General features: G+C 49.2%; 62 protein-coding genes and 1 tRNA gene (1 of these 63 only partly in view). 16 read left to right on the plus strand and 47 right to left on the minus strand.

Features of this window, described 5'->3' with window-relative positions; genetic code table 11:
* Window positions 1–32 precede the first annotated feature (32 nt).
* The 10 genes from NY07_RS13915 to NY07_RS13960 all read right to left on the minus strand — a co-directional run bounded on the left by NY07_RS13915 (window position 33) and on the right by NY07_RS13960 (window position 9,161).
* Window positions 33–108: transfer RNA gene (locus NY07_RS13915), tRNA-Lys, on the minus strand.
* Window positions 109–269: 161 nt separating this feature from the next.
* Window positions 270–992, minus strand: a complete 723-nt coding sequence (gene ybgF, locus NY07_RS13920; protein WP_033539974.1) for a tol-pal system protein YbgF — start codon at window positions 990–992, stop codon at window positions 270–272.
* 19 nt (window positions 993–1,011) lie between these two features.
* Window positions 1,012–1,554 (minus strand): peptidoglycan-associated lipoprotein Pal, encoded by a 543-nt coding sequence (gene pal, locus NY07_RS13925; RefSeq protein WP_033539975.1) that lies wholly within the window; start codon window positions 1,552–1,554, stop codon window positions 1,012–1,014.
* A 34-nt stretch (window positions 1,555–1,588) separates the two neighbouring features.
* On the minus strand, window positions 1,589–2,914 hold the full coding sequence (gene tolB, locus NY07_RS13930; protein ID WP_033539976.1) for a Tol-Pal system beta propeller repeat protein TolB: 1,326 nt from the start codon (window positions 2,912–2,914) through the stop codon (window positions 1,589–1,591).
* A gap of 9 nt (window positions 2,915–2,923) precedes the next feature.
* Window positions 2,924–3,859 (minus strand): cell envelope integrity protein TolA, encoded by a 936-nt coding sequence (tolA, locus tag NY07_RS13935; protein WP_033539977.1) that lies wholly within the window; start codon window positions 3,857–3,859, stop codon window positions 2,924–2,926.
* Window positions 3,860–3,862: 3 nt separating this feature from the next.
* Window positions 3,863–4,297 carry a protein TolR gene (gene tolR / locus NY07_RS13940; RefSeq protein WP_033539978.1) on the minus strand — a complete coding sequence of 145 codons (435 nt, stop codon included), beginning with the start codon at window positions 4,295–4,297 and terminating at the stop codon, window positions 3,863–3,865.
* Window positions 4,297–4,986: a protein TolQ gene (gene tolQ, locus NY07_RS13945; protein ID WP_033539979.1), complete on the minus strand. Its 690-nt coding sequence runs from the start codon at window positions 4,984–4,986 to the stop codon at window positions 4,297–4,299. The genes tolR and tolQ overlap by 1 nt, the downstream gene beginning before the upstream one ends.
* Window positions 4,976–5,374 carry a tol-pal system-associated acyl-CoA thioesterase gene (gene ybgC, locus NY07_RS13950; RefSeq protein WP_033539980.1) on the minus strand — a complete coding sequence of 133 codons (399 nt, stop codon included), beginning with the start codon at window positions 5,372–5,374 and terminating at the stop codon, window positions 4,976–4,978. The genes tolQ and ybgC overlap by 11 nt, the downstream gene beginning before the upstream one ends.
* Window positions 5,375–5,531: 157 nt before the next feature.
* Entirely contained in the window at window positions 5,532–7,685 is a 2,154-nt protein-coding gene (locus NY07_RS13955; RefSeq protein ID WP_033539981.1) for a prolyl oligopeptidase family serine peptidase, read from the minus strand.
* Between the two features lie 618 nt (window positions 7,686–8,303).
* Window positions 8,304–9,161, minus strand: a complete 858-nt coding sequence (locus NY07_RS13960) for a flagellar protein MotY (RefSeq protein ID WP_161783168.1) — start codon at window positions 9,159–9,161, stop codon at window positions 8,304–8,306.
* Window positions 9,162–9,329: 168 nt separating this feature from the next.
* On the opposite strand from NY07_RS13960, the gene rnt reads away from it, so the two are divergent.
* Window positions 9,330–10,022 carry a ribonuclease T gene (rnt, locus tag NY07_RS13965; RefSeq protein ID WP_033539983.1) on the plus strand — a complete coding sequence of 231 codons (693 nt, stop codon included), beginning with the start codon at window positions 9,330–9,332 and terminating at the stop codon, window positions 10,020–10,022.
* 141 nt (window positions 10,023–10,163) lie between these two features.
* Here rnt and NY07_RS13970 read toward each other — a convergent pair whose 3' ends face one another.
* Complete coding sequence (locus NY07_RS13970) at window positions 10,164–11,180, minus strand: DUF3137 domain-containing protein (RefSeq protein WP_033539984.1); 1,017 nt, start codon at window positions 11,178–11,180, stop codon at window positions 10,164–10,166.
* Window positions 11,181–11,331: 151 nt separating this feature from the next.
* Window positions 11,332–11,937, minus strand: coding sequence for a peroxiredoxin (locus NY07_RS13975; protein ID WP_033539985.1), 606 nt, complete (start codon window positions 11,935–11,937; stop codon window positions 11,332–11,334).
* Window positions 11,938–12,250: 313 nt separating this feature from the next.
* Between NY07_RS13975 and NY07_RS13980 the strand changes: the two genes are divergently transcribed.
* On the plus strand, window positions 12,251–13,570 hold the full coding sequence (locus NY07_RS13980) for a Na+/H+ antiporter family protein (RefSeq protein ID WP_033539986.1): 1,320 nt from the start codon (window positions 12,251–12,253) through the stop codon (window positions 13,568–13,570).
* Between the two features lie 111 nt (window positions 13,571–13,681).
* On the opposite strand, the gene upp is transcribed toward NY07_RS13980, so the two are convergent.
* Entirely contained in the window at window positions 13,682–14,308 is a 627-nt protein-coding gene (gene upp, locus NY07_RS13985) for a uracil phosphoribosyltransferase (RefSeq protein ID WP_033539987.1), read from the minus strand.
* Between the two features lie 213 nt (window positions 14,309–14,521).
* Between upp and purM the strand changes: the two genes are divergently transcribed.
* The 5 genes from purM (at window position 14,522) to asnB (ending at window position 21,263) form a co-directional block, all read left to right on the plus strand.
* On the plus strand, window positions 14,522–15,559 hold the full coding sequence (gene purM / locus NY07_RS13990; RefSeq protein ID WP_033539988.1) for a phosphoribosylformylglycinamidine cyclo-ligase: 1,038 nt from the start codon (window positions 14,522–14,524) through the stop codon (window positions 15,557–15,559).
* The gene (gene purN, locus NY07_RS13995; RefSeq protein ID WP_033539989.1) at window positions 15,559–16,203 is read left to right on the plus strand and encodes a phosphoribosylglycinamide formyltransferase; all 645 of its coding nucleotides are present in this window, start codon (window positions 15,559–15,561) and stop codon (window positions 16,201–16,203) included. Before purM ends, purN begins: the two co-directional genes overlap by 1 nt.
* 275 nt (window positions 16,204–16,478) lie before the next feature.
* Window positions 16,479–17,225, plus strand: a complete 747-nt coding sequence (locus NY07_RS14000; protein WP_033539990.1) for an HAD-IIA family hydrolase — start codon at window positions 16,479–16,481, stop codon at window positions 17,223–17,225.
* Window positions 17,226–17,602: 377 nt separating this feature from the next.
* Window positions 17,603–19,264, plus strand: a complete 1,662-nt coding sequence (locus NY07_RS14005) for a M28 family metallopeptidase (RefSeq protein WP_033539991.1) — start codon at window positions 17,603–17,605, stop codon at window positions 19,262–19,264.
* Between the two features lie 340 nt (window positions 19,265–19,604).
* The gene (asnB, locus tag NY07_RS14010) at window positions 19,605–21,263 is read left to right on the plus strand and encodes an asparagine synthase B (protein ID WP_033539992.1); all 1,659 of its coding nucleotides are present in this window, start codon (window positions 19,605–19,607) and stop codon (window positions 21,261–21,263) included.
* 37 nt (window positions 21,264–21,300) lie between these two features.
* Here the strand turns inward: asnB and NY07_RS14015 are convergent, their stop codons facing one another.
* The 6 genes from NY07_RS14015 to NY07_RS14040 form a co-directional block, all read right to left on the minus strand.
* On the minus strand, window positions 21,301–22,077 hold the full coding sequence (locus NY07_RS14015; protein ID WP_033539993.1) for a substrate-binding periplasmic protein: 777 nt from the start codon (window positions 22,075–22,077) through the stop codon (window positions 21,301–21,303).
* 65 nt (window positions 22,078–22,142) lie between these two features.
* Window positions 22,143–22,490 (minus strand): 5-carboxymethyl-2-hydroxymuconate Delta-isomerase, encoded by a 348-nt coding sequence (locus NY07_RS14020; protein WP_033539994.1) that lies wholly within the window; start codon window positions 22,488–22,490, stop codon window positions 22,143–22,145.
* A 2-nt stretch (window positions 22,491–22,492) separates the two neighbouring features.
* Window positions 22,493–22,843: a VOC family protein gene (locus NY07_RS14025; RefSeq protein ID WP_033539995.1), complete on the minus strand. Its 351-nt coding sequence runs from the start codon at window positions 22,841–22,843 to the stop codon at window positions 22,493–22,495.
* Between the two features lie 169 nt (window positions 22,844–23,012).
* The gene (locus tag NY07_RS14030; protein WP_033539996.1) at window positions 23,013–23,717 is read right to left on the minus strand and encodes a hypothetical protein; all 705 of its coding nucleotides are present in this window, start codon (window positions 23,715–23,717) and stop codon (window positions 23,013–23,015) included.
* A gap of 79 nt (window positions 23,718–23,796) precedes the next feature.
* The gene (locus NY07_RS14035; RefSeq protein ID WP_033539997.1) at window positions 23,797–24,222 is read right to left on the minus strand and encodes a GNAT family N-acetyltransferase; all 426 of its coding nucleotides are present in this window, start codon (window positions 24,220–24,222) and stop codon (window positions 23,797–23,799) included.
* A 136-nt stretch (window positions 24,223–24,358) separates the two neighbouring features.
* Entirely contained in the window at window positions 24,359–25,351 is a 993-nt protein-coding gene (locus NY07_RS14040; RefSeq protein WP_033539998.1) for a 2Fe-2S iron-sulfur cluster-binding protein, read from the minus strand.
* Window positions 25,352–25,522: 171 nt separating this feature from the next.
* Between NY07_RS14040 and NY07_RS14045 the strand changes: the two genes are divergently transcribed.
* Together NY07_RS14045 and NY07_RS14050 are read left to right on the plus strand one after the other, a co-directional pair.
* Window positions 25,523–28,612, plus strand: coding sequence for a DUF748 domain-containing protein (locus NY07_RS14045; protein ID WP_033539999.1), 3,090 nt, complete (start codon window positions 25,523–25,525; stop codon window positions 28,610–28,612).
* Window positions 28,613–28,792: 180 nt separating this feature from the next.
* Window positions 28,793–29,149 (plus strand): glutathione S-transferase N-terminal domain-containing protein, encoded by a 357-nt coding sequence (locus NY07_RS14050; RefSeq protein ID WP_033540000.1) that lies wholly within the window; start codon window positions 28,793–28,795, stop codon window positions 29,147–29,149.
* A gap of 48 nt (window positions 29,150–29,197) precedes the next feature.
* Here the strand turns inward: NY07_RS14050 and NY07_RS14055 are convergent, their stop codons facing one another.
* Genes NY07_RS14055 through NY07_RS14070 form a run of 4 tightly spaced genes read right to left on the minus strand, consistent with a single transcriptional unit; the run spans window position 29,198 to window position 31,461 of the window.
* Entirely contained in the window at window positions 29,198–29,602 is a 405-nt protein-coding gene (locus NY07_RS14055) for a CBS domain-containing protein (protein WP_033540001.1), read from the minus strand.
* Entirely contained in the window at window positions 29,599–29,949 is a 351-nt protein-coding gene (locus NY07_RS14060) for a P-II family nitrogen regulator (protein ID WP_033540002.1), read from the minus strand. The genes NY07_RS14055 and NY07_RS14060 overlap by 4 nt, the downstream gene beginning before the upstream one ends.
* Window positions 29,939–30,727: a DUF1538 domain-containing protein gene (locus NY07_RS14065; protein WP_181404188.1), complete on the minus strand. Its 789-nt coding sequence runs from the start codon at window positions 30,725–30,727 to the stop codon at window positions 29,939–29,941. The genes NY07_RS14060 and NY07_RS14065 overlap by 11 nt, the downstream gene beginning before the upstream one ends.
* Window positions 30,727–31,461, minus strand: coding sequence for a DUF1538 domain-containing protein (locus NY07_RS14070; protein WP_033540004.1), 735 nt, complete (start codon window positions 31,459–31,461; stop codon window positions 30,727–30,729). Before NY07_RS14070 ends, NY07_RS14065 begins: the two co-directional genes overlap by 1 nt.
* 246 nt (window positions 31,462–31,707) lie before the next feature.
* Here NY07_RS14070 and NY07_RS14075 point away from each other — a divergent pair, with 246 nt between their 5' ends.
* Entirely contained in the window at window positions 31,708–32,151 is a 444-nt protein-coding gene (locus NY07_RS14075) for a hypothetical protein (protein WP_033540005.1), read from the plus strand.
* 11 nt (window positions 32,152–32,162) lie between these two features.
* On the opposite strand, the gene NY07_RS14080 is transcribed toward NY07_RS14075, so the two are convergent.
* From NY07_RS14080 to yqfB, 3 genes are all read right to left on the minus strand, one after another.
* The gene (locus NY07_RS14080) at window positions 32,163–32,813 is read right to left on the minus strand and encodes an esterase/lipase family protein (RefSeq protein WP_033540006.1); all 651 of its coding nucleotides are present in this window, start codon (window positions 32,811–32,813) and stop codon (window positions 32,163–32,165) included.
* Window positions 32,814–32,843: 30 nt separating this feature from the next.
* Window positions 32,844–33,974: a hypothetical protein gene (locus NY07_RS14085; RefSeq protein WP_033540007.1), complete on the minus strand. Its 1,131-nt coding sequence runs from the start codon at window positions 33,972–33,974 to the stop codon at window positions 32,844–32,846.
* A gap of 62 nt (window positions 33,975–34,036) precedes the next feature.
* Complete coding sequence (yqfB, locus tag NY07_RS14090; protein WP_033540008.1) at window positions 34,037–34,375, minus strand: N(4)-acetylcytidine aminohydrolase; 339 nt, start codon at window positions 34,373–34,375, stop codon at window positions 34,037–34,039.
* Between the two features lie 124 nt (window positions 34,376–34,499).
* On the opposite strand from yqfB, the gene NY07_RS14095 reads away from it, so the two are divergent.
* The gene (locus NY07_RS14095) at window positions 34,500–34,724 is read left to right on the plus strand and encodes a DUF2986 domain-containing protein (RefSeq protein WP_033540009.1); all 225 of its coding nucleotides are present in this window, start codon (window positions 34,500–34,502) and stop codon (window positions 34,722–34,724) included.
* Here NY07_RS14095 and NY07_RS14100 read toward each other — a convergent pair.
* Window positions 34,721–36,208 (minus strand): MATE family efflux transporter, encoded by a 1,488-nt coding sequence (locus tag NY07_RS14100; protein ID WP_033540010.1) that lies wholly within the window; start codon window positions 36,206–36,208, stop codon window positions 34,721–34,723. The genes NY07_RS14095 and NY07_RS14100 overlap by 4 nt on opposite strands.
* Before the next feature lie 43 nt (window positions 36,209–36,251).
* Window positions 36,252–37,079 (minus strand): ion transporter, encoded by an 828-nt coding sequence (locus NY07_RS14105; RefSeq protein ID WP_033540011.1) that lies wholly within the window; start codon window positions 37,077–37,079, stop codon window positions 36,252–36,254.
* A gap of 144 nt (window positions 37,080–37,223) precedes the next feature.
* On the opposite strand from NY07_RS14105, the gene NY07_RS14110 reads away from it, so the two are divergent.
* From NY07_RS14110 to NY07_RS14120, 3 genes are all read left to right on the plus strand, one after another.
* Entirely contained in the window at window positions 37,224–37,763 is a 540-nt protein-coding gene (locus tag NY07_RS14110) for a L,D-transpeptidase family protein (protein WP_033540076.1), read from the plus strand.
* A gap of 65 nt (window positions 37,764–37,828) precedes the next feature.
* Window positions 37,829–38,800, plus strand: a complete 972-nt coding sequence (locus NY07_RS14115; RefSeq protein WP_033540012.1) for a DUF3187 family protein — start codon at window positions 37,829–37,831, stop codon at window positions 38,798–38,800.
* Window positions 38,801–38,812: 12 nt separating this feature from the next.
* A complete protein-coding gene (locus NY07_RS14120) occupies window positions 38,813–39,379 on the plus strand; it encodes a VOC family protein (RefSeq protein ID WP_033540013.1) in 567 nt (188 codons plus the stop codon).
* 72 nt (window positions 39,380–39,451) lie between these two features.
* On the opposite strand, the gene NY07_RS19720 is transcribed toward NY07_RS14120, so the two are convergent.
* The 19 genes from NY07_RS19720 to yejK form a co-directional block, all read right to left on the minus strand.
* On the minus strand, window positions 39,452–39,691 hold the full coding sequence (locus NY07_RS19720) for a BBE domain-containing protein (RefSeq protein WP_235363938.1): 240 nt from the start codon (window positions 39,689–39,691) through the stop codon (window positions 39,452–39,454).
* Window positions 39,692–39,694: 3 nt separating this feature from the next.
* Window positions 39,695–40,099, minus strand: coding sequence for a hypothetical protein (locus NY07_RS19725; protein ID WP_235363939.1), 405 nt, complete (start codon window positions 40,097–40,099; stop codon window positions 39,695–39,697).
* Between the two features lie 8 nt (window positions 40,100–40,107).
* Complete coding sequence (locus NY07_RS19730) at window positions 40,108–40,836, minus strand: FAD-binding oxidoreductase (RefSeq protein ID WP_235363940.1); 729 nt, start codon at window positions 40,834–40,836, stop codon at window positions 40,108–40,110.
* 255 nt (window positions 40,837–41,091) lie between these two features.
* Window positions 41,092–41,622, minus strand: a complete 531-nt coding sequence (locus NY07_RS14130) for a DUF3833 domain-containing protein (protein WP_033540014.1) — start codon at window positions 41,620–41,622, stop codon at window positions 41,092–41,094.
* Window positions 41,619–42,107 carry a chalcone isomerase family protein gene (locus NY07_RS14135; RefSeq protein WP_033540015.1) on the minus strand — a complete coding sequence of 163 codons (489 nt, stop codon included), beginning with the start codon at window positions 42,105–42,107 and terminating at the stop codon, window positions 41,619–41,621. The genes NY07_RS14130 and NY07_RS14135 overlap by 4 nt, the downstream gene beginning before the upstream one ends.
* An 8-nt stretch (window positions 42,108–42,115) precedes the next feature.
* Window positions 42,116–42,631, minus strand: coding sequence for a DUF2878 domain-containing protein (locus NY07_RS14140; protein WP_052125721.1), 516 nt, complete (start codon window positions 42,629–42,631; stop codon window positions 42,116–42,118).
* Complete coding sequence (locus NY07_RS14145) at window positions 42,609–43,889, minus strand: SAM-dependent methyltransferase (RefSeq protein ID WP_033540016.1); 1,281 nt, start codon at window positions 43,887–43,889, stop codon at window positions 42,609–42,611. Before NY07_RS14145 ends, NY07_RS14140 begins: the two co-directional genes overlap by 23 nt.
* An 89-nt stretch (window positions 43,890–43,978) precedes the next feature.
* Window positions 43,979–44,752 (minus strand): DUF1365 domain-containing protein, encoded by a 774-nt coding sequence (locus NY07_RS14150; protein ID WP_033540017.1) that lies wholly within the window; start codon window positions 44,750–44,752, stop codon window positions 43,979–43,981.
* Entirely contained in the window at window positions 44,749–46,002 is a 1,254-nt protein-coding gene (locus tag NY07_RS14155) for an NAD(P)/FAD-dependent oxidoreductase (protein ID WP_033540018.1), read from the minus strand. The genes NY07_RS14150 and NY07_RS14155 overlap by 4 nt, the downstream gene beginning before the upstream one ends.
* Before the next feature lie 2 nt (window positions 46,003–46,004).
* The gene (locus tag NY07_RS14160; RefSeq protein WP_033540019.1) at window positions 46,005–46,721 is read right to left on the minus strand and encodes an SDR family NAD(P)-dependent oxidoreductase; all 717 of its coding nucleotides are present in this window, start codon (window positions 46,719–46,721) and stop codon (window positions 46,005–46,007) included.
* An 11-nt stretch (window positions 46,722–46,732) separates the two neighbouring features.
* Complete coding sequence (locus NY07_RS14165; protein ID WP_033540020.1) at window positions 46,733–47,164, minus strand: nuclear transport factor 2 family protein; 432 nt, start codon at window positions 47,162–47,164, stop codon at window positions 46,733–46,735.
* 13 nt (window positions 47,165–47,177) lie between these two features.
* On the minus strand, window positions 47,178–48,584 hold the full coding sequence (gene phrB / locus NY07_RS14170; RefSeq protein WP_033540021.1) for a deoxyribodipyrimidine photo-lyase: 1,407 nt from the start codon (window positions 48,582–48,584) through the stop codon (window positions 47,178–47,180).
* A complete protein-coding gene (locus NY07_RS14175) occupies window positions 48,581–49,525 on the minus strand; it encodes a YbgA family protein (RefSeq protein WP_033540022.1) in 945 nt (314 codons plus the stop codon). The genes phrB and NY07_RS14175 overlap by 4 nt, the downstream gene beginning before the upstream one ends.
* A gap of 36 nt (window positions 49,526–49,561) precedes the next feature.
* Window positions 49,562–50,323, minus strand: coding sequence for a ChrR family anti-sigma-E factor (locus NY07_RS14180; RefSeq protein WP_033540023.1), 762 nt, complete (start codon window positions 50,321–50,323; stop codon window positions 49,562–49,564).
* Window positions 50,316–50,954 carry a sigma-70 family RNA polymerase sigma factor gene (locus tag NY07_RS14185; RefSeq protein ID WP_033540024.1) on the minus strand — a complete coding sequence of 213 codons (639 nt, stop codon included), beginning with the start codon at window positions 50,952–50,954 and terminating at the stop codon, window positions 50,316–50,318. Before NY07_RS14185 ends, NY07_RS14180 begins: the two co-directional genes overlap by 8 nt.
* Window positions 50,955–51,011: 57 nt before the next feature.
* On the minus strand, window positions 51,012–51,653 hold the full coding sequence (locus tag NY07_RS14190) for an LON peptidase substrate-binding domain-containing protein (RefSeq protein WP_081953842.1): 642 nt from the start codon (window positions 51,651–51,653) through the stop codon (window positions 51,012–51,014).
* 244 nt (window positions 51,654–51,897) lie between these two features.
* Complete coding sequence (locus tag NY07_RS14195; RefSeq protein ID WP_052125724.1) at window positions 51,898–52,731, minus strand: M23 family metallopeptidase; 834 nt, start codon at window positions 52,729–52,731, stop codon at window positions 51,898–51,900.
* 17 nt (window positions 52,732–52,748) lie between these two features.
* Window positions 52,749–53,630, minus strand: coding sequence for a 6-carboxytetrahydropterin synthase (locus NY07_RS14200; protein ID WP_033540026.1), 882 nt, complete (start codon window positions 53,628–53,630; stop codon window positions 52,749–52,751).
* A 181-nt stretch (window positions 53,631–53,811) separates the two neighbouring features.
* Window positions 53,812–54,843 (minus strand): nucleoid-associated protein YejK, encoded by a 1,032-nt coding sequence (yejK, locus tag NY07_RS14205; protein WP_033540027.1) that lies wholly within the window; start codon window positions 54,841–54,843, stop codon window positions 53,812–53,814.
* Between the two features lie 76 nt (window positions 54,844–54,919).
* On the opposite strand from yejK, the gene NY07_RS14210 reads away from it, so the two are divergent.
* Both NY07_RS14210 and NY07_RS14215 read left to right on the plus strand, forming a co-directional pair.
* Window positions 54,920–55,135, plus strand: a complete 216-nt coding sequence (locus tag NY07_RS14210) for a YejL family protein (RefSeq protein ID WP_033540028.1) — start codon at window positions 54,920–54,922, stop codon at window positions 55,133–55,135.
* A gap of 112 nt (window positions 55,136–55,247) precedes the next feature.
* A protein-coding gene (locus tag NY07_RS14215) for a DUF3413 domain-containing protein (protein ID WP_033540029.1) crosses the window boundary here: on the plus strand, window positions 55,248–56,355 show its 5' portion. Its footprint extends 680 nt past the window's final position; only the first 1,108 of its 1,788 coding nucleotides appear in the window; it begins with the start codon at window positions 55,248–55,250; its stop codon lies off the right edge, out of view.

Below are 56,355 nucleotides of genomic sequence, written 5' to 3' on the forward strand. Positions count from 1 at the left end.
GGTGCCTAACTGTTTAACCACTGTCAGAAAAGTGGTGGGTCGTGAAGGATTCGAACCTTCGACCAATTGGTTAAAAGCCAACTGCTCTACCGACTGAGCTAACGACCCATTTTTCAGACTAAATCTCGTTGATTTAGCGCCCAACCGACTACGTCGCTTTGAGGGCGCCTATAATACCTTTTTCATCTTCTCATGCAAGTGCAAATTCCCCATTTTTTTTTGTTTGCATGAAAAACAGACTAAGAGTATGTTTTTTAGTTAAATAGAGATTAAAGTCCCACCATCTGCTGTTTTGCTATGCGCGCTGCAGCACTATTGGCATATTCGCTGACAACTTGCTGGTAATAACGTTTCGCCGTGGCATTGTCATTACGCTTTTGCGCTATCATACCGAGTTTCACCAGGCTATCGCCTCGTTTATTAGAATCTTTAAACTGATTCACCACAGTATCGAAGGCTTTTGCCGCTTCGGCAAACTCACCTTTGTTATACAATAACTGCCCAAGCCAATAGTTGGCATTCGCGGCATAGGTGGAATCAGGATATTGACGTATAAATTCACGAAACGCCGGAATGGCTTCATCATACTGACGCTCTTTCAACACCAGATTAACCGCACGCTCATAGCTTGCTGTTTCACCTAAGGAAGAGCTCGCAGGACCTGAATTAACTGGCGTTGCTGCCACTTGAGTAGTCTTCGTTTTACTCAAGTTAGCGATATCTTCATAGAGCTGGCGTTGGCGCTGCAACATCTGATTGATTTGATAGCTTTGTTGCTCTGTGAGCCCGCGCAAATCCAACACCTCTTGCTGAAGTGTATCCAAACGCTGCTGCATCTCAAATTCGGCCGCCTGTTTGGCTTTTATGATCCGCTCTAAACGCGCAACTCTATCATCGGGGGAACCGCCTGCAATATCCTCAACGGGTGCAGGTGCCGCGACTGCGACACCAACACTCATTAGAATAGCCGCGGTAACAACGGCAGTTTTCATAGTTAACCCTATCTAACGCTTAGTAAACCAATACCGCACGGCGGTTCTTAGCAAAGCCATCATCGGTGCGAGAGAAATCTTGTGGTTTCTCTTCACCATAGCTGACGATGCTCATCTGGCTTGGCAATACGCCCATGCTTTGCAGATACTTGGCAACGGCTTTAGCACGGCGTTCACCCAAGGCAATGTTGTACTCTGGCGTACCACGTTCATCGGCGTGACCTTCGATCATCACGCGCACGTTAGGGTGCTCAAGCAGATACTCGCCATGGGCATTTAGCACTTCAGAGAAATCAGACGATACTGAGCTTCTGTCAAAATCAAAGTAAATGATATGCTCTTTACGCAGCTCTTGGTATTTAATGCGCTGCTGCTCCTCTGGTGTCAAAATAGGGGCCACACCACCGGTTTCAACACCACCGCCAGCAGTCATTTCGCTACTTTCGCTGCCACTCATTGAACCGCTCGCATCGGTTTGTGACTCAGAAGTTGAGCTACACGCGCTAATAGCCATAATAGGCAGTGCAACAACCATAGCTTTCAACAGCTTATTCAGATCCATTTTGTAATCCTTAATCTCGTTCTCAGTAGTAAATTTATAAGAAAGGTGACCAAGCAGGAGATTTCACCTCCCCTTGACCCACTGGCAATCTCGCCTTAAATCGTCCATCCATAGAGACGGCAGCCAACACCTGCTGACCTTGATAAGTTGTGCCATAGATCACCATAGTGCCGTTAGGCGCTATGCTGGGCGACTCATCCAGACGCGTACTTGTCAGCACCTGCATAAAGCGGGTCTCAAGGTCCATACGGGCAATATTGAACTTACCGTTGGTGCGATTCACAAACACCATGCTGCGACCATCAGGTGAAATAGATCCACCCAGATTCCATTCCCCTTCGAAGGTCAATCGTGTCACTTTGCCTGACGCCAAAACCACTTGGTAGAGCTGTGGGCGACCGCCACGCTCAGAGGTAAATATCAGCGACTTACCATCAGGTGTCCAAGAAGCCTCGGTATCAATCGCATAGTGATTCGTCACGCGCTTAATCGCCTTGGTGGCAATATCCACCACATAGATCTCTGGCTGGCCATCTTTCGATAGGGTTATCGCCAACTTCTTGCCATCGGGCGAGAATGACGGAGCGCCATTGATTCCAGGGAAGCTGGTGACCTTAGTTCGTTGCTGAGTATAGATGTCCTGAACAAAGACTTCGGCCTGCTTGTTCTCAAAACTGACATAGGCCAGACGACGACCATCGGGAGACCAGGTCGGCGACATCAGCGGCTCGGGCGAGCGCAATAGCATCTGCTCGTTATAGCCATCGTAATCGGCAATCATCAGCTTGTATGGCGATTTGGCCTTATGGTCAACCACCACGTAGGCGATTCGGGTCAAGAAGGCACCACGGATACCGGTGAGTTTTTCATAGACGATATCACTGATGCGGTGGCCATACTGCCTAAACTGAGCAGCGCTAATCACGGTTTCACGGCTATCGAGCAAGTATTCACTCGCCGCCTGAGGACCGCCCGATTGCATCTGGGCTTTAACCAGATCGATAAGCTCGAAATTCACTAAATACTGGTCTGGTCCATAAGGCTTTACCGTCCCTATCACCACGGCTTCGGCAGCCACATTTGACCAAGACTTGAGATCCATCTGTGACAGGGAGCCTATGTTACGCTGAGGCAATCCCAGTTCATCCATGGGTTTAAAGGTTCCACTGCGGGTCAGATCTGACATCACCACGTCAGAGATCTGTTGCGGCATAGGTGTGTTGCCCTGCCACACAAAAGGCACTACGGCGATAGGACGCGCGGCATCGACCCCTTCAGTGATCACTATATCCAGTGCCGCCTTGGCCGGAATGGTTAAAAATGCCAGCCCCAAGATGAGCCATCTTCCCAAGTTTTTCATGGAACTCCTTTAATTAAACTCCGGTTGTACGGTGAGATTAATCTCTTTTAGTTTGTTATAAACATCGGCTTCCGGCGAGACAGGTAGACGTCCAGCCTTGTTAATCGCCGCCTTCGTGGCACGGCAGACCACAGGATCACCGGACACGATTTCATTACCTGTCACAAAACCATCTTTTGCCAAACGAATAAAGACCCGACAGCTCTTGCCTCGCATCGACTCATCGACAACCAAATGGCGTTGAATCGTCGCACGTATCATTGATGTATAGCGCTGCACCTCGCTCATCACCTGCTTATTGCGAGTCTGCGACAGAGCGGCCTGCTCGGCGGCTAACGCCTCTTGCATCATACGTTCTTGTTCGCGGCGTGCGGCTTCTTCAGCCTTACGTTTAGCCTCTGCCTCAGCCTTGCGCTTACGCTCTTCGGCCGCTTTCTTAGCGGCAGCCTCTTCAGCCTTGCGTTTTGCCTCGGCTTTGGCAGCGGCTTCTTCAGCAGCTTTACGTTCAGCCTCTTTCTTCTTGCGCTGCGCCTCAGCCTTAGCGGCCTTCTCCTTTTCCTGCTGCTCTTTGAGCTTGGCGGCCTGAGCGGCCTTGGCAGCATTTTGGGTCTCTATCTCTTTCTGCTTGCGCTCTTGCTCTAACTTTTTAATACGTTGCTGTTCGCGCTCACGAGCCTCGCGAGCCTCTCGCGCCTTACGATCCAGCTCTTCTTGTCGCGCCTTCTCTTTGCGCTCTGTCGCCAGCTTCTCGGCTTTTAATTTTTCCACCTGTTCGTTGACCCGCTTCTGATCAACGATCACAGCTTGGATCGCCGGGGCGCTCGCCTGTGGCACTACCTTGGGCTTCTCACTGAAATCAACGCCCATGACTAAGATCACTATCACACCAATATGAATACTGGCTGAAACGATAAGTGGAATGGTAAAATCTGATTTCCCTGACACCTGCTACTCCTCAGGCGAATCTGTCATCAAGCCTACCGAAGGTACACCTGCTTTTTGTAACGTCACCATAAGCTGGATCACCCGCTCATAGGGAATACTTCTGTCGGCTTTAACCACCACTGGGCGCTCTGGCTCTAACTGCACTATCGCGCTCACTCTCACAGCAATCTCTTCGAGATCCAGCACCTCTTTGTTACTGGTACTGCCAATATCCAGATAGTAATCACCATCGGCATCGATAGAAGCGACCACAGGTGGTTTGCTATCGGCAGGCAGGCTTTCAGCCTCCCCTTGGGGCAGATCAACCTTCACCCCTTGGGTGACTATCGGCGCTGTTACCATAAAAATGATCAGCAGCACCAACATCACGTCGATATAAGGTACAACGTTGATCTCGGCTACCGGGCGACGCCTCTTACGTTGATAACCCTGCTGCATTAGCCGGCTTCCTTCTCGCTATAGGCTTGACGATGCAAGATGCTGGAAAACTCTTCCATAAAGTTGGCGTAGGACATCTCAATTTTCTCAACTTGGGTTGAGAAGCGGTTATAGGCAATGACCGCAGGGATCGCCGCAAACAGACCCATAGCGGTTGCAATCAGGGCCTCAGCAATACCTGGTGCGACCATGGCAAGCGTGGCATTTTCTACCGCACCTAAGGCGATAAAGGAGTTCATAATCCCCCAAACAGTACCAAACAGGCCGATATAGGGGCTGGTCGAGCCGATAGTGGCCAGCAGCGGCAAATGGGTTTCCAGCTTCTCAAGCTCTCTTGAGAGCGAGACTCTCATGGCACGGTAACTGCCATCCATCACCGCCTCGGGGACCTTGCCATTAAGGGTACTTAGGCGGGCATACTCTTTAAATCCGGCGTAAAACATCGCCTCCAACCCTGTGTTACTCTCTTGCCTCGCTGATAGCTCTTTGTAGAGTTTATTAAGATCGACACCGGACCAAAATTTGTCTTCAAACTTGAGTGAACGCTGACGAGCCGACGTTAGCAGGCGTCTGCGCTGAATAATCACCGCCCATGACATCACTGACAGCGCCAGCAGGGTCAACATGACAAATTTAACTAACAGACTGGCCTGTAAAAACAGCCCGATAAAAGAGATATCAGCTTCCACCCTTTAACTCCTGAACAATATGATGGGGAATGGCTTTGGGGCGCATGCGCGATAGTGCAACACAGGCCACCTGAATGAGTCCTTCACAATAGAGTGTGCCAGCCTCGTCAAGCAAACGTTGCCTGAATACCATAGAGGCCTTCTTCATCTCTATGACTTCAGACTCGACAAAAAGGTCCTGCTCGAACCGAGCTGCCACTTTAAAATCCAACTCGGCATGTTTAACGACAAAAGCGATATCGTCTGCCAATAGCTGGGTCTGCTTAACGCCTATATGTTTAAGCCACTCGGTGCGGGCTCGCTCGAAGAAATTAAGGTAGTTTGAGTGATACACCACTCCACCAGCATCAGTATCTTCGTAGTAAACGGATATAGGCCAACGAAACATAGCGTGAGACTGCCCAGCATTCAGATTAAACAGACGCCTACTATACCGAGTGCCCAGGCAATTGTGAATGCTTGAAGCCCTGCAGACTAAGACTTAGTGCATAAAATTTTGTTAATAAAAAAGGGAAGTTATTCACTTCCCTTTTATCTCTGTTTGCTTAACCACCAATCTTACTCGGCACTGCAAGACCAAAGTTATGCATTAAGAAACTATAAATATCGGCAAACTCATCTATCTTCATCGCTGTCGGCTTACCGGCACCGTGGCCCGCCTTAGACTCGATACGCATGATGATAGGCGCATCACCCGTCTGTCTGTCTTGTAACAGGGCACCAAACTTAAAGCTGTGCAGGGGTACAACGCGGTCATCATGGTCGGCCGTCATTACCATAGTAGCTGGGTAATCACGCTCGGTGATATTATGGTATGGCGAATAGGCAAGCAGCGCAGGGAACTGTTCGGCGTTATCGGCACTGCCATACTCACTGGTCCACGCCCAGCCAATGGTGAACTTATGGAAGCGCAGCATATCCAGCACACCAACAGCTGGCAACACGGCGGCAAAAAGCTCTGGTCGCTGAGTCAAGGCGGCGCCCATCAACAAACCACCATTACTACGACCATAGGCACCTAGCTTACTGCTATTGGTGTATTTGTTGTCGATCAGATACTCGGCCGCAGCATAATAATCATCAAATACATTTTGCTTCTTATCGAACATCCCGGCCTGGTGCCAGCTCTCACCATACTCGGCGCCACCACGTAGGTTAGGCACGGCGTACACGCCTCCCATATCCATCCAGGCAATATTGGCTGGGCTGAATCTTGGAGTAAGCGAAATTGAGAAACCACCGTAGGCATACAAGAGAGTTGGATTTTCGCCATTTAGGGTCAAACCTTTCTTGTATGAGATCATCATTGGCACGCGGGTACCATCTTTGCTGGTGTAAAACACCTGCTCTGACACATAGTTTTCAGGGTTAAAGGCGATCTTTGGCTTGGCATACAGGCTAGACTGACCGGTTTTAAAATCAAACTTATAGGTTGTCTGTGGCTGCACATAGCTATTGAAGGTGTAATAGAAGTAATCTTTACTGCGCTTGCCATAGGGACCGGCAATCTTACCCTTGCCCGGAAGATCGACATCCTGACGCTTAACACCGTCCATGCTAAAAATGGTTAACTTACCCAGCACATCGTGCAGATAGCTCACCACCAGATGATCATTGATAATGGATACAGCTGCGATGGGGTCGCTCGACTCAGGAATAACGGTCTTCCAATTTGCCTTAGCCGGACGATTCACATCGATAGCCACTATCTTACCGTTAGGCGCATTTAGATCAGTCTTAAAATAGAAAACAGACTTATCATTACCCAGGAAGCTGTATTCCGCTTCCAGCTCACTGATCAGCTCCACTACCGGGGCGTCAGCTTGGGTAAGCGACTTATAGAAGAAACGATTTCGGCTGTCAGTCCCTTGAGAGATAGAGATCAGCAGATAATCGCCTTGCTCTGACACTTCGGCGCCAAAGCCCCAATCTTTGTTTTGAGGACGCTCATAGATTAACTTATCTTCAGATTGGTCTGTGCCTAGCTTGTGAAAATAGACCTTCTGATTAAAGTTAACGTCGGCCAACAGGTTGCCACCTTCGGGCGCGTCATAACGAGAGTAGTAGACACCCTGATTATCGTGACTCCACTCAGCACTAGAAAACTTAATCCACTTAAGTTCATCTTTTAGCATTGCGCCACTTGCCACATCGACAAACTGCCACTGCTGCCAATCCGAACCTGACTTCGAAACGCCATAGGCAATAATTTTACCATCGCCACTAACCGAGACACCGCTTAATGCCACAGTGCCATCAGTGGAGAAGCTATTGGGATCTAAGGCCACTTTTTCTTCGCCAGCCTTGTTTTTCACATAAAGCACAGACTGCGCTTGTAAACCGTCGTTGCGGTAATAGAAGGTGTTATCGCCACGCTCGATGGGTGCCGTCACTTTCTCGAAGTTCCACAGCTCTGTAATACGATCGACAATCGCCTGCTTATTTTCCAACTGCGCTAGAAAATCATGTCCTGCCTGCTGCTGTTGCTTGACCCAGCTGTGAGTCGCTTCACTTTCTTCCTCTAGGTAACGGTATGGATCAGCGACCTCTACCCCATGCAAAGTCTCGACAACCCCTTGAGGCTGAGTAGCAAGCTGTGCCGATGTCGATTCACTGGCATGGTACTGACAGCCCATGAGTGCCAAACCTATCCCGGCAAGCAAAAGGTGTTGCTTTGATAATATCGTCTTAAGAGCCATGTGTAGCCATCCTGGATATCTCGTTATTATTAATGGTAAACCTGTGAGCAAGCGCCCAATTACGACGTACTATACAAGTAAAAAAAAACCGTGCAATGGTTACAAATAAACTAATCAGGGGCTTGCCTGAGATACTTGTTAATAAAAAAACAACATGGATGAATTATATAAATCGTGAAATTATGCAGCAATTTTGCTTAATCAAGCGTAAATAGCCAATATGTATGAATTCACCACTTTCTGGGCACTCATTTGACATTAGAAATACTAATCTTAGGCGGGAATTTTTCTAGTTTGTAGGAGCAATGGTCTGACCCTATAATTCGTCTCGTTTTCAGGAAGTGTCTACCGCGCTGGTAGATATGAAAACAAGAACTCCGATTTCCCGTGCCAGTCACGTGAATTCATCCCTGGTTCTTATGCTTGACTTCCTTCCTTCAATTTGTTGATTGCAATATATTATTTGCGGCCCACTTAAGATTAAGTGGGCTTTTTTTTGCCTTAAAATCCCACTCTCCTTAAATATCGTAATCAATGCCTGCCAAACGCCAAACGACAGAAACAACAAACCGGCCATTAAGACCGGTTTGCTAATGCATGAAACGCTTCTGGAAAAAGTTAGAGCGGTTTACTCAGACGGATCACGACACGTCGATTTCGGGCACGTTCATCTATGGTCGCATTGGAGGCCACATGACGACGCTCACCATGACCTAGAGTATGAATTCGCTCCTGTGGGATCCCTGCTGACAGGAATAGCTGCTTAACTGAATCCGCTCGTTTCTCTGATACCTTCTTATTGACCGAACGCCCACCGAAACTATCGGTATAAGCATCAATCAACACAAGTTCGACTTCAGGATCATAAGAGAGATACTCCTGAACCTTGGCGATCTGCGCTTTGGAGTAACGGGTTAACTCTTGTCCCCCAAACTCATAGGTCAGCACAGTAAAGGCAATATCTTCAAAACTATAAGGCAAAAGGTTGGCCAGACATGATTTAAACTCGGCATAACGACGGCCAAAATTGGCCGCGGATAGGCCGACTGCCACCTTACTGGAACGGTTATACCAATCGGCATAATAAAAGGTTGGCTGCATGCCGCGCTCAAGTTCATTTAACATGGACCAAGCCGCCTTTTTCGGCACTTCACCGCTAAAGTATTTTTGATAAGTCAGCTCGGTGATTGGACGAGACACCACACCCGGGCGCCAGGCAGGTGCCATGCTCATCAGCTTGGCATTAGTGACCTCATCGGGCTTCACCCACATATCCAAGCTAAAGTTCAAATCATGATCTTTACCGGCGCGACTGGTAAACACCGCCTTTCCGTATGCTGGGATCTCATGTTCGAGACGACAGATGATGGGGCTGGCGTCGCTTAAACGCCATGAGGACTGTTCCAAAGAGGCCACATAGTGACGCAACTCTGCATGTGCCGTCGCCGTAAGACTCAAGCCAATACCGAATGTCATCGCACTTAGCACTCTCAACCACATAGACAATCACTCTTATTAATTAGGTTACTTATCCCTATCGGCCTTATTTAGCTTTCCTTTAGCCTATATATTGACCAATCAAACATGACAAGCTCCCACCCGATACTTCATAATAGCCACCCACTCATCATTTTGGATATTTTAATGAGCGAAATTTGCGACGCAAACAAACTTAACCACAGATTTCGTGGTTACTTTCCCGTGGTTATTGATGTTGAAACTGCGGGCTTCAATGCCCAAACCGATGCGTTGCTGGAGATCGCCGTTACCATGTTAAAGATGGATGAGAATGGTGATCTGGTATTAGACAAGACACTGCACTACCACATCGAGCCCTTCGAAGGCGCTAACTTAGAGCCTGAAGCCCTCGCCTTTAACGGCATAGATCCAAGCAATCCACTGCGAGGCGCCGTGAGTGAGAAAGAGGCCTTTTTGGAGATCTTTAAAGAGGTCAAAAAGCATCAAAAAGCCTCTGATTGTCATCGCAGCATCATAGTGGCCCACAACGCCTCCTTCGACCATGGTTTCGTGACCAAGGCGATAGAACGTAATGGCCTCAAACGCACGCCGTTTCATCCCTTCGCGACATTCGATACTGCGGCTTTGTCGGGTCTGGCTCTGGGGCATACAGTGCTAGCTAAGGCCTGCGAAATTGCCGGCATCCCATTCGATAATAAAGAGGCACACTCAGCCCTCTACGATACCGAGCGCACCGCCGAGCTGTTTTGCCATATTGTGAACAAATGGAAAGCTTTAGGCGGATGGCCACTTAGCTCTGATAATGCCGACGATTCAATGGAAGAACAGAGCGAAAGCCAAGATAGCAGTTCAAGTTAGCGCGATGAGCAAATCCAGTTAATGCACTCTAGATCTAGATAGTGTCACTTTAACGGTTTACCTCATCACAACATCAAAGGGGATGCAGCGCAATAGCACCGCTATCCCCTTTTTAACAATGAAACGATATTAAAGCACCGTTTACAACCCAGTGTATTGATTTAATTTTAGCGTATTAATTAGCGCAAAAATCTCTTCTAACTCTTTAAACAATTGTTCAATATCTTCTTGAAAGCTTAACTCTTTTTGGATATCTAGTTTAGATTGGAAATAATCATGACTACTCGCTATTTTAAGCAGTAACTTCCCGTCTTTAAAACAAGCTTCCAGTTCAGAATTATAGAAGCGCCCTATTGAGAGCAAGCGTTCCATCGTCGCGGTATTAAGCAAGTAACGTGCTTCAACCTGATCGCTACTGTACACTTCAAACTCTCTTTCAAAGTTTACATCTTCGAGCCTAACCCGCGATAAATCACTTTTGAAGGCATCCAATTTGTTACCGAACATGCCTCTATCTTTGCTAATCAAGGTAATACCTGAAAAACGTTTAGAGATATCAAACTCAATTAATATGCCATTGAAAATATTTTTGTATCGGGTTTGGTTATCATTATTAGTACCATCTTTTACATCCAACCCTAATTCCCGTAGCAAAAATTTAACGCCTTGATACTTCCCTTTGAAGGAGTCTTTAAAATAGCCACGGTCATATTTAGGTAAGATACCGTAATCTTTGTACGTTTCTAACTCTGGCAAATTTGGCGGGTTGAGTTTAAATTCCTTACCAAAATAACGAATGAGAATAGGATAAAGCTCGCCAAAAATGTCTCCGCTTAATTTAGTCACTTCGCCACATGCCCAAACATAAACGCCTGCGATCATTGCAAATACCGTCATGGTACCGAGCAGACTTATGGTGAATAGTTGGCCGTCATCAAGCACTGCTAAGCTATAATACATCACGGCAAATCCGACGAGAAATAATGGGATGACGAGTTGGCCTAAGGGTTTAGCAATTTTGGCTCGTTCGTTGTATCGCTTGACAGCATCTAAGCGCATCTTTTCATAGGATGCACATTTTGGGGCAATATTGCGCTTATAGTACTGACTAAAAGAAAGTTTATCCTTTTCAGGAACATCAAACTCCATCGGATTCATTTATCACTCCTTGAATATGTTTTAATGCGACGTAATACCTACGAGCCTATAGTTTTGGTCCTTAACCGTATCAACGTGCATCATTTATATAGCAAAAACAAAAAAGCCGCGATCCTCGCGGCTTTTTTAGCTACAAACTACTATCTTGAGATTATAGTGAGTCAGCGTTGTCAGTCAGATAAGAAGCAACACCTTGTGGGCTTGCGTCCATACCCTTGTCACCTTTTTCCCAACCAGCTGGACAAACATCACCATGCTCTTCGTGGAACTGAAGCGCATCGATCATACGTAGCATTTCGTCAACGTTACGACCTAGTGGTAGATCGTTAACCACTTGGTGACGAACCTGACCTTCTTTGTCGATAAGGAAAGAACCACGGAAAGCCACACCGGCTTCTGGATGCTCAACGTCATAGGCTTTACAGATCTCATGCTTCACGTCAGCAACTAGCGTGTATTGCACTTGACCGATACCACCCTTGTCTACAGGAGTGTTACGCCATGCGTTGTGAGTGAACTGAGAGTCGATTGAAACACCGATAACTTCTACGCCACGCTTCTTGAACTCTTCCATGCGGTGATCGAAAGCAATCAACTCAGATGGGCATACGAAAGTGAAATCAAGTGGGTAAAAGAATACTACAGCTGGCTTTCCTTTAATCGCTTCGCTCAGGGTAAAGCTATCTACGATTTCGCCATTACCAAGAACTGCTGCAGCAGTGAAATCAGGAGCCGGACGGCCTACTAATACGCTCATTTTATATCTCCATCTATGGATTGAAAAAGCTTTTAATTATGAACTCCAAAGCATTATAGGCAGTCACCAGCGGGACACAAGTAATTTGGGATCATTGTCACCTTTTATAATAAAAATTCATCGAGTTGCCTAACTTATCACCTGAGCCCCCCGACCTTGGTATGCATGTTTACACTTACGCAGTAAACTTGAATACAGTTCAGTTACATCTCTGTCTTATTTCAAAGTTAAAACGCCTTGGCGCTGGACAACACGGGCTATTGCTGGCAAAAATAGCTTCCCATTACAGATTAAAAAATCAGATTGAATCAATATGAATGCAGTTGTTATAGCCGTTTGCTTAATGTTGGGCCTTAGCCTTGCGCGAGTAAACGTCGTCATCGCGCTCACCGTGAGTGCCCTGGTCGCCGGGCTCGTCGGCGGCATGGACCTTCAGCAAACGGTCGAAGCCTTTAATACCGGCCTGGGCGGTGGCGCGCAGATCGCCCTGAGTTATGCCCTACTGGGCGCCTTTGCCGTCGCCTTGTCGCACTCTGGCCTCACCACGCTTATCTCCCGTAAGGTGATCGCTCAGCTAGGTCAAGAACAAAGCCCTGGTAACATCAACAAGGTACGCTGGCTCTTGCTACTGGCTATCCTGGCGATGGCGGTCTCTTCACAGAACATTCTGCCGATCCATATCGCCTTTATACCGATTCTGATCCCGCCGCTACTGCATGTAATGTCTAAGCTCAAAATGGATAGACGCCTAGTCGCTTGCGTGTTGACCTTTGGCCTAGTGACCACCTATATGATCTTGCCTGTGGGCTTTGGTGGCATCTTCTTAAATGACATCTTGCTGTCGAACCTCACCAGTAACAACTTGGAAGCCGTGCGAGAGCAGATCCCACCAGCCATGCTGATCCCAGCCCTGGGCATGGTATTTGGCCTGTTTATCGCCGTGTTTATCAGCTACCGTAAGCCTAGAGAGTATAAAGAAGAACTGATTCTGGCGGCCGAGCCCGAAGAAACCCTGAATCGCCGTAATATTTTCATCGCCCTGATCGCCATTGCATCGACTCTCATCGTCCAGCTCTATACAGGCTCGATGATCTTCGGTGCACTCATCGGCTTTATCATCTTTAGCTTTTCAGGGGCGCTCAAACATGTCGCCGATCAGGATATCTTTAACCAAGGCGTGCGCATGATGGCCAACATAGGTTTCATCATGATCTCCGCAGCGGGCTTTGCCGCTGTGGTCAAAGCCACTGGGGATGTAAGCACCTTGGTAGACTCCCTCAGCCATCTTATTGGTGATAACAAAGCCTTGGCAGCATTCTTAATGTTGGTGGTCGGCCTGCTGATCACCATGGGGATTGGCTCATCATTTTCTACCATTCCCATTATTGCCACTATCTATGTACCACTGGCGATTAGCTTTGGCTTCTCAGTGCCAGCCACCATCGCCCTCGTGGGCACGGCAGCGGCGCTAGGCGATGCAGGCTCGCCAGCATCAGATTCGACCCTGGGGCCAACTGCGGGTCTTAACGCCGACGGTCAACATGACCATATCCGCGATAGCGTTATCCCAACCTTTATCCATTACAATATTCCGTTGTTGCTCTCGGGTTGGATAGCAGCCATGGTGCTGTAATTATCACGAGCAATAAAAAAGGAGCCTAAGGCTCCTTTTTTATTGTGTTATTGATTGCGCGGCAACTTACTACTCATTAAAACTTACTACGCATTAATTAGTTCGCGGTAATTACTTAGTACCGAAAATCTTATCACCGGCATCACCCAGACCAGGCAGAATGTAGCCATTCTCGTTGAGACACTGGTCGATAGAAGCGGTATAAAGCTCAATATCAGGATGCGCTTTTTCCAGTGCAGCAATCCCTTCAGGCGCCGCCACCAATACCAATGCTTTGATTGCGGTGCAGCCGCGCTCTTTCAGCAGGTCGATGGTCGAGATCATAGAACCACCTGTAGCCAGCATAGGGTCTACGACCAATGCGATACGCTCATGCATATTGCTGGCAAGTTTCTCGAAATATGGCACAGGCTCTAGGGTTTCTTCATCACGATAGATACCGACTACCGAAATACGCGCGCTAGGTACATGCTCAAGCACGCCATCCATCATACCCAGACCGGCACGAAGAATTGGCACGACTGTCACTTTCTTACCTTTAATCTGCTCAACTTCAACTGGACCGTTCCACCCTTCAATGGTGACCGTCTCGGTTTCAAAGTCAGCTGTCGCTTCATAGGTTAACAGGCTACCGACTTCTGCCGCTAACTCACGGAAACGCTTAGTACTGATGTCTCCCTCACGCATTAATCCAATCTTATGACGTACTAAAGGATGCTTAACTTCGACCACTTTCATCGTTCTCTCCTGATGCTATTCCAGTTTTTTTCAGCAAATTGTACCGATTCTAGTAGATTTGTTCACAATCGAAAACTTAAAGTTTTACAAACACGGCAAATCGTGACCTAAGTCCGTTTGAATATTCAAAATCATCCCTTTCGAGTGCCCACACAAGCTGATAGAATAGCGCCGCATAAAAATCCAATAACGATGTACCCGAGAGGATCCTCCGTGAGCACTCCTACCCAGCTAAGCTATAAAGATGCAGGTGTTGATATCGACGCAGGCAATGCCCTGGTTAACAATATCAAATCTGCTGTTAAACGTACCCACCGTCCAGAAGTTATGGGCAACCTAGGTGGTTTTGGCGCACTTTGTGAGTTGCCAACTAAGTACAAACATCCAGTTCTTGTGTCTGGCACCGATGGTGTTGGTACCAAGCTTAGACTGGCTATCGATTATAAAAAGCATGACAGCGTCGGCGTCGATCTCGTGGCAATGTGTGTTAACGATCTTATCGTTGCCGGTGCCGAGCCACTGTTTTTCCTCGATTACTACGCCACAGGCAAGCTAGATGTGGAAACAGCCACCTCTGTCGTTAACGGCATCGCTGAAGGCTGTGCTCAGTCAGGCTGCGCCCTGATCGGTGGTGAAACCGCCGAAATGCCAGGCATGTATGAAGGCGAAGACTACGACTTAGCTGGCTTCTGTGTTGGCGTTGTGGAAAAAGAAGATGTACTCGATGGCTCTAAAGTCGTTGCCGGTGATGCGCTTATCGCGCTGGGCTCAAGTGGTCCTCACTCAAACGGTTACTCGCTGATCCGTAAGGTTCTCGAAGTCAGTCAAGCGGATCCGCAGCAAGATCTTGAAGGTAAGCCACTTATCGATCACCTGCTGGAACCCACCAAGATTTATGTTAAGCCGCTACTTAAGCTGCTTGAAAAGCACGACGTTCACGCAATGGCTCACATCACTGGTGGCGGATTCTGGGAAAACATCCCACGCGTACTACCCGATGATGCCAAAGCCGTCGTAAAAGGTGACTCTTGGCAATGGCCAACTGTATTTAACTGGTTGATGGAAAACGGCAACATCGCAGAATTTGAGATGTACCGTACCTTCAACTGTGGTGTCGGCATGATCATCGCCCTACCACAAGATCAGGTTGAATCAGCTTTGGCACTACTAAAGGCAGAAGGTGAAAACGCTTGGCTTATCGGTGACATTGCCAACCGCAATGGTGACGAAGAGCAGGTGGAGATCCTCTAATGACAGATTGCTGTCGCGTTCTCGTCCTTGTCTCTGGTAACGGCAGTAACCTGCAAGCTATCATTGACGGGTGTGATGACAACCTGCAAGCCGAAGTGGTTGGCGTTATCAGTAACAAGCCAGACGCTTACGGTTTAGTGCGTGCACATCACAGCGAGATAGACACCAGCTGCGTGATCCCCCATCAGGGTGAGTCTCGCAGCGACTACGATCTGCGTCTCAAGGCGGCTATCGACAAGTATCAACCCGACCTGATCGTGCTTGCGGGCTTTATGCGTATCCTAAGCGATGATTTCGTGAAACAGTTTGAAGGGCGAATGATTAACATTCACCCCTCGCTACTACCGAAATATACTGGCTTGCATACCCATCAGCGGGCTATCGACGCCGGTGACAGCGAGCACGGTGCCAGCGTGCATTTTGTGACGCCAGAACTGGATGCTGGCCCGGTGATCCTGCAGGCAAAAGTGCCCGTCTACTCTGAAGACGATGCCAGCATGCTGGCAGCAAGAGTACATGAACAGGAACATGCCATCTATCCGCTGGTCGTAAAATGGTTTAGTCAGCAGCGTCTGCGTATGGCTGACGGCAAGGCCTACCTTGACGACGAGCCACTTGGCCCAATGGGCTATGCCGCCGACTAAGCGCTTTGAGACTAAGCGTTGTGAGATTTAGCGCTGTGAGGCGAACAAAAAAGAGACCCAAGGGTCTCTTTTTTATTGCCCAGGCGAAACTCAGAAAGAAAAGTTAAGAGTGGGAAGTGCCACTCGCGCCCCAAACACTTATGACTAAACCACTTATGACTAAATCAGGTCTATTAGCGGCAAGGCTAAATATTTCACTAAATTACATTGTTTTTAAAACACAATTGGTTTTAGATGAAGGCAATTGACTTTCTGCTAGCAAGACGAGACCTAAGATGAAAAATGTAATTTGTGATATTGATGGTGTGCTGCTACATGACAATAAGTTGATCCCTGGCAGCGATAAGTTTATCCATCGCATTCTTGAACAAGGGAATCCTCTGGTCTTATTGACCAATTATCCGGTGCAAACAGGTAAGGATCTGCAAAATCGCCTTGGCGCCGCCGGGATCCACGTACCAGAGGAGTGCTTTTACACCTCAGCCATGGCCACGGCCGATTTTCTTAAACACCAGACTGGCGACAAGGCATACGTGATTGGCGAAGGCGCCCTCACCCACGAGCTCTATAAAGCGGGCTTTACCATTACCGACATCAACCCCGACTTTGTGATTGTCGGCGAGACCCGCTCCTACAACTGGGATATGATCCACAAGGCCGCCCAGTTTATCGCCAGTGGTGCCCGTTTTATCGCCACCAACCCAGATACCCACGGCCCGTCGCACAGCCCAGCCTGCGGCGCACTGTGTGCCCCAATCGAGCGCATTTGCGGCCGCAAACCCTTCTATGTGGGTAAACCCAGCTCCTGGATCATCCGCAGCGCACTGAACCATATCGGCGGGCATTCCGAAAACACTGTGATCATCGGCGACAATATGCGCACCGATATCTTGGCAGGCTTCCAAGCCGGTCTTGAAACCATCTTAGTCACCAGTGGCGTCAGCCAGGTCAAAGATATCGACAGAGAACCCTTTAGACCGAATCATGTGTTTGACTGTGCTGGCGATATCGACGTCATCTAAGTCTATTGGCCACAGAAATCACTAGCTAAATCGCGCGGCCCAGACCGCGTGGTTTTTATCCCTAGCCTGAACAAGATTTATCGCTAACTGCCCTGCTTTCATTCACTCTCAGCTAAACATAAAGCGTAACATTTAATCGCCCCACCTCCCTTGATATTGACGCTCTTCTTAGTTCATCATGTTGGCGCGATTAATAATACCCATCACAGTAAGTCAGTGATCAGAAACAGCCTAAGAAAAACGTTCGAGAACAAGGCAGAACTTTTTGATAAGTAGTTATTCTACATTCAAAAATGCTAACGCAGTTATCGGGTGTTTTAACAAGCTAGTATGATCAGCGATTTACTACGATGATAACAATAACAATAGGAAGTCCCATGCGATTTGCCCTACCTGCCTGTGCACTGGTACTACTTAGTGCCTGCAGTCAGCATACGTCAGACATAAGCGCCGACGCCAAAACTCCAGAATTTAACGAAGCCAGATTCAGACTGGATATTCAAACCCTATCTTCAGATAAGTTTGAAGGGCGTGCCCCAACCACCCAAGGCGAAACCCTCACTCTAGATTATCTCAGTAAGGCCTTTGCCGCCGCCGGGCTAGTCGGAGCTAACGACGGTAGCTTTTTACAAGCCGTTCCTATGGTCAGTTACACCGCCAGCGAGTCACAGCAAGTGACTCTGGGCGACCTGCCGATGCAATACCGCCAGGATATCGTCCTGGGTAGCCGCCACGATAACCAAGGCATCGACATCAAAGACGCTCCTTTAGTCTTTGTCGGCTACGGCATCACGGCGCCAGAATATGACTGGAACGATTATGAAGATCTGGATATGAAGGGCAAAATAGCCCTTATCCTGGTCAACGACCCAGGCTTTGCCCTGCCCGAGTCGGGCAAGTTTAACGGCAAGGCAATGACCTACTACGGCCGATGGAGCTATAAGTTTGAAGAAGCCAGTCGCCAGGGCGCTCTGGGCGCCATCATCATCCACGACACCAAGCCGGCCTCCTATCCTTGGTCTGTGGTAGAGAACAGCTGGACTGGCGCTCAACAAGATCTGGTGTTCGATAAAGCGATCCAGGATAGCCGTGTACAGGTAGAAGGCTGGATCACTAAGGAAAAAGCCAACGAACTGTTTAACAGCGCAGGGTTATCCCTAGCCACTTTACGGGATCGCGCCGCCAGCAGCCCGGTCAACGTCGCATTAGAAAAAACCGCCAACATTACCTTTAGCAATAAGGCCGAATACGCCAACAGCTATAACGTGGTTGCTACGCTTCCCGGCCAGGACGCCAGTGATGAACAGATCCTCTTTACCGCCCACTGGGATCACATCGGAATGGACCAAAACAAGAGTGGCGATCAGATCTATAACGGCGCTCTGGACAATGCCTCGGGCACAGCTGGTATCCTTGAAATCGCTCGTCAGTTTGCTACGCAAGCCAAACAGGGTAAGCCACTCAAGCGTTCGCTCACCTTTATCGCCACCACTGGCGAAGAACAAGGACTACTGGGCTCGCGATACTACGCAGCTAATCCACTTTATCCACTAGAAAAAACCGTTGCAGTGTTTAACCTGGACAGCACCAATATCTATGGCCGTACATCGGATTTCACCATAGTGGGTAAAGGTAAGTCTCAACTCGAAACTTACCTTGTCGATGCGGCCAGCAGCCAACAACGCACCGCGGTCAGTGAAACACGACCCGAGTCAGGCGGCTTCTTCCGCTCAGATCATTTCAGCTTTGCCAAATATGGCGTACCAGCAGTGTTTGCCGGCGGCGGTAATAACCCTGTCGATGAAGCCACGGCAAAATACAAGGCGGAGATGAAAGAACAGATGAAAGGCTGTTACCACAATGTGTGCGATGAGTATCGCGCCGATTGGGATCTCTCTGGCGCCATAGAAGATCTTGGGGTCTACTATCAGGCTGCCCAGCGCCTAGGCAACAACGGCGACTGGCCAGGCTATTATGCTGGCACAGAGTTCCATCAACTGCGTCCGGCCAAAACAACGGCAACAGCAACCGCCGAATAAATCCGCTTTTGGCAACGACATAATTAAAAAGGCTTCCATTGGAAGCCTTTTTGTTTATTTATCCGCCAGTCACGTCGCTTTTTGCCAACTCGACCAAAACCAGGACTGAGATTCAGAATGCACAAATCTCACCGACAATAACAAACTAAAATTGGTGATTTCACAATTAAAGATAAAAATTACAAAACAATCCTCAAAAACAAGACCGAATTAACGACGAAAACATCTTTAAAATCGACAATTTTATGATGTTTTGACAATCAAAACCCTTGGCAGATGAAGAAAATGCTGTCAAAGTGATTGGCAACTGAGATTTATACCGTTTTTTGGAGCTTTCATTATGTGTTCAATATTTGCGATTCTCGACATCCAAACCGATGCCACGCCGCTGCGCCAGGTTGCGCTAGAGATGTCAAAGCTGCTGCGCCATCGCGGCCCTGACTGGTCTGGGATCTATGCTAGCGATAAGGCTATTCTGGCCCACGAGCGTCTGGCCATCGTCGATATTGAGCACGGTGCTCAGCCGCTGTTGTCAGAAGATCAAAGCCTGATCCTTGCCGTTAACGGCGAGATCTACAACCACAAGGAACTTAAAGCCGAACTCGGTGACAAGTACAGCTATCAGACCAACTCAGATTGTGAGGTGATCCTCGCCCTGTATCAGGAATACGGCACCGAATTTTTGGACAAGCTCAACGGTATCTTCGCCTTCGTGCTCTACGACAAGCGCACAGACAGCTATCTGATTGGCCGGGATCACATGGGTATCATCCCCCTCTACACAGGTCATGATACCGAGGGCAACTTCTACGTGGCCTCAGAGATGAAGGCACTGATGCCCGTCTGTAAGACAGTCGAAACCTTTAAGCCTGGCCATTACCTGACAAAGGGTGGCGAGACCCACTACTACCAGCGCGACTGGAAATCCTTCGAAGCGGTACAAGACAACCCAGCCAGCGTCGAAGAGCTGCGAGGTGCATTGGAAGCCGCCGTCAAGCGTCAGTTGATGTCTGATGTACCCTATGGCGTGCTCCTGTCCGGTGGACTGGACTCCTCTGTCATATCGGCCATCACCCAAACTTTCGCTAAACGCCGTATCGAAGATGACGGTGCCAGCGATGCCTGGTGGCCACAACTGCACTCTTTTGCCGTTGGTCTCACTGGCGCACCGGATCTCGCAGCGGCGCAAAAGGTCGCCGATGCCATTGGCACCATTCACCATGAGATCACCTTCAGCTTCCAGGAAGGCTTGGACGCACTAAAAGATGTGATCTATCACCTGGAAACCTACGATGTCACCACCATACGCGCGGCAACGCCTATGTACCTGATGGCTCGTAAGATCAAGGCGATGGGGATCAAGATGGTCTTATCTGGCGAAGGGGCTGATGAACTGTTTGGTGGCTACCTCTATTTTCACAAGGCGCCAAATGCTCAAGCCTTCCACGAAGAGCTAGTACGTAAGTTAGACAAGCTGCACCTGTTCGACTGCCTGCGCGCTAACAAGGCGATGGCGGCCTGGGGCTTAGAGGCTCGCGTGCCCTTCCTCGACAAAGCATTTATCGATACCGCCATGCGCATTAACCCTGAGGCCAAGATGTCCAAAGGTGGCCGCATCGAGAAGCATATTCTGCGTGAAGCCTTCGAGCACAAGTTGCCTAAAGAAGTGGCTTGGCGTCAGAAGGAGCAGTTTAGCGATGGCGTAGGTTACTCTTGGATCGATGGTCTCAAGGAACATGCTGCGGCGCAGGTAGACGATCTGCAACTGGCAAACGCCAAATTCAGGTTCCCTTACAACACACCGGAAACCAAGGAAGCCTACTTCTACCGTTGCTTCTTTGAAGAGCACTTCCCGTTACCGTCAGCGGCTGAAACTGTACCGGGTGGTAAGTCGGTCGCCTGCTCGACACCAGAGGCTTTGGCATGGGACGAGAGTCTACAGGGGATCATCGACCCCTCTGGGCGCGCAGTGCAGTCGGTACACGAAAGCGCTTACTAAATCTACTCAGTAAAAAAGAGACCAAATGGTCTCTTTTTTAATAGTATTCGATGTGCTGCTCAGCGAAACGCTCGACCTCCCGCATAAACAGCCCCTCTTCATAAGCTTGACCGTTCAGCGCCTGCATCTTAGCCAGCGGCAGGCCGATCTGATGGCGCTTACTTACGGCAAAATAGACCTGACGCTCCTCTTCATAGCTGTAAGTGTGCACCTTTAACTTGTTTTCAAAATCGCTGAAACGCGCTTTTAGGCTAGGCAAGACCACCTCGGAGACGATGAGCAAGTCGAAGCGTCCCTTAAGCAACATATTGGTCGCCGAAATCACATCATTAGTTTCTACCTTATGCAGACTTACATCCTTATCGAAGCGCTCGAAATACTCTGTCTGACGTGAGATAGCTATGGTGAGCGGCGTAAGATCCTCATAGCTTGTCACCGGCGTCAAAGTTTTCTGACTGATAAAGACAAAACGGCCATCGGAGCGATAGGGCAGAAAGTCGCTATAGACTTCGCGCTCTGGCTTGGCGTAGAGTCCCGCCAGTAGATCGACGCCGCCATTTTCCAGCATGTGTAGACAACGGGCAAAGTTGGGACTGGTAATATACTCGAGTCGCCGCTCTAACAAAGCGGCAAACAGCTCAAGTGCTGCGATGTGCTCCCCTTTTGGGGCTTCACCCGGCACCAGAATTTGAAAAGGGGGATAATTATCGACACAAACTCGTATCGCGCCCTCCTCCTTCGCCACTAAGCTAGCAGAAAACAGGCTAGCAGATACAAGCCCTGCCATTAGCCACAAGCCCTTAGTAAACTTCATTCAATAACAACTCCTCGAGCTTTCCTCACCCGCAGACCATGATGCTCCTGATAAATTACACTCAGCTAGCCATTTATCCGCTTAAAATAGTGCGCTTTCGCTATGTCTAACACCTCTATGGTGATACTGGACACTTGGCTACACAGGGGCGCGATGCGCCTATCGATAGTCTGTAACAACAGCTGTTTCTGCTCATCTGTACGTCCGGGCATAATCTTCAGCGTAATATGAATGAAACTGGCATCTTCGATTTCGCCGACACAGCTATACTCGGCGCCATAGGCACGAGTCTTAATCGCGGCAGGCTCAAACAGTTCGCTCTCTATGGCTCCTTGATGCACAGCCTTTACCAGCGCTGAAATCGCTATCTGCTGCGCCAAGGGGGCGCTATATTCCACGATACAATGAGGCATACTTACTCAGACCATACCGCAAACTCGTTACCGTTTGGGTCCTTAAAATGAAAACGACGACCACCGGGAAAAGAGAAGATCTCCTGTGTGATCAAGGCGCCCGCATCGGCAGCTGTGGTCAGACAGACCTCCAGCGCCTTGGCATAAATGACGATCAAAGGCGCGCCGGAGGCGATATTAAATCCTTTATCCGACAGATAAAATCCACCCGCAATACCGGCATTGGTAAAACAGCTGTACTCGGGGCCATAGTCTTCAAACTGCCAATTGAACACCTTTGAAAAGAAGATCTTAGTCGCGGCGATATCCTTAACAGGGATCTCAATATAATTAATAGTTAAATTTTGATTCATTGCATCTCCTTGCTGCGAATCTGCCCAGGCAAACGAGCCAATTATTCTGCACTCAATTTACTCATTATCCTAAGCGAAAGCGAGTATTAAGTCCTATCGGCTTGTTAGTAACAGCCACCAATCAGGCATAAAAAAAGGGAGCCAGGCTCCCTTCATTATTTACTCGATATTATCCCAGCAGCGCCGCCAGTAAACCAATCAGGCCACCAAATACACCACCCCAGACCACCAACCAGCCTAAGTGCTGTTTGATCATCTGCTGCACTATCTCTTTCACCAACTGCGGGGTCAGCTCGGCCAATCGTTGATCGACAATGCTCTTTACCTTGGCCCTGAGATCCGCCAACACATCAGGCTGCTCAATCTCATTTTTGAGCAGTTCATAGAACTCATCACTCTGAGAAAGCTCTACCAAAGAGGCTTTCATTTTGTTGATAAATGGCTCTTTCAGCGGGGCAATCGCCTCTGTGCCACCAAACATAGCCAACATGCCGCCAAACGAGGATTGTTCGACCGTGGTCACCAAGGCATCGAACGCCGGCGTCATGTCCACTTTTTCAATCACAGGTTCAAGATTAATATGGGCAACGCTCCCTCCTTGCTGAGACAGAAATTTATCAATGTTTTCATTGGTAAAAAACTGCTCCATCATCAAGTGGGCGATCCCCGCCTTAAACTCTTCGAATCTTGCAGGTACCACGCCGCTACCATAGAGGCCCGGAACCTTTTCAAACAACATATGAATGGCCAGCCAGTTGGTCACGGCGCCAGACAGAGCAAACAGACCGACGCTAAACAGGATAGGCAGGTCAAGAAAATAGCCGCAGACCACCAACACGGCGGCCAGTAAATTAGTGATAAGGCTCTTATTCACTGATTTATCTCCAAGGATCCAAACTAAAAAAACGCGCTATCTTACCACAAGCAAAATCCCTGAAGACAGACTATCGATTTTAGTTAATAGCGTACTCGGCAAACAAAGTATTGATTTCACTCTCATCGACCATGATAAAGCCATCGCCGCTTAGGTGTTCGCGACGCACTGCAATCACGTTAGTATCATCGGCAAGTTCTTTGGCTTTTTTCACCAAACGCCTGGCAATACCGCGATGGCGGAAGCTTTGTTCGACAAACAGATCATCGAAATACCAAACAGGCTTGAGTAAGCGAGAGCAGAAAGAGGGGTATAACTGAATAAAACCAACGACCAGATCCTCAACCTGAGCAATAAAAATAACCGAATCATTCTCGTGCAGACGAGCACGAATGAACTCACGGCTTTCCACCAAGGCCGCATCCTGCCCCAGACTTTGACGATAACAATCAAATAGGGAGGTTAACGCAGTCAAGTCATCTTCAATTGCAATTCTAATCAGCATATTCCGTCCTTGAAACCTGTATTGACCCAGGATGATAGGTGACAAATACAGTTACATCCTCATGATTTATTTGATGTTATCATAAAAAGACCGAAAAAACAGTGCAAACCTGAATGAAATCGTCGGACCTCTCAGACTAGCCTCGCGGACGGGTGCGCAGATCTTTATATTCGAAAGAGAGGGTATGGATCCGCTCGATGGGAAAGCCATTTAAGAAGGCTACTTCTCGACTCTCATTGACTAAACCAGGCTCACCACACAAAAACAGCTGTTGTTGACGATCAAATTGATGACTCTTTAGTGCCTCTGTAAAGGGGTTGGCATGGATCACTCGACGGCCCTTGCTCTCACTCTGTCCCGTGATGCACGCCTGGTACTGAAACTGGCGATGTTCCAGCATCATCTTTAACAACTTATGATGGAGATAAAGGTCGTTATCATCCCGCGCGCCGACATAAAGAAAAATCTCCCCTTGATGTCCCTGGGCCAAGGCCTGATTCAGGATGCCATAAGCCACCCCTAAGCCACTGCCAAAGGCAACAATAATCAACTTAGTGTCCCGATAGGCGTTGCGATAGTAGCGACTACCCAATGGGCCCTGAACCAAGAGTGACTCGCCAATCCCTGCATGATGGTAGAGCCAGTCACTAAACTGACCATTATACTTGCGTCTGACATGCAGCTCGATCAACGAATCCCCCGGCTGATTCACCGGCGAATAACTTCGGGTGAGACCATCGAAACGTCTGACATTAATATATTGACCAGGATGGTGAAGCAGCGGCTCATCGAGGGAGAGACAGATACGCACCACGGCCTCATTGATAAATTGCTTTTGCTGAATCTTGGCACCGATGAAGAGATCCTGAGGCAAAATAGATTTCAGCCGCAAAGAGGGGGTCGGCTTACATTGACAGGAGCAGAGGTAATGTCGCTGCTTTAGACCCAAGGTCAGTCCACGCTGGGCACCTATCGCCATTTCGCCATCGACATGTTGCAACAGACACGTTTTACACACCCCCTTCTTGCAGGAGTAGTTTACTCTCTGGCCATGACGGATAAGGGTGTCTAACACGGACTCTCCCGCTTGTGCCTCAAATGCCTGACCGTCGAGGTAAAATGTTGTCATAACTATCGATTTATCTCGTAAAAATGTAAATTATTTAATGTTTGGTCGTTCATTATCGTTAATAATACGACTAAAATTATAGCGACTGATTCACAAACGTGCGGACAGTAATTTTCACCGCGCCCTTCCCTGAATCTTTATCAGTTCGTCTACAACATCATTAAGGTCATTATGTCTTCCGTCCCATCTTTTTTTACTCAATTAGGACAAAAATATAAGCAGTTACCTAAATATCAACGATATATTGGTATCAGTCTTACCCTGTATTTAACATGGACCCTATTATTGGGTCTACTGCTTCCTTATGTTTTGACCCAACAAGTCCCAAAACAGCTATCCAAGCAGTTGCAAAGACCCGTGGCGCTAGCAGAGGTGAAGATTAATCCCTTTACCTTAGAAGTCGGGCTCAAGGGATTTGCCATCAATGAAAAAGATGACCAAGCCTTTGTCGGCTTTAACGCCCTCAACCTGAACATCCAGTTTTGGGATTCTCTGTTTCAGCAAGGCCTGAGCCTAACCGATATCACTTTAGATCGCCCCCATGTCAAGGTTAAACGCGTCCAAAGTGAGCAACCGCTGCGGTTTAATTTCTCCGATATCCTGGAAACGTTAGCCCAAAACGGGAAAGCCGACCCAGCGCCAGAACCTGAGACCAGCGAAGCGATCCCCCATTTTATCTTGCATAACCTCGCAATTGTCGATGCTAACCTGCAGCTCATCGACGAGATAACCCAAGGCGAAGTAAGCTACCCCAAGGTTAACCTCAAGGTCGCCAGTTTCGACTCACACAACCCCATAGCCAAAACCCAGCTTGATAGCCAGAACGGCGATAAGGTCAACCGCTATCATATGGAATTCCACAGTGCTCATGGTGGCAAAATAGCCCTCACAGGTCAGGTTCAATTGACACCTTTCGATCTGATTGGTGAAATCAGTCTGACCCATATCGACCTACCGCAGCTTTGGCCCTTTGTTGATGAATACTTTGATGTGTCTCTCGACCAAGGCTATGTGGACTTCACCACTCATTACCGTGTCTCTCTGGTCGATGACAAACTAGAAGCCAGCGCAACCCAAGGAGAGCTCAGCTTTAACGCCCTGCGGCTCGCTCATGAGCAACAGCCGCTGATCACCCTTGGCCGTTTGGCTCTGGTTAACATCAACGCCGATCTGGCTAGCCAGAGCCTTGAAGTTGACGCCTTGCAATCTGAAGACCTAACAGTCAATGCCCGCCTCGACGATAAAGGGATAGACTTAGCCATGTTGCTCGCCCCTAAATTCAGCGGGGATTCACCATCGCCAGCCTCTGCGCCTAAGAGCGGCGACGAGCAAGCAAGCGCCGACAAGTCAGATACAGAGACCTCACTGGCGGAGGCTGAAGCCGGTGCGCCAAGCTGGCATGCAAAGCTAAGCCAAATCGCCCTCAGTAACTATCAACTTAATCTTACCGAGCAGCTGTTTAAAGATGAGAACCACTGGCAAATTGAGCAGTTCGAGCTGACCACAGGGCCTGTAGACGACAGCCTGAGCCAGCCTATCGATTACCAACTAGCGTTGGTGATTAATCAACAAGCCAAGCTAGAGAGTCAGGGGCAGGTCAACGCGCTCGCTAAAACGGTCAGCACCCAGGTGGCCCTTTCTGACCTAGGTCTTAACTGGTTCCAGTCCTATCTTGCACCTTACGTCAATATCAAGGTGGATGGCGGTCGCTTGAGCAGCCAAGGAACGCTGACTGCCGACGCCAGTGGGCAAATGAACTATCAGGGTGCGCTGCAGGTGGACGAACTCCAGGTCAAAGATACTATGGCCAACAAGACGCTGGTCAAGTGGCAGCAACTGGATGTGAATCAACTGATCTTCGATATGCAGGAAAATAGCCTGGCCATAGATCAAGTGACCTTGAGTAAACCCTACGGCCGAATTGTCATTAACGAAGATCGCACCACAAACTTTCAAGATCTTCTGGTCGCCAGCAACGAGCCAGACCAAGAGAGTGTGAAAGACACACCAGCGGATGACACAGCACAGGCGGCCAAACCTATGGCACTGAGCGTCAATAAGGTCCTCTTTAAAGATGGCTCAACCTTCTTTGCCGACAACTCCTTAACGCCCAACTTCGCCGCCAGCATAGAGCAGCTCGAAGGCAATATCGCCAATCTCTCGTCAGGCAGTGACAAGGCGGCAGGTGTCGATATCAAAGGTAAGATAGACAGATACGCTCCAGTCACCTTAAAAGGTGAGATCAATCCGCTTTTGGAGCTGCCCTATCTGGACCTGGATCTTAGCTTTAAACATGTTGAGCTCACCTCGGTGAACCCCTATTCCGGGACTTATGCAGGCTACTATATCGATAAAGGTCTGATGTCACTGGATTTAAAGTATCAGCTAGAAAACAATCAACTGGTAGGAGACAACCACTTGGTGGTCGACCAGCTCCAATTAGGCAAGAAGAGCGACTCGAGTCTGGCTACCTCACTCCCGGTCACCCTAGCCATCGCTTTGCTGCAGGACAGACATGGGGTCATAGATCTTGGACTGCAGGTCTCTGGCGATCTCAACGAACCGGACTTTAGCTTCGGCAGCATCATCGCCACCGCCATTACCAATGTGATAACCAAAGCCGTGACGGCCCCCTTTAGTCTGCTGGCTGGACTACTGGGCTCGGACGATGAGCTCGACAAAGTGGCCTTTGAGCCTGGTCAAGCACAGCTCCCTGAAGAGAGCCAGTCTCTACTAACCAAGCTGTCTAAGGGCTTGGCAGACAGACCTAAGCTGACCGTCAGCGCCAAGGGAGCAGTAGATCTTACCCGTGACAGCCAGGCCCTGATGACAGCTCAGCTGCATCAAGCGCTCATCACCCAGGCTAAGATTGAAGCAACGGCTCTGCCAGCAGATCTCACCGCCAGCACCTTCCCCACCAAGGGCGTGCTATCGGATGCGCTTAAGTCTCTCTATGAGAAAACATTACTACGGGATCCCGATGAAATACTCAAAGAGATAAAGCAGCGAAACACAGAGCAGGAGGTAAGCCAAGAGGAACTACAAACCCGTTGGCATATCGCCCTATACAACTATCTGATATCTGCGCAGCAACTCGCTGACGATGCCCTTGGCCAGCTAGCCCAGCAGCGCGCATTGGCGGTCAAACAATATCTGATTGAAGACGCTAAGGTTGATGCTGGACGAGTCTTTGTTCTCGACAGTCAGGCGGCGCTCGATACCAGCGCACCTCAGGCACTGCTCACCCTCAGCGCCCAGTAAATAAGCAATTGTCACCAGCGGCCAAGGTACACTCTTGGCCGCTTTTTAATACCCTTTCATCCCCCTAGCCAATAAAACCCGCTCCTTTTTTCCTTATGAGTTCACATTTAAGCTCAGGGCTTTGATCTCAATCACGCTTGCGATAGAATCCGCTCCATCAAAAACGTAGAGGAGTCGTTAATGTTTATTGTTCGTTGGGTTTTAGGTCGAATTATCCTGTTTCTGAATTTTGTCTTTACCCCTAAGAAGCGCCAACGTCCGCTGGCCGAGCAAGCCAAAGTCGATGAGCAGACCCAAAGCCTGCAACTGTATCAGTACGCCGCCTGCCCCTTCTGCGTCAAGGTACGCCGAGCCATTCGTCGTCAGGGATTAAATATCGCGACCATAGATGCCAAGCAGACAGATCATCAGCAGACACTGGTAGAACAAGGTGGCCTAGCTAAGGTACCTTGTCTACGCATCGAAGAAGCTGGTGAAACTAAATGGATGTATGAATCTTCAGATATCATAGATTATCTCAATAAACGTTTCGCTTAAGCGATTAAGGGCACCAAAAGGTGCCCTTTTTATTGACCAAACCTAAGCTTAAAGATGAGGCATCATCCCTTTAAGGACGATATCATCGTAGGTTACGACACCAAGGATCTTACCAGCCTCAATCACAGGCGCCTTGTTGATGCCAAAGCGTTCGAATAACCTGGCGGTATAGCGAATGTCCATGTCGGCGTGCACAGATAGCACAGGTTTTATCATGATCTCATAGACATTAACCCGCTCTGGCGATTTGTCTTTGGCCAGCACCTTTCGCGCGATATCGCTCATCAATACCATGCCGTATTCGTCATGCTCGTGGCGTTTATTGACCAAAAGCATACTGACATCATTGCCCACCGCTAACTTGATCGCCTCTGCTACGGTATGCAGACCATCGACCATCACATAACTGTCTTTCATGACGTCACTGTTCTTAATTAGCCTGCTTGGTTTCATAGTTGATCCTCAATCTCTTTGCTGAGTTTTTCGACTTGATGGGCGACACCCACCGCGTCCTCCACATCTATCTGTATAGCAATCCCCTGCCCTGGGTTAGTGTCGAACTCCCCTACCCGACAAATGGTTTCCAAAATGCTGCGACTCATATGCTCCTCTACCAACCAGAGGATCACATCACGCTGAATATCCAGCCCCAACCCCATGAAGGTCTTTTTCTTTTCCAGTCCTTCACCGCGGGCATGGTTAATCACTGTAGCCCCCGTGGCGCCCGCCTCTCGCGCCGCATCGAGCACGGTATCGGTACAGGTGTCATCGACAAAGGCGACGATAAGTTTAAAGCGCATGGTCTCGCTCCTTAGCGGATTTTCGCTGACTTAAGAATTCCACTAGCTGGGCATAACCCATCACAGTGATCATAGGAAACAGGCTAGCAAAGGCAATCAAGCCAAAGCCATCGATAAGTGGGTCACGCCCTGCTACATTGGTTGCTAGGCCCAGGCCAAGCGCCGCCACCAAGGGAACCGTCACGGTCGAAGTAGTGACCCCGCCCGAATCATAGGCCAGCGGCACTATCATCTTAGGGGCATAATAGGTCTGGATCACCACCAGCACATAGCCAGCCATGATGTAGTAATGAATAGGATCGCCCACTACGATACGAAAACAGCCCAGTGATATCCCCATGGCGACACCTATGGCAACTGAGATCCTAAGTCCCTGAATGCCGATGGCGCCGCCCGATACTTCGTTGGCCTTGATTGCCACGGCGATCAATGAGGGTTCGGCAATTGTGGTGCTAAACCCTATGGCGGCGGCAAACAGATAGACCCAAAGGTAGTCTTGCCAAATAAAGGGCGCATCCCCACCCTCGGGGTGAAGGAAGTCCGGCGAGGTTAATTGACTGGCCATACTCTGCCCGATAGGAAACAGCGCCAGTTCCAGCCCCACCAGGAACAGGCTGAGCCCAATGATCACATAAACAAAACCCAACAACACCCGGCGCCAATTGGCGATGGCACGCTTGAGCACGCCAAGCTGAAAACCAAACAAAATAACCGCTATCGGCACCACATCACGGGCGGTCAATAACAGTGTGTCGAGCATAGTACTGAGATAGTTCATCACAACACCCACATGCCATAGAGTAAGACGAAAATCATAGGTGTCAGACTGGCAAAGGCGATCAGGCCAAAGCCATCTAGCATAGGGTTTCGCCCCTTAATCACACTGGCCAACCCGACGCCCAAGGCGGTCACCAAGGGCACGGTAATGGTGGAGGTGGTAACACCACCAGAGTCATAGGCGATACCGATAATATTTTCCGGGGCAAACGCCGTCAGCACCATGACACACAGGTAACCGCCGATGATCAGATAATGAATTGGCCAGCCTTTGAGGATACGAACCACCCCGAGCAGAATAGCCAGCCCCACAGAGATGGCCACAGTGAGCCTGAGTCCCATGGCATAACGATCCATCGCCTCAACACTCGCACCGATAGCACCTGAGTTAGCCGCCACCTCGGCGGCTTCGTTAGCCACGGCGGTTAAAGCCGGCTCTGCAAGCGTAGTACCAAAGCCGAGGGAGAAGGAGAAGACGACTAACCAGAAGACACTGCCTTTACGCGCCAGCGCCTGAGCCAATGACTCACCAATAGGAAATAGCCCCATCTCGAGACCGAATACGAAGAAAGTCAGGCCAAAAACGATAAACACTAAGCCAAGTAGGATCTCGGCCAGGTTTGCCGGAGCCTGTTGCAGCACAAATATCTCAAAGAATGCCACGACACAGATGATAGGCACTAGATCTCGAAAACTACCGAGTAATGAGCGAAACAGGCTGATCAAGGCCGACATGCAGACTCCTTAGCATTGAGGAACTCCTAACACATTTCCCCTTACCTTGAGTGTGCCAACACGCTAACAAATAACAACATTTTTTTCACAAAACCCCACATTTACGTGAGCGACATCAAGTTAAGCAGAGAAAGTCAGCCAAAGTAAGTCTGTTAACTTGGGGTGCTATCCCCTGACAATTGGGGTATGCTCCTCGAGTAACGCATAGCTAAGACTAATAACCAGCGAAATAAAGATAACAATCAAATGCCAATACGCTCATTACTCTGTTTCATCCTGCTTATCAGCCTGAGTGGCTGCGCCAGCAAACGCGATGTGGACGATTTCAATATCCGAGTCGAAGATACCTTTCAAACCGCCATCAAGGGCAATGGTATTAAGCTATTCACCTATAGAGTCAAATACGCCGAACTGCCGACTCTAGAACAGCCCCATATGCAGCGCGTCAGGCAGATTGAAAGAATGAAACGTTCGGGCAGTAACAAACGCTCTATCTATCAGCCTGATTTAAGTCGCTGGACAGAGCAGATAGAACTAGGCCTGGAGAAGACCATCGCCATGACAGGATACTGCCGTGAAGGTTATCTGGAACTGAGCCGCATCATAGAAGAAGGACGCGGCGAGATCCGTGGTGAATGCAACGACGGCGCGACCGATGCCGACATCAGCAAGTTTGCCGACAACCATTAAGCCAGCTTATCTTAGGCCTCGTGACTAAAACGGCCGTGGGCTAAAAAATGGACTGTCTGAGCAATCACAGCCCCGCTATTCATCATAAAGGGGTGAGTCACGGGCAGAATGATATGATCCCGCATGCCATCAAGCTTAGTGTTAGCCACCGAGACCTTACCATCATTGGGAGCTGGCAATAGCGTCGACAGTAATAGATTGATGCTGCGGGTTCCGGCAATCACCCCAAGTTCAAAATTTGCCGGGCCTAAACTGTTGGGCACACTATCTCTTTCTGTGCCAAGCTGCATTCCGGCCGGGCCGTTGATCCACTTAAATCCCGGAAAATGCTTTAGGCTATCCACAACCTCGCTCCCCTGATTGGGCGGGCCTAACATCACCACGCGGCCAAGGGCAGGCAGAGGGTTGAGACTTAGGTACTGACGCACCAAGATCCCCCCCATTGAATGGGTCACGAAATGGATCTTATCGCCACGGCACGCTTTCAACGCCTTGTCTATGTGCTCGGCCGCAAGCGTCTGAATATCGAAACGTGTTGAAGGATAGCTAAGGTTCACGCAGTGATAACCAAGAACCGACAAGGCGGCCGCCATCTTCTCCATCGAGCCTCGCGTGCGGGCTAAACCATGCAATAAGACCACTGATTCAGAGTTGCTTGTCATCGTATTATCTGCCACTTACGCTTAATCAACTTAGTCCATCGTCGACTCAGACGAGTTCAGCCTTTGCCTGCCAACACTTTGCCAACGACCACGATTCTGAATGCGTTGTAACAAAGCAAATTCCCAAGGGCAATCATCCGTGCTTAGTGTTGTCATGTGATTTTGTAAGGCTTGGCTAGCCGACTCCAATCCGTTGTGCTGGGTATACAAAAGTAAACTCAAGGTCAATGAACACTGCTCTATGGGATTGCTAATTAAGGCCAAATGCTCAATAGCATTGGATAAATTCATATTCTGCTTGATGATTTCCAGTGTTTCTTTTTCACTGGCTTCAGGCAAATGCCTCATCGCTAAATCAAGCATGTCCCAATCAGGCTCGCTCTCAATGGACTGGAACACAAAGTCTCTAAAATAAGAAGCCCCCATAGGACAAAGGTACTCATCACCGGACCGCTTAATGACCTCTTCGAGTAACGATTCTCTTCTTTCACGCCATTGCTGCCAATCAGCCCCCGTATCGATATCGTCAAAAAGGAAAGCCAACTCACCTAGATTGATTGCTGAATACACACCAGCGCAAATAAAGTCTATCCCAGTTTGATAGACTTTTTGATGCCACTTCACCGTTTGACTGACATCAACGGGTAAGCCGTTTTCTCCTGTAAACCTGTGGGTTGCCATGATATTCATGCAACCAGCATGGCCACTTTCGGCACACCTTTGCCATAAATCATAGGCTTTAACGGGATAATTAAGCAGATGCATTGCCACATGACCACCGGCGTAGAGTATGTGATCAGAGCCAGTCTGTTGACTAACAAACTCGATATCTTCTAAGGCCATCTCAGACTGAACATAATCGACTCTTTGGCCAGAGTTTAACCTGTACATGTTAATGTTCTTCAGACTCAAGCCCCTGACTCTTCTTAACAGTACCTGATCCTCTATATTCCACTCATTGGTCTGTAGCACTTGACTCAGTTGCGATATCACCTGTTCGGCAGTTTGAATATCCTGACCGCTATAATCAAACACCTGAATGACATTTTCTCTCAGATAATTAATATCGCGATTAATTTGCTCAAGGGACTCTTCTGCCAAACCATTTGCTGACAAAAATAAAAATAGAGCCGTACAGCAAGCTGTTAAATATCTAGTCATTTTTCGCATCCATTCGTCTTCAACGCCAATCATTGAAGCTGGTTAATGTACCACTCGCAATACTAAGCTTGCTGAGAATTCATCAACTGAAATTCAATCAGGTACAGTGTCTGAATCTCGCCATATATCTCAGTGATCACCGCCTTTAACTGCTCCAGCGTCATATTTTTCTGCTCGGCGTGCCGCGAGTTTAATGCATCAAAGGCGAGCTTTTCGACCCGCTGCACTTGAATGTCGCAAAAGTGTCTCCCGGTTTCAAAGGTCGACACTGACAACACCTGCCATTGGGAAAAATGAGACTCGCTCTCATCCCTAAGGGTGATAGTTTTAGCACCACTTAAAATATCTGCCTCGAAACGCTCAAAGAAGGTGATCTTGCCATCACAGCTTAATGAAGCCATATTTCCTCTATCTGCTATCTTTGCCTATAGCCGCTTGGCACAGATTAGGTTAAAATCCGCCCCCGGTTTAAGCTATCTGGGTTTAAACCCTTATTTTATCTGAATCAAAGACCCTGGTGGAAGTATGAACAAGAAACAAAAGATGCTTAAAAAGACGGCAAAAAGAGCCAAAGCCCGTCACAACAAACATACGCCGCCGACAGTGAAGAAATATATCTCTAAAGGCGATCGCGCCAAGATGCTGGCTCAAGAGCAAGCTGAAATGGCCGCTAAAGCAAACGCTGCTGAAAAAGCCAAGAGCGAGGAGCAAGAGGCTCCGACTCAAGAAAGTGATAACTCAGAGGCTTAATCTCGCTCCTGACCGACCACTAACTCGGTCACTTTGTTACTCGCTTCACAATCTTGCTCTTCACTGATCTGCGCCATCTGGGCGCAGGATGAAGAGAGAGGGTTTGGGCTACTCGGGCTCAGTTCCTCATTCAGATCATCGTTAGCACTTTCTTGCACGGCGCCATTTTGCACCTTATCCACCAGACGATAGGCAGTCCATACCCCCAGGACCCCAAAGAGGATCGCTCCGAGCACCTGACCTATCAACACCCCTTCGACGCCCCCAAGCTGGCCGCCATAATAGACGAAAGGTATGGTCCCCAGCGTCGCCTTACCCACGTTAAACAGGGTCGAATATTTAGCTTTGCCCAAGTTATTAAACGAGGCATTGGCCACGAATAATGCCCCTGAAAACACAAAAAACACGGCAATATAACGGCAGAAGAAGCGGATCAACTCGGCGCTCTCCCCCTGCATGGCAAACAGGGTCACTATCTGCTCCTGCAGCAGAAGCAACAACAGCGAGACCGAAACCACGTAGATGGCGCAAAATTGCAGCGCCTTGGTCAGACTCTGTCGTACCCTAGCATACTCCTGCGCACCAAAATTCTGCCCAACGATGGGGCCGATGGCGCCACTCAGCGCGAAGATCATGCCAAAGGCCACCGGCGTCAACCTGCCAATTACAGCCCAAGCCGCCACATAGCTATCACCAAAATCGGCAATGGCCCGGGTCACCACAGCATTACCTATCGGGGTCGCAATATTAGTCATCATGGCAGGGCCCGCAATGGCAAAGATAGGCTTAATATCCTGCTTGAAAGCGGTTAGATCGAAGCGGCCAAACAGCTTATGTTTCACCACTACACCGCGAGCGGCAACCACAAGCACGGTAAGGCGCGCGAGCACAGAAGCCAGCGCCGCGCCCTCAATGCCCATGGCCAATAAAAAAATAAAGATGGGATCGAATAGCAAGTTTACGCCACCACCGGCCAGCGTCGACAGCATAGACAGTTTGGCATCGCCAACCGCGCGCAGCGCAGCGCCCAGAGCCATAGCCAAACAGATAATGGGCATGGAAGGCACTAAGATATAGAGATAGCTCGCCGCCAATTCGGCAGTACGACCACTGGCTCCTACTAAGGTAAGCAGCTCAGGAATATACCAAGTCACCACCAGGGACACCAAAGTCGCCACCAACACGGTTACAACGGCGCTATTGAGCAATAACCGTTTAGCCAGTTCAAACTCTTTTGCCCCCACAGCTCGTGACACCAAGGCGCCAAGTGCGATAGCTAAGCCGATACCGATAGAAGTGGTAAAAAAGGAAATAGTGCCCGCATAGCCCACCGCAGCAGCCAACTCCTGCTCCCCCAACATACTGAGGAAAAAGATGTCGATAAGATCGACGACAAACAGCGCCGAGACCCCTATGGCGGCGGTAGAACTCATTACCCAGATGTGGCGCATAATTGAGCCCTGCACAAACTTTGCAGTGGTCATAATTCTATTGTTTTTCCTTGGCTATTGGCACAGACAAAAACTTCTAAAGATCGGTTTCCAGTTCGCTGCCACACTTATCACAGTAGAGGGCTGACACTTCGTGTCCCATCTTAAGGCAGTTGCTACAACGGCGCAGATCTTTCTTACGCACCATCTCCTGTGAGATCTCAGAGGTCAAGATACCTGTAGGGATGGCAATAATAGAGTAACCGATCAGCATGGTCAGCGCGGCGATCCCCTGCCCCAGAGTCGTCTGCGGCGTAATATCGCCATAACCCACTGTAGTGATAGTCACTATGGTCCAGTAAATCGACTTAGGCATAGAGGTGAAACCATGCTCCGGCCCCTCCACCACATACATGATGGCACTGAGCACCATGACAATAAGGCTGACAGAGAAGAAAAACAGAAACACCTTACGGCTCGACTGTATCATGGCGCGCAGCAAGAGGTTGCCCTCGCTGAGATAGCGCAGCAACTTAAGTACACGAAATATCCGAAACAGCCGCAGCACCCTGATAACTAAAGTAAAGTTGGCCCCAGGAAAAATAAGAGCAAGGTAACTAGGTAAGATGGAGAGCAAGTCTACCACACCATAGAAGCTGCGGGCATATTGCACCGGCAGAGCCGAGCAGTAAAGTCTGAGCAGGTACTCTATGGTGAAGATGCCGGTAAAGCACCACTCGGCGATACGGATCCACTCGCCATAACGACTGTGAATACTGTCAATGGTATCAACAAATACTAAGGCAACACTCAGCACGATACAGACGATAAGGCTGATATCGAAATACCGTCCCGCCTTTGTGTCTGTACCAAAGATGATCTGCCTTAGCTTTAGTTTCAGTGTCTCTTGGGGGATATCGTCCATCGCAATCAAAAATCCTTATGACTCTCGCCTAGAGGCGCATACCAGATGTCACCCGCAGCAACATCGAATTAACCGATCCAGCTTAATCTAAAATAAGGTATGATGAACACCCAAGTTGTGGCTTTATTTTACCGAACCAAGATGATGCAGACATTTTTTAAACAACTCCTGCTGCTTTGCCTGCTCGCCCCAGTGGGGGTTACCTGGGCGCAATCGAGTGGCTTGAGCTCACCACACAGTGCCAGCAAGAGCCAGCTGGGCAAGGTCGATCTTGTGGTGGTCAATAAATCTGAAGCCAGTATGCTATTGATGCGCCAAGGTAAAGTTGTTAGACGTTACAAGATAGCCCTGGGCGATCGCCCTGTGGGTCACAAACAACAAGAGGGCGATCAGCGCACCCCTGAAGGTCGCTATATTCTTGACTATAAAAAGGCCGACAGCGCCTACTACCGCGCCATTCATATCTCCTACCCAAATGATGAGGACAAGCTCAGAGCCGCCACCCTGGGTATCGATCCCGGTGGACAGATCATGATCCACGGCCAAAATCCTAACTCCTCACTCACCCCGGACGAAGCCCAGCGCCTCAACTGGACCGATGGCTGCATCGCTATCAAGAACGAAGAGATAGACGAACTGTGGCGCGCCGTCGATACCGGCACCCCCATAGAGATCTGGCCGTAAACGGTTAACTTTACCTAATAACCATCATCCGCAATCGCCCCACCATGGACTAAGGAGTATGTATAATGACATTCAGAAATGAAATCATTACCCTAGCCACCTTAGCAGCGCTTACCCCCGCCTTATCGCTGGCAAACGCCACAAATTTAGGTCCATTAATGACCTATTCCCAGTCGCCACTGCAATCTAATTCGTTATCGCCACAACTGCGTTCTGGTTTCAGTTTGGCGCACCAAACCAAAGAGTTCTATATTTCGGCGACGAGCTCCAGTGTTTGGGCTGAAAATGAGGTATATCATGCGGACTACTATCAAAATAGTGTATTGATGGGCACCAAATGGCAGTTTACGGAAAAATGGCAAGCAGACATTCAATATCGTTGGAATTTTTCCGCCAATAACCATTTGGATAATGTCACCGATAAATTTCACACACTATTTGGTCTCGATGCGAATGGACGAGATAAAATTAAGCACAATCAAAACAACATTATTATTCCTGAATACGGCATCAAGGTGACCGATTTTGAAGGTGAAACCTTATCCAGCGCATTCAGCTTCTACACTCAATATCAGCTTATCCAAACTCCCCATCACGGCCTCTCTGTCGGGGGAAGTCTCTATTACAATCATGTGGGCTCAGGCCCTTTTAAAGACTCAAGATTCGAACAGGGACTTCAATTAAACTACAGCTATCAAAATCGTAGTCATCATATTTACACCAGCCTTGGGGTTTCATATCGCCACAACGAAGAGGTATTTACCCAATTACCCTATCGTAACACCACCTTTGCCATGCTATTGGGTTACCAATATGACCTGGATGACAATCAGGAACTCATGTTCGAACATCATTGGTATGAAGGCTCAGCGAGCAACATTGCCGATATCTCTGACCCCTCTAACGAAATTGTTCTTGGGTATCGTTATAACTGGCAGAAAACATCACTAGAATTTGTCATATTAGAAAATATCTTCAATATGGATAACAGTGCTGATATCTCATTTACGCTTTCTTTAAGACACAGAATCAAATAGGGTTTCTGCAAAATGCAAAATCAAACCATAACAAGTCAGCTCGTTCAAGATTGGGCGGATTTTTCACAACAGATACTGACTTTTATCGCAAATTTAGGACTAAATGACTTAAGTTGCGATCATGTCGCAATTCGGGTAAACAGCAATGCTGTAGCAGATGAACTGCGAGATTATTTTCTGCAGCGGGGGCAGTTGCTCTCAAACAACCTCATCAATGGCCGTCCTATTTTAATCTTCGAACTTTCCGAACCAATGCAGTTAGGCGAGTTATCCATCGAGTGTGTCGAACTGCCCTATCCTGGCGACAAAGCGTACCCTATGGAGAGTTGGGAGCATATCGAACTGGTGCTGCCTGGCGGTGCGACCAGCATTGAAACACTGCGTGAGCAGCTACTCGAGCGGGTGCCAACACTCGCCCCTGTGCTGGCTCAGGAAACAGAGATTAAGGTGAAAATGAGCTCGCCAAAGGGAGAGCACGAGCGCCTGCCAAACCCCACTATCGCCTTCAAACGCGGACATCTCTGCATTAAGGTTCATCCCCACGGCATTAAAACGGTTATCGCCTCTGAAGCTAAATAGCTAAATCACCATAGAAGCCAAGTAGCCAGTTAGATTGGCACTTGGCTTCTGGTTCAGTCACAAAGGCACGATTTAAGCGGGTTTAATGTTCTGATTCACCCTAAACAGATTGTTCGGATCGTACTGCTTCTTCAGTTGCTGCAAACGCCCATAGGTTTCACCATAGGCTGCCTCGGTGCGATCGGTTTCATCATCGGTCAGGAAGTTGATATAGGCGCCGCCGCTGGCAAAAGGTTTGGTCTTATCAAAAAACTCCCGCGCCCAGGCGATACAACGTTTATCGTCATCGGCAGACTCCCAGCGAACATGCACATTTTACACGTACTGAGCATCACGGGCCGAATACGCCATGGCATCGGCAGCAGGCAGGCAAGTAGCACAACCTATAGAGGCGATAAAGATCTCACACTGATCTGTGGGCAGGGTGCCGGCATATTCAATGGCCGTATCGATAGCCGCTTCACTAAGATCGGTAAAATTGTGGGATTTCCAGTAATTACGTGCGCCAGGCGTCAATAAGGGGTCGAAGGCTTGCTGCCAGGCGGCAAAGGGTTGTACGCCAACATGCTCAACGACAGGTGTGCCAAATTGACGAAGCGGTGCGATCAACTTTTCACCTTCCGCGGGATCGCCGGCATAGCATATCGCCAGCACGACCACTTCTTTTCCATGTACCGCTTCAGGTAAAAATGGCAGTGGTGGCGCCTTACGTGCCACCATCCAGACACTCAAATCGTCAGGTGCGCTAGCGGTAAAGTTGGCAAACTTCTGATAACTGATTTTGCCTGTTCGAAGGGATATACAATCAAGCCACTGAGGAGGTCAGGCCCCACAGGGTGCAGTTTAAACTCAAATTGAGTGACTATGCCGAAGTTACCGCCACCACCCCGTAGTCCCCAGAAGAGTTCTGGCTCGCTGGCTTGACTGGCAACATGCTGTTTTCCATCGGCGGTCACCACATTGGCAGAGATCAGGTTATCAACAGTCATACCAAACTTGCGGCTTAACCAGCCAAAACCGCCACCTAAAGTTAATCCTGCAATCCCTGTGGTGGAATTAATCCCCACAGGTGTCGCCAGGCCATGTTTTTGTGTGGCACTGTCCACATCTTCAAGCGTACAGCCCGGCTCAACCCAAGCCACTTGTTTGTCGGGATCGACCTTGACCTGTTTCATTAGTGACAGATCGATCATCAAGCCATCGTCACACAAGGCCTTACCCGCAATATTGTGTCCACCGCCGCGAACCGAGATGAGTAATTGATGTTCTCTGCCGAAATTGACGGCTTTGACCACATCGTCTGGCGAAGTGCATCGGGCTATCATTCCCGGTTTTCGATCTATCATGCCATTCCAGATCTGTCGCACTTCATCGTAATGGCTGTCTTGGGGCAAAATAACATCGCCACTAAATTCAGCCTTAAACCTGTCCACCTGAGATTGTTGTAAGCCTTTCATATTAAGCTGCCTCTTATGAGTCACATCGTCGCGCAAACAATGTATGTGCTAATAAGTGCTATGCTCACTCCCTTAAGTTCAACAACTATCTTGGTGCTAGTTAGAGTAATGAAGTCAATTTACGGATTTAATTACGGCAATTTAAAAGAGCATAAGTCTTTATCTTAGTAGAAGTCAGCCAGTTTAGATAACCAGACTCACACTAAAACAGCGGTGTATTGGTTAATAGAGGACAAGCTTTAAAGAGGTTTAACTTTAGTGCTTCTCGATATACAGGATAACCTCTCCCACTTTAATACCAAACTTACTCATTTCGGTCTTGTTAAATAAGCGCTTTTCATCGAGCAGAAACATCCAATCGTCTAGCGTTACCTGGTAGATCTCACCATCTACTGGGATCTCAAGCTCATATTGCCAAAACAGGGCGGCGCCTCGGGTGCGACCGAAAGCTGTGCCCACCACATCCTCTGCACTCCCTTGATAGGAATTGTCATCAAGCTTGGTTAACTGCCAGGTGCGCTGAGTCTTCTCGCCATCATCAAACAGAAACCACTCCTTTATCTCTCCCTTTTCGCCTTGCCAGTGAGCCAAGATATCCACTTCGAAACGTCTTAACAGGGTACCGGACCGGTCAAGTACTATGCCATAGGCCGTTAGCTTACCGTCGAAAAACTCATCGAGATGCAAGGCTGGTGAGGTATCACTGTAGTCCTCTAAAGATGCACTACCGCAGCCACCAAGCAGCAACATAGGAAACAGCAAACATGCTAAAACGAATTTTTTCATTGTCTTAATCCCAATAGGCCTTGTCTTAGTTCTGGCTCCGAAGTGCGTTCAGACAACCAGATGGCGAGAAACGCTTCGCCAAAGGTCTGATCCTGGATCTGCCCCAGTTTCTTGTCGCCAAAGTAGAAATGACTGTCACCCTGGGTGTTAACCCATAACGTCAGGCTGTCTCCCTGACGCACGTCGGGCCACAGCCCCTGAATATGTGCCTGCCAACGCACTATCTGCTCATCTGAGTAGCCCAAGTGACGCCACTGGTCTATGGTGGCCTCAATAAGCGCATCATTGTCGATGTCGCGGTAGTAATTGATCCGCAGCGCCTTGTCACCGGCGGCTTGATAATCCGGCTCTGCGCCATAGAGCTCGGCGCGGTATAAAGTCCAAAACAGAAACTGCATCTCGCCGCTACCTATCTTGTGCAACCTATCGAGATCAGCGGCCTGAGCGCTCAGACTAAAGAGTAGTAGCAATAAATATTTGCCCATGACTCACCTCACTTTATGACCTTGTTAGCCTTAGCTTGCTGGGCAGATAAGAGCCCCTGCCCCCAAAACAACAATGGAAAAATCACGGCCCAAACCGGCGCTGCAATCAACCAAAAATTAAGATCAGACTGCTCAGAGGCTAACGCGCCAAGGTTGAGGCCGGCCCAATAACTGCCCGCCCCGCCAAAAGCGCCGATAAGCATCAGCCATGGCAGTCCCAGCCGCGACAAGGGCCTGAGACTATGATTAAGACTCATCAGGAAGATAACCCAGAGCAAGACAAGCCAGAGAGGAAACGCCAACTCTAGACCTCTAAACACGCCAAGCGCAATGAGTCCACCATCCACCAGGAGTCCAAGAGGCAGCAGCGCCATCAATCTGAGATCCGCTTTTAAACTGGGCGACAACAGACAGTGCAGTACAATCAGCCCAGCGATGATATAGCTGGCCGACTCGGTCAGTAATGCCGCCGACCACCAGGCAAGCTGGAACAAGCCAAGATTAATAAGCCAGAACGCTTTCATCCTGCAGCCCCTTATATCTGGGCTTGCGCGCTACCAGATGATGAGTCGCAATTACCCTCTCCTTAAACGCCCCTTCGCAGTAGCAGAAGTAAAATAGCCATAGGCGCTTAAAGTTATCGTCATAACCCAAGGCGTTAAGCTCGGGCCAAGCCTGCTCAAATGCCTGACGCCAGTCATTAAGGGTTCTGGCATAATGCAGACCAATATCTTGCAAGTCACAGATCACCATGTCGGTGCGCGCAGCAATATGCTCGCCCATCACGGCTACCGACGGCAGGCAACCTCCGGGGAAAATATACTTCTGAATGAAGTCGACCCCTTTACGGTATTTCTCGTAACGCCCATCGCTGATAGTAATGGCCTGAATCAACATCTTGCCATCTTCCTTAAGCAGCTTGGAGCAAGTGGAAAAGAAAGTACCCAGATATTCATGACCTACAGCTTCAATCATCTCGATTGAGACCAGCTTGTCATACTTGCCAGACAGGCGGCGATAGTCTTGCTTTAGCAAGGTTATCTGCTCAGTCAACCCAAGCTTTTCAATACGCGCCTTGGCAAACTGATATTGAGCATCTGAGATGGTTGTGGTGGTGACTCGGCAGCCATATTCCTGTGCCATAAAGATCGCCAGCGCGCCCCATCCCGTGCCTATCTCCACTACATGATCGCCACGCTTAAGCTCTAATTTGTCGCAGATGGTTTGCAGCTTGTTTTGCTGCGCTTGGGCGAGGGACTGAGCAGATTCGCTGTAGAGGGCACAAGAATAGAGCATAGAATCATCAAGAAAACGCTCGTAAAGCTCGTTACCTATGTCGTAGTGAGCCAGGATGTTGCGCTTAGATCCAGTTTCGGTATTGAGGTTTTTTCGTCTCAAGAACAGGTTTTTAACCCGGGTCAGCCAGGCCATTTTAGTTTCGATAGCATCCAACTTCGCCTGGTTGCGAGCCATCACCTGAATCACAGAGGTCAAATTAGGGCTAGTCCATTTACCATCGAGAAAAGCCTCGGCGGCGCCAATACTGCCGCCTTGTATCACATCCCGGTAAAATCGCGGGTCATGCACCACTAATTGGGCGTTTAGGGGCGCCTCACGGTCACCAAGTATCAGATGATTATCGCCTTCAATAAGCTCAAGGCTAGCATTGTCAAGTTCACCCAGTAATCGGATCACCAAATTACGATACTTGTTGTTGGTGCCAACAGAGATTGCCGCGCCGCGAGGCCTTACACCGTTTTCTTGTTTGACTATCTGTTCCATTTCTACCTCGCTAACTGAATATACCGTCACATTGTGACTATTGGTTTTGGCTAACTCTGGCTAGTCGTTCTCGCTAACTCTGGCCGTCGCTATTTTATAGAACCACTGGCGCCGTCCGTATCTGGATGGGAAATAAAAGGCACCCGCTTAAGATACAGCTTGAGCGCCTGCCAGTAGATCCCAGCGACCATTTTCACCGTCATCGATGGTATGCTTATCCAGGTACGCAACAAACTCTTCTGGTTTATTGACTCTCTGGTCAGCGCCATGGTCGCGTCGAACACCTTATGCTCTTTGTGATTCTCGATATGCACTAAGGCCTTAGCTGAGGGGGGGGAGACGCGCCAATGATAGGTCATCTCCATCTCCATAAAGGGCGACACATGAAAAGCCTTCTTTATCTTCATCTCGCCATCTAACCTCAACAAGTAGTAATGCCTTTGATTCCAAGGCGTATTACTCACTTCGGCCAACATATACTCACAACTGTCTTGCTCGTCATAGCAGAAGTAGAAATTAATCGGGCTGAAATAGATCCCTAAGCAGCGGCACTGGGCTAACATCAACACCCGGTTACTCTCCTGCCAACTACCACCTAATGCTCTGACTTTGTGACCAATACGTTGCTTTAAGCTTCCAGGTTCATTTTTGAGGTAATCTTTTTCATTAAATCGAATGGGATTGAACCAGTCTGTGCCAAACAACCGACTCCGCTGGGTGAGCGCTGGCAGCTCATCAAGGTCCAGCCCCATCATGAAGAGGCGATATTGAAAGGCATGCTCAACATCGCCAAAGCGGCGATGACGCACCTGACCTGTGTAGATGCCGCTATGCTCTTGAAACGAGGTTTTTAACGCGCTCATAGGGTCATGCCAAAGCGTTTGGTCACATCCAAGGCACTACGCACCCCATCTTCATGGAAGCCGTTATACCAATAGGCCCCAACAAAATGGGTATGATGCTGGCCGCAGATCTCCAGACGTCTTTGTTGAGCTCGGCAGCTGGCCTCGTTCAGCACAGGGTGATGATAGACAAAGCTTCGCAGCACCTTGCTCTGGTCAATCTCCTCACTCTGGTTAAGGGTGACGCAGAAGGTCGTGTCGCTGTCTATGCCCTGTAAAATATTCATGTTGTAGGTGACGCAGGCCGGGCGACTGACATTATCGTCCAGCCGATAATTCCAGCTTGCCCAGGCTAAGGGCCGATTGGGCAACATGCCAACATCCGTGTGCAGCACCACCTCGTTGCGACTATAGGGAATTGCGCCCAAGACAGCTTTTTCGGCTTCACTGGCATCTCCCAGCAGGGCCAAAGCTTGGTCCGAGTGACAGGCAAAGATCACCTCATCATACTCATGTGACTCGCCCGATTGCATCAAAAGCTGAACGCTATCGTCTTGGCGCGTCACCTTGTCGATACGGCTATTGAGGCGCACCGGCTGTGAAAGGCTTGCCAGAATCGCCTTAACATATTGGCGAGAGCCACCAGGGACCACGTACCACTGGGGTCTGTCACTGATATTGAGCAGGCCATGGTTGTAGAAAAAACGAATAAAAAACTTCAGCTCAAACTGCTCCATCTCGGCCAGACTGGTGGACCAAATCGCTGCGCCCATGGGCAAGATGTAATGTTCACAGAAGAAACGGGAAAAGCCATGCAACTGCAAAAATTCGCCCAAACGCATTCCCTCAGGAATATCGTTATCGGCATAACTTTGCTTACAAAGGGCATTGAATTTTAATATCTCACGGATCAAGCGCCAGAAACGGGGACGAAACAGGTTACGACGCTGAGCAAACAGCGAGTTTAACCCGTGGCCATTGTACTCAAATCCGCTCTGTCTGTTATGGACACTAAAGCTCATCTCGGTGGGCTGACCGCTTATTCCCAACATCTCCAGTAGTCGATTGAAATGGGGGTATGTTCTGTCATTAAACACGATAAAGCCTGTGTCGATGGCATAGTCCCGCCCTTGGTGATGCAGGTCCACTGTGGCGGTATGGCCACCAACATAATCGTTATGCTCAAACAGGGTCACCTCATAATGTTTATCCAAGAGATAGGCACAGGTTAACCCTGAGATCCCAGAGCCAATAATGGCAATTTTTTTCATTGTTATACCATCCTTAATGCCAGACGGCGCCAGAGAGGGAAAGGTAGCAGCGCTAGCAGGCGCATCATAAATACAAACAGGCGTGGGAAGCGGATCTCGCTCTTGCCCTTGGCTATGCCGCGTACAATGGTTTCGGCAGCCGACTCGGCGCTGATGATCATCGGCATAGCAAAGGTATTACGATCCGTCAGCGGAGTCTGAACAAACCCTGGGTGTACTAGGGTTACGGCAATATCATGTTTTGCCAAATCGATTGCCAACACTCTGGCCAGATAACTCAATCCCGCCTTAGAGGCACCATAAGCCTCGGCACGCGGCAGGGCCAGCAGTTGTGCGCTGGAGCTTATCAGCACCAAACGACCACCGGGTGCCATTAATGGCAGCCACGCCTGTAACGCATAGCCTATAGAGATAAGGTTAATGTTGATGATCTTGTCGAAACGCTCGGCATCAAAGTTCAAAGCATCGTCTATGTACTCACAATCACCTGCGTTGAGGATCAAGAGATCAAGCGGCCCCTGATTGGGATCGGGCTGAGGGTAACTATCATATTGCAGCAGATCGAAACACAAACCACTGATATTGGGCTGACTCGCCGTGAGGGTGGCAAGTTTGGCCTGACTACGGCCGCAGGCCAGTACCTTATCGCCCGCTTTGGCGTAAGCCAAAGCTAACTGCTGCCCTATGCCAGAAGTGGCGCCAGTGATCATTACATTCATCATCTGCTCCCCTATTTGACTGCTCGGCGCTTGACCGCAAGAATAATGCTACCTAACACGGGCAGGTGCTCATACAGCATGGTGCCCAAATCAAAATAGTCCCTGTGGTAGATCACCTTATTATCTTTGGCGCCGAGTCGTGAATGCCCTTCCACCTCAATAGGTTGGCTTGCGTTTAATTGCTTGTGCCTAAACGTCATGGTCCAGTAGACAGCGGCTTCACTTTGTTGCTCGATGACATGATCGATAGTGAAATCACAGCTGACCACCTGTAAATAGAGTCCGTCAAAATAATCTAGCAACTCCTCTAGCCCCTTGAGATTATGGAGAGGATCGATAAATTCAACTTCGGGATGATAGACCTGACGCAGCGCCTCCAGGTTATCTGTCCCCAGTTCGCCATACACGGCGATAAAGTTTTGTAACCATAATGCCTGCGTCATCGTCTTTATTTTCCTATTCCACTTTATAAAAGGCTAAGGCCCGCAAGCGCGCCGCCTTGTGATCGACTATCGGCGCCGGGTAGCTTCCCATCTTCCCCTGACTCTCTAAATATTCATGGGGAAAGTGAATCTGCTTATCCGGCACATCATTAAGCTCTGGTAGATACTTACGAATAAACTGACCTTGAGGATCAAATTTCTGACTCTGAGTAATGGGATTAAAGATCCTAAAGTAAGGCTGAGCATCACAACCTGTGCTTGCCGCCCACTGCCAACCGCCGTTATTGGCACTGAAATCACCGTCAATGAGATGCTGCATAAAGAAACGTTCACCCCAGTGCCAATCCACCAGCAGGTGTTTAGTCAAAAAGCTAGCCACTATCATGCGCAGTCGATTGTGCATCCAACCGGTGTGTCGAAGCTGTTTCATCGCCGCGTCCACAATGGGATAACCTGTGCGACCTTCGCACCAAGCCTGAAAGTGAGCCTGGTTATTGGGCCAAGGCAGCGACTGATACTTGGGCTGAAAACTTTTACCCTTGATAAGCTCAGGAAAGTGAAACAGCAGATGCTTATAAAAATCACGCCAGATCAACTCATTAAGCCAACTAAAGGCCCCATGCTGCATGTCATAAATCACCTCAGGGTGGCGCTGCACCAGTTGCAATGCCAACCAGCGTGGGCTAATCGCGCCAATCGCCAGATAGGGAGAGAGTCCTGAAGTGCCCTTTATAGCTGGAAAATCCCGCCGCTCAGCATAGTCGAGCAGTTTGTCTTCCCAGAAACTCGGTAACAGGTTCTCCATCACCTGAGCACTATCTGGCCAACGACTCGAATCTACCTTGGGATAGTCAAACTCAATCGACTCAAGAGTGAGATCAGCGGTGGTCTGCAAAACAAGGGTTGAGGGTTTAGCTGGCGTTGGTAGACACTCAATGCCGGAACTGGCGACAAGCTTAAGCCAGGCCTTCTTAAAGGGGGTAAAGACCTTGAACATCTCGCCCTGCTGGTTGCGTACGCTCCCCGGGGGCAAGATAGTATCGTTTTGCCACAACCTTAGGTCCAGACCGACGTCCAACAGCTGCTTGTCTCGTATCACCTCATCGAGTTCAGGTTCGCTGTTGGCCAGCAGCAGCTTTATCCCCTGGCGTTGACAAAAGTGGTTAAGCAAATTCACCTGCTGCGTATAATCAGCCGCGGAGAGCACCTGTAGCGCGATACCATACTCTTTTAACTGACTTGCCATCAGAGCAAGATGTCGACGAATAAGATCGACCTTTATCGGCGCCATGTCATGGTGTTGCCACTGGCCCGGGGTCGCGATAAAGAGTGCCTGTTTCACTCCCAGCCTCAACGCCTCGGTCAAGGCTGGGTTATCATGGACGCGAAAATCTCGCCTCAGCCACAATAGTGCACTCAATAGCCATACCTCAATCTCAACTCCTTAGGATGAGGGTTCAGGTAAGTCTGCTGCTGCAGATACTCATTAGGAAACTCAATCAGATAGTGCTTGATCAGTGTCAAAGGCACCAGCAACGGCGTCAGCCCCTCACGATAGGCGGCGATCTCCTGGGTCAGTTCATGGCGCTTCTTCTCATCGAGTTGACGCTTAAAATAGCCTTGTAGATGCTGCAGTGTATTGGTGTGACTACGACGGGATGCCTTGTGCTTGAGCGCTTCCATCAGGCCAGAGATATAAAGCTGTGCTTGCTCCTCGATGCTGATATCGGCTCGCGCCAACAGGCGTCCCAAGGCACGATAACTCTCCACATGATGGCTCATTACCAGATATTTGTGGGCACTGTGAAACTGAATAAGCTTATGACGGGTGATCCCCTCAGCCTGCAGATCCAACCACTTCTGATAAGTAAAGATACGTGTCGTGAAGTTTTCCCGAATAATGGGGTCGTTCAGGCGGCCATTTTCTTCACAGGGTAACAAGGGGTTAGCCTTCATCACCTGCTCGGCAAATATTCCCACGCCGGTAGACTCAGAGCCTTTACCGTGGTGGTGATACACCTTAACCCGCTCCATGCCGCAGCTTGGGCTCTTGGCACAAAACACGAAACCCGCTAACCCCTTATAGCCTTGGGCCGCTTTAGCACCAAAAGCCTTCAAGTCTTCTGTGACATCTCCACTGCCGTCAGGACGAGAGACAGTAATAATATTGTCTCTGATGATCTGCCTAATCGTCGGTCTGGGCACCGGCAGGCCAATGGCCATCTCGGGACACACTGGCTTAAATTCGGCAAAATCAGCCAACTGCTCCATACAAAAGCCTGATCTCTTATGGCCTCTGTCGAAACGCACCGGCTCTCCCATTACGCAGGCACTAATGCCAATCTTTAACTTTTTTGTCATGGCTCCTCCACTTAGCACATTGGGCCTTATCAGAGATTAGTAGATAAATCGTCCTATGGGGTTTAAGAGTTGACTCATCCCCTGGGTGAAATGAATGGCGTCGCTGGACACAGTTAGACAGACACACCCCTCTTGAGTAACGGGTTGATGAGTATGTTCGCCATCAAGCCAGATGAAGTCACCTCTATGATATTCACCCATCTCATCACTAAAGCTACCCTGTAGCAGCAGAGTGATCTCAAACCCTTTGTGGGTATGACAAGGTACGCTGCCACCTTTGTCTATATGCAGTAGGCTCATCCTGAGTTCGCCATCATCCAGCGCCAGACGTGAGCGAGATAACTTGCCAAGTCCTTGCCACTCCTTCAAGGCGATAGATTTCAGCGCCCCTGGCAGCGGGATACGTTGACCAGCGACAGCAATTTCGGTGACGGTTTGTGGCAACTGACGAGTGTCGTCACTCTCCTGAGCCGTGATGGCCGCGATGCAATCATCAAACTCATCTACTGTAGTGGAACTATTTAAATTACTTACACCCAATGAATCCTCAAAACCCAATGAATTGTCCAGGTCATCAAACAGCGCCTCTATGGCTTGGGTCTGCTCAGTCGCATCAGTCACCCCGTCAGTCATCTCGCCGAAGACGTCGATGGCGGCCTGCTCGGTGAGAGCCTGCACGGCCAGTTTACACTGGTCGCAAAGCTCTACATGGCTGGCCACCACGACGGATACGGAAGCTGGTAAGGTACCGGCGACAAATTGCGCCAAGACGTCAGAGTTGGGATGGTAATTAATCATGCTGCTGGTCTCCCATCTGCTGTTTAAGTTTCGCTAGGGCAAGTCTGAGTCTGGACTTTATCGTTCCAATGGGGACACCAAACTGTTGTGCTAATTGCTCTTGGGAAAGCTCTTGATAGTACACGCCTTTAACCACGGCGCGTTGAGCTTCAGGAAGGCTGTCAACATAGGCAAGCATCTGTTTTTCCATCAGGTGATCGGAAAATTCTGCTACCTCCTCTTGAACCTGGCTTTGAGCCTGCTCTAGGGGCCAGATGTCGTCACCCAGGTTAACCTCGGCTTTCGCCTTTACCCGCCTGAGCATATCGAATGCGGCGTTGCGCATCACGGTATAAACCCAAGTGGTCGCTGCGCCTTTGTCGCCATCATAAAGGTGAGCCTTGCGCCATACATTGCTCATTGTCTCTTGCACCAGTTCGCTTGCCTGGGCTTCGTTGCCCAGCTGCTTAATCCCAAAGCGTTTTATTTTGGGTGCAAAAAAGTGAAACAGCTCGGTAAACGCCTGCTTATCCCGTGTCTGAGCGACTAAGGTGAGCCAGCTCGACAGCTCAGCCGGCACCTGCGTCTCAAGGTGACTGTTAATTTTTACACTCCCTTTATCTGGAGCGCTTGCGCTAGTTATTTGCTGCATCTCTACTCACGTATGACCCAAACTTAACAGCCAATACGTTGGCGCAAGCGACAAGGATCAATTAATTTTGTCTTGTCCCAAAATTAATGTATCGAGAAAGGACTTCGCCTGACGAAAACTGCCGGGCAAAATAAATTTCTCTTTCTCATTCAAAGATAAAGGCAATATCTCTAAAAAGCGAGCGCAGACCCAATCTAGTTGCTTAAATTGTGGTTGCGGGTACAGCTCAGCGAGCTGAGGATGCTGAGCAAACAGTTCTTGCAGCGCCTGGCCCAGCTCACCGCTTCTCGTCAGCGGACTATCGTCCGGCCAGTGAGCACGGTAGCGGCTTTTGGCCATCAACAATCCATCCTCTTGCTGATAAAAGCCATCAAGGCTCACCAAATGCATAGCCTTAACATCGATCACCAAGAGACCGTCTTCGCTGGTGTGAAAATCCACTATTTCCACCTTAGTGCCCCAATTAGGGACATTAAATGCAAACTGCTTATCGTAGCGAGCAATCACAAAGCCCCCTTGACGACTGGCCTGGGCAACCATGTTGATATAACGCTGCTCGAAGATTTTCAGTCGCTGCACGCCGCCTGGCAGGATAAACAGCGGCAAAGGGAACACTGCCAAGGTTTGCTCGGCCGCGGGTGCTGGTGTTTGGCTCTGGCGCCCCTCTCGAGGCGATTGGCTATCATGGTCTTTAATCACAATTACTCTCGGATTATCTCTTGATAAATTAGTGCTTAAAGAGTCGAGGCTTATAAATCAGGAATTAACGGTTAAACGGTTAATGACCTAGCGCACTCAAGTCTTTAAACCTGATGCAAAAGATACGTAATCCCCTTGGGTATCGATCACCCAAGTGACGAAACGACAAATAGAGATAATAAATGCCATAAAAAAAGCGACCCTCAGGTCGCTTTATAGTGATATCACGCGGTTACGACACTGATCACTTGGCTTGTTTTACCACGCTGGCCATGGGCGGCACGACTGTGAGGGGATCGAGGCGCATCTGAAACCAGTTAAGACGCCAATCGAGATGCGGCCCCGTCGCCCTACCGGTAGCGCCCACCTCGGCGATTGGCTGACCCTGTTTAATCTGGGTGCCCGGCTCGACATAAAGCTTACTCAGATGCAGGAAGCTTGAGCTCACACCATAGCCATGATCAATAATCAGCGTCCCACCAGAATAAAACATATCGGGGACAGAAAGCGTGACAATCCCATCGGCCGGCGCCACGACGACTGTGCCTGTCTTCGCCGCCACGTCGACACCATAGTGAGGATTGCCCGGCTTGCCGTTATATACCCGCTGACTGCCATACACCCCTGAGATCCGCCCGGTCAGAGGCCAGATAAACGGCTGTGAAAAGGCGGTCTGGCTCGAGAAGGTTTCACGGGCCGCCTTAACCTGCTTGCTATCTTTCGCCGCGCGTTCCAGCGCCTTTGGATCAGGCTTCATGATCTTCTTAGCGATACCATTAACCTTGTCGATCTTATAGGCCTTCTCGCTTATCTTGAGCGGCATGATCTGCGTCAGGCCATCGGGATAAACCAGTTTGAGTTGCTGCTCAAGCGGGGCTTGTCGCTCGAAACCGAAGGCAAACAATCCCTCGGGACTCACCTTAACCGGCTCACCATTTAACCATACCTGAGTCCCAGAGTGGGCTTGGCCGCGAATAAGCGCCCCCTGCTCCATCTTGCCACTCAGACTCACCTCGGCTAAGGCGCCAGTGGCGGTACCAAGTAACACTAATCCAACGACTGCTCGCAACCAGTTCAAATCAATCTCCTTTGCTCTTAACGCTTCATACCTTTCGACACAATGGCGCCTTTACCAACCCCTTCGTAGGCAATGACCTTAAAGTCACTCTCAGGGTTTTCAGTTGCCAGGGTTGTGGCAATAAAGTCTGCGAGCAGCTCTACCGTGGTATCGTGGGGAATGATCTCGCAGCGCTTCTTAGGCATGGCCAGCTGAAAATCGCCTTGGGGTGCCACATAGTGAAAACCATAATGAGTTTCATCGCTTACCGTGGTTTGTGGTGACAACTCCAGCTCATCGACCTCGACTAAGTCCTCTTCAGATCCCAGATAGATATCTTTCCAGCGGCGGGCCCAATACTCATCCCATTTAGGCGCTGCGATGCCATTTTCAAACACATTGATAGGGCTGCGATGACCGTGAGCGATACGCTGGCAATTGCCGTCGTGTTTCTTCAGGCCGTGAGAATAATGATAGTAAGGGGTTTCATGCAGCTCGTTGCGCAGCGTCAGGGCGATACCCTGCACATTCTCTGGCAACACCTCTTTTAAGGCTTTTTGCAAGAAGGCGTTAACGCTCTCGAAATCGATGATCTCGGTTGGGATCAGGGCAAAGGCCTGAGCCGGACAGGCAAGATGGATATCGCCCTGGAGGCTATTGAAATCCATCCACACACGGTCGCCTTGCTGTTGCCATCTGACTTCGGCGCAGGCCGTGGGGATCAGCAATCTGTGGTCGGCAACATCGTCGATGGTATTTTTTATCGTGTGTTTGACCTTGGCAAAGTCCAGCACCATATTTTGCTCATCTAGGCCGCCATCGAGCAGCACATCGACAATCCAACTCTCCCCTACCATGCCACGGATTGGGCAAAGGTATGAAAAATCGATTACGGTTAAATCTCTAACAAAAAGTTGCATTTACGCTCCGTAGGCAGAAAAACAGTCCACCTTAGTTGGTCCCATCGGCAAACGGCCGGAGGACCCAGTAGTTTCTTCAGATAATTTCAACTCATCTGCGATATTTTAGCAAGTCGCGCAGGCTCAAGCATTTAACACTTAAGCCAGCCGACCCACTTTAAGCACCATAAGGTTAATGGACTTACTGACCACCCTTAAGGCGACGATCTAACTGATCTTTCAAGTTAGCCGGCACGCCTTTGATCAGAATCGAGTCAGAGATAGGGTCATAGATCACCCGCTCACCCAGATGCTGACCATCGAAACTAATAGTGACGCCACCGCCTGTGCCCGAAAACTTCTTCAGCTGACGCAGGGTCGGCTTATCGCCGGGAAACTCATCTTCTAGCTCATAGTCTCCGCCTTGGGCGAAGTCATAGAAAGAATCCATCCCCGCATCGGCCAGTTCATCCGCCAGATCTTTGAGCTGAATATCGGCGCCGGTATCCACCCGCTCAGTGCAATATTCGAACACTTTCTCACGGCACTGTTGACGCTCATCTTTGGTCAACTCGCTGCTGGCGACAAAATCTTCAACCGCATTCATCAGCGACTTGTTTTGTGCCTTAGTGTTAACCCCTTCGACACATCCCATAAAGTCGAGGAAAAAATCGGCGACTTTACGACCGGCACGGCCACGCACGAAGGAGATATATTTAAGTGAATCAGGATCAGCCTGCCACTCGGTCAGGTCGATACGGGCCGCCAACTGCACATTGTTCAGATCCAAATGGGTATTTTGTGACAGCTCCATATCGTCGAGCACAGTCATCGACGACTTGGCATTCAGCAGTGACACAAACAGATAATCACTGGTCATATAGGTGTAGCAGGCCATCAGCAAAAAGCCGCCTTGGCTAAAGTCATATTTGGCCAACTCTTCCTGCAACAGTTTCCCCGCCAAACCGGAAAACTCAACGAAGCCCAGTTCGCCACCCAAGTAACTACTTAAGGCCTCTTTAAACTTAGGATTGGCTTCACCATCTTCGCCATGGGTACCAAAATGGCCAAACCCTTTGCCCGATTTGCTGGTGTAGGTTTGATGTAGCTCTTCGAGCATGGTTTCAACCGCCTGGCTATTTAATAGCGGTTGTGGGCGCAATCGACAGCTAAGTTGGCCTTCGCCATCTTGGGATATTGCGTGAATAATTGCTTGTTCGACGTTAATACTCATAAGCCTCGATAGTGATGTTGGTAGAAATCCGTTATTATATGCTGCTATTTCAAATTAAAGTGAAAAAATTTTAAATATGGCTATCCAATCAAAATATTCAAACACCCAGGTAGAAGCCGTTATCGCCGAGATTCTGGCGGTACTCGACAAGCATCAAGCGCCTACCGACTTAAGCCTCATGGTACTGGGTAACTGTGTCACCGACCTGCTTCACCGCAAGGTGCCCGAAGAGGCTCGCCTACAAGTGGCCGAGCAATTTGCCAAAGCCTTGACTCAATCGGTGAAAAGCTAAGGTTGATGTCACTCTTGCGCAGTAAAAATCCTGTTTTTATTCGCAAAAAACTGGCCAATACGCCTTAAAAAAAATTAAGATAGACAAGTATTTCAACTAATAACGGATCCCTATGATCGAGCGAAAAAAAGAGATGGGCCGTGATCGCGTGTCACGCTTAGTCAGCTGGGGGCACTGGTTCGCCTTCTTCAATGGCTTCTTGGCGATGATTGTCGGCGTCCGTTATATTGAAACCGTTGGGGCTCCCGAGTCCTGGATAGGCTGGAGCTATCTGGCCATCAGCACCCTGGGGCACTTCAGTTTTCTTGCCTTTATCGTCTATCTGGTGGTGCTGTTTCCCATCACCCTGTTACTCCCATACTCCAAGATATTGCGTGGGCTAGGAGCCTTTGCGGCCACCCTAGGGCTCTGTATCTTGCTGTATGACACCCTGATTTATGACGACTACGGCCTGCACCTTAGTCCTTTTGTGTTCGACATTGCCTGGGCCGATATTAACGCCCTGTTGCAGGGCACATCCTATATCGTTACACCCCTAGGGATCATCATTCTCGAACTGACCGCAGCCAACTTTTTGTGGAAACGGATAGAGAAGATCCGCAAGTCCAACTATGGTCCCAAAGTGGTGCTGGTGATTGGCCTCTGTTTTGTCAGTAGTCACCTTATCCATATCTGGGCAGATGCTGCAGACATTACAGAGATCACTCGTCTGGATGACGCTTACCCGCTCTCTTATCCGGCCACGGCGCGCTCCTTTATGGAGAGCCATGGCATCGAAAAAAGCAGCATAGGACAAGATGCAAGCAAGCTACAACCCACACTGAATTACCCTATTAAGCCAATGCAATGCAGCGCCGATACTGACATCAATATGTTAGTCATCGCCATCGACGGCTTCAGAGCCGATCTGGTAGACAAAGAGACCATGCCGTTCCTGTATACATATGGCCAGGCTAACCATGAATTTAAGCAGCATCTCAGCGGTGGCAATATGCACGCCAGTGGCATGTTCTCGCTGCTCTATGGCCTGCAAGGCAGTTATATTACCGCCGAAGATCTTAACTACCGCCCACCCGTCTTTACTCAGGAGCTGGTTAAGCTTGGCTACAGCCTAGCTAGGTTCGCCCCGGAGATGGAGAATCAGGTGCCTCAGGCCATCTATCAAGACTTTACGCCGCACCTGCAAGCCCTTAGCAGTGGTGTCGCTGATGCCGATATTC

The organism is Shewanella sp. ECSMB14101 (genome assembly GCF_000773485.1).
In the GTDB taxonomy this organism is placed as follows: Bacteria; Pseudomonadota; Gammaproteobacteria; order Enterobacterales; family Shewanellaceae; genus Shewanella; species Shewanella marisflavi.

What these genes read in the sequence shown, in the direction of transcription:
- NY07_RS13970 (WP_033539984.1), bottom strand. Translation starts at nt 11,180, where the DNA reads ATGAATCCGATGGAGTTTGATGTTCCTGAAAAGGATAAACTTTCTTTT.
- purN (WP_033539989.1), top strand. Translation starts at nt 15,559, where the DNA reads ATGACAGATTGCTGTCGCGTTCTCGTCCTTGTCTCTGGTAACGGCAGT.
- NY07_RS14175 (WP_033540022.1), bottom strand. Translation starts at nt 49,525, where the DNA reads ATGACAAAAAAGTTAAAGATTGGCATTAGTGCCTGCGTAATGGGAGAG.
- NY07_RS14210 (WP_033540028.1), top strand. Translation starts at nt 54,920, where the DNA reads ATGGCTATCCAATCAAAATATTCAAACACCCAGGTAGAAGCCGTTATC.
- NY07_RS14065 (WP_181404188.1), bottom strand. Translation starts at nt 30,727, where the DNA reads ATGAACTATCTCAGTACTATGCTCGACACACTGTTATTGACCGCCCGT.
- NY07_RS14120 (WP_033540013.1), top strand. Translation starts at nt 38,813, where the DNA reads ATGCAAAATCAAACCATAACAAGTCAGCTCGTTCAAGATTGGGCGGAT.
- NY07_RS14070 (WP_033540004.1), bottom strand. Translation starts at nt 31,461, where the DNA reads ATGTCGGCCTTGATCAGCCTGTTTCGCTCATTACTCGGTAGTTTTCGA.
- NY07_RS14105 (WP_033540011.1), bottom strand. Translation starts at nt 37,079, where the DNA reads ATGGACGATATCCCCCAAGAGACACTGAAACTAAAGCTAAGGCAGATC.
- tolB (WP_033539976.1), bottom strand. Translation starts at nt 2,914, where the DNA reads ATGAAAAACTTGGGAAGATGGCTCATCTTGGGGCTGGCATTTTTAACC.
- NY07_RS14060 (WP_033540002.1), bottom strand. Translation starts at nt 29,949, where the DNA reads ATGCGCTTTAAACTTATCGTCGCCTTTGTCGATGACACCTGTACCGAT.
- tolR (WP_033539978.1), bottom strand. Translation starts at nt 4,297, where the DNA reads ATGCAGCAGGGTTATCAACGTAAGAGGCGTCGCCCGGTAGCCGAGATC.
- NY07_RS14045 (WP_033539999.1), top strand. Translation starts at nt 25,523, where the DNA reads ATGTCTTCCGTCCCATCTTTTTTTACTCAATTAGGACAAAAATATAAG.
- NY07_RS14015 (WP_033539993.1), bottom strand. Translation starts at nt 22,077, where the DNA reads ATGAAGTTTACTAAGGGCTTGTGGCTAATGGCAGGGCTTGTATCTGCT.
- ybgF (WP_033539974.1), bottom strand. Translation starts at nt 992, where the DNA reads ATGAAAACTGCCGTTGTTACCGCGGCTATTCTAATGAGTGTTGGTGTC.
- NY07_RS14075 (WP_033540005.1), top strand. Translation starts at nt 31,708, where the DNA reads ATGCCAATACGCTCATTACTCTGTTTCATCCTGCTTATCAGCCTGAGT.
- NY07_RS19730 (WP_235363940.1), bottom strand. Translation starts at nt 40,836, where the DNA reads ATGAAAGGCTTACAACAATCTCAGGTGGACAGGTTTAAGGCTGAATTT.
- pal (WP_033539975.1), bottom strand. Translation starts at nt 1,554, where the DNA reads ATGGATCTGAATAAGCTGTTGAAAGCTATGGTTGTTGCACTGCCTATT.
- NY07_RS19725 (WP_235363939.1), bottom strand. Translation starts at nt 40,099, where the DNA reads ATGGTGGCACGTAAGGCGCCACCACTGCCATTTTTACCTGAAGCGGTA.
- NY07_RS14155 (WP_033540018.1), bottom strand. Translation starts at nt 46,002, where the DNA reads ATGAAAAAAATTGCCATTATTGGCTCTGGGATCTCAGGGTTAACCTGT.
- NY07_RS14180 (WP_033540023.1), bottom strand. Translation starts at nt 50,323, where the DNA reads ATGATTAATTACCATCCCAACTCTGACGTCTTGGCGCAATTTGTCGCC.
- NY07_RS14200 (WP_033540026.1), bottom strand. Translation starts at nt 53,630, where the DNA reads ATGCAACTTTTTGTTAGAGATTTAACCGTAATCGATTTTTCATACCTT.
- NY07_RS14110 (WP_033540076.1), top strand. Translation starts at nt 37,224, where the DNA reads ATGCAGACATTTTTTAAACAACTCCTGCTGCTTTGCCTGCTCGCCCCA.
- NY07_RS14055 (WP_033540001.1), bottom strand. Translation starts at nt 29,602, where the DNA reads ATGAAACCAAGCAGGCTAATTAAGAACAGTGACGTCATGAAAGACAGT.
- NY07_RS14050 (WP_033540000.1), top strand. Translation starts at nt 28,793, where the DNA reads ATGTTTATTGTTCGTTGGGTTTTAGGTCGAATTATCCTGTTTCTGAAT.
- NY07_RS14025 (WP_033539995.1), bottom strand. Translation starts at nt 22,843, where the DNA reads ATGAATCAAAATTTAACTATTAATTATATTGAGATCCCTGTTAAGGAT.
- upp (WP_033539987.1), bottom strand. Translation starts at nt 14,308, where the DNA reads ATGAAAGTGGTCGAAGTTAAGCATCCTTTAGTACGTCATAAGATTGGA.
- NY07_RS13960 (WP_161783168.1), bottom strand. Translation starts at nt 9,161, where the DNA reads ATGACATTCGGTATTGGCTTGAGTCTTACGGCGACGGCACATGCAGAG.
- NY07_RS14135 (WP_033540015.1), bottom strand. Translation starts at nt 42,107, where the DNA reads ATGGGCAAATATTTATTGCTACTACTCTTTAGTCTGAGCGCTCAGGCC.
- yejK (WP_033540027.1), bottom strand. Translation starts at nt 54,843, where the DNA reads ATGAGTATTAACGTCGAACAAGCAATTATTCACGCAATATCCCAAGAT.
- NY07_RS14035 (WP_033539997.1), bottom strand. Translation starts at nt 24,222, where the DNA reads ATGCTGATTAGAATTGCAATTGAAGATGACTTGACTGCGTTAACCTCC.
- asnB (WP_033539992.1), top strand. Translation starts at nt 19,605, where the DNA reads ATGTGTTCAATATTTGCGATTCTCGACATCCAAACCGATGCCACGCCG.
- NY07_RS13955 (WP_033539981.1), bottom strand. Translation starts at nt 7,685, where the DNA reads ATGGCTCTTAAGACGATATTATCAAAGCAACACCTTTTGCTTGCCGGG.
- NY07_RS14185 (WP_033540024.1), bottom strand. Translation starts at nt 50,954, where the DNA reads ATGCAGCAAATAACTAGCGCAAGCGCTCCAGATAAAGGGAGTGTAAAA.
- NY07_RS14165 (WP_033540020.1), bottom strand. Translation starts at nt 47,164, where the DNA reads ATGACGCAGGCATTATGGTTACAAAACTTTATCGCCGTGTATGGCGAA.
- NY07_RS14095 (WP_033540009.1), top strand. Translation starts at nt 34,500, where the DNA reads ATGAACAAGAAACAAAAGATGCTTAAAAAGACGGCAAAAAGAGCCAAA.
- NY07_RS14130 (WP_033540014.1), bottom strand. Translation starts at nt 41,622, where the DNA reads ATGAAAAAATTCGTTTTAGCATGTTTGCTGTTTCCTATGTTGCTGCTT.
- NY07_RS14140 (WP_052125721.1), bottom strand. Translation starts at nt 42,631, where the DNA reads ATGAAAGCGTTCTGGCTTATTAATCTTGGCTTGTTCCAGCTTGCCTGG.
- NY07_RS14040 (WP_033539998.1), bottom strand. Translation starts at nt 25,351, where the DNA reads ATGACAACATTTTACCTCGACGGTCAGGCATTTGAGGCACAAGCGGGA.
- NY07_RS14085 (WP_033540007.1), bottom strand. Translation starts at nt 33,974, where the DNA reads ATGACTAGATATTTAACAGCTTGCTGTACGGCTCTATTTTTATTTTTG.
- NY07_RS13980 (WP_033539986.1), top strand. Translation starts at nt 12,251, where the DNA reads ATGAATGCAGTTGTTATAGCCGTTTGCTTAATGTTGGGCCTTAGCCTT.
- NY07_RS14020 (WP_033539994.1), bottom strand. Translation starts at nt 22,490, where the DNA reads ATGCCTCATTGTATCGTGGAATATAGCGCCCCCTTGGCGCAGCAGATA.
- NY07_RS13975 (WP_033539985.1), bottom strand. Translation starts at nt 11,937, where the DNA reads ATGAGCGTATTAGTAGGCCGTCCGGCTCCTGATTTCACTGCTGCAGCA.
- NY07_RS14145 (WP_033540016.1), bottom strand. Translation starts at nt 43,889, where the DNA reads ATGGAACAGATAGTCAAACAAGAAAACGGTGTAAGGCCTCGCGGCGCG.
- NY07_RS14000 (WP_033539990.1), top strand. Translation starts at nt 16,479, where the DNA reads ATGAAAAATGTAATTTGTGATATTGATGGTGTGCTGCTACATGACAAT.
- rnt (WP_033539983.1), top strand. Translation starts at nt 9,330, where the DNA reads ATGAGCGAAATTTGCGACGCAAACAAACTTAACCACAGATTTCGTGGT.
- NY07_RS14160 (WP_033540019.1), bottom strand. Translation starts at nt 46,721, where the DNA reads ATGAATGTAATGATCACTGGCGCCACTTCTGGCATAGGGCAGCAGTTA.
- NY07_RS14080 (WP_033540006.1), bottom strand. Translation starts at nt 32,813, where the DNA reads ATGACAAGCAACTCTGAATCAGTGGTCTTATTGCATGGTTTAGCCCGC.
- NY07_RS14100 (WP_033540010.1), bottom strand. Translation starts at nt 36,208, where the DNA reads ATGACCACTGCAAAGTTTGTGCAGGGCTCAATTATGCGCCACATCTGG.
- ybgC (WP_033539980.1), bottom strand. Translation starts at nt 5,374, where the DNA reads ATGTTTCGTTGGCCTATATCCGTTTACTACGAAGATACTGATGCTGGT.
- yqfB (WP_033540008.1), bottom strand. Translation starts at nt 34,375, where the DNA reads ATGGCTTCATTAAGCTGTGATGGCAAGATCACCTTCTTTGAGCGTTTC.
- NY07_RS14150 (WP_033540017.1), bottom strand. Translation starts at nt 44,752, where the DNA reads ATGAGCGCGTTAAAAACCTCGTTTCAAGAGCATAGCGGCATCTACACA.
- NY07_RS14005 (WP_033539991.1), top strand. Translation starts at nt 17,603, where the DNA reads ATGCGATTTGCCCTACCTGCCTGTGCACTGGTACTACTTAGTGCCTGC.
- NY07_RS14115 (WP_033540012.1), top strand. Translation starts at nt 37,829, where the DNA reads ATGACATTCAGAAATGAAATCATTACCCTAGCCACCTTAGCAGCGCTT.